The 52,817-nt window shown below is 71.3% G+C and carries 53 protein-coding genes; 39 read left to right on the top strand and 14 right to left on the bottom strand.

What is annotated here, in order from left to right:
- Positions 1-133 precede the first annotated feature (133 nt).
- From MET9862_RS13785 to MET9862_RS13765, 4 genes are all read left to right on the top strand, one after another.
- Positions 134-436, top strand: a complete 303-nt coding sequence (locus MET9862_RS13785) for a metal-sensitive transcriptional regulator (RefSeq protein ID WP_012454418.1) — start codon at positions 134-136, stop codon at positions 434-436.
- A 341-nt stretch (positions 437-777) separates the two neighbouring features.
- Complete coding sequence (locus tag MET9862_RS13780) at positions 778-2,145, top strand: hypothetical protein (protein WP_012454417.1); 1,368 nt, start codon at positions 778-780, stop codon at positions 2,143-2,145.
- 11 nt (positions 2,146-2,156) lie between these two features.
- Complete coding sequence (locus tag MET9862_RS13775; protein WP_012454416.1) at positions 2,157-2,990, top strand: hypothetical protein; 834 nt, start codon at positions 2,157-2,159, stop codon at positions 2,988-2,990.
- A gap of 691 nt (positions 2,991-3,681) precedes the next feature.
- The gene (locus MET9862_RS13765) at positions 3,682-4,542 is read left to right on the top strand and encodes a hypothetical protein (RefSeq protein WP_012454415.1); all 861 of its coding nucleotides are present in this window, start codon (positions 3,682-3,684) and stop codon (positions 4,540-4,542) included.
- Here the strand turns inward: MET9862_RS13765 and rplU are convergent.
- The 5 genes from rplU to MET9862_RS13740 form a co-directional block, all read right to left on the bottom strand.
- Positions 4,479-5,696: a 50S ribosomal protein L21 gene (gene rplU, locus MET9862_RS13760; protein WP_052300044.1), complete on the bottom strand. Its 1,218-nt coding sequence runs from the start codon at positions 5,694-5,696 to the stop codon at positions 4,479-4,481. The genes MET9862_RS13765 and rplU overlap by 64 nt on opposite strands.
- Positions 5,683-6,876, bottom strand: a complete 1,194-nt coding sequence (locus MET9862_RS13755; RefSeq protein WP_142583512.1) for a CHAT domain-containing protein — start codon at positions 6,874-6,876, stop codon at positions 5,683-5,685. Before MET9862_RS13755 ends, rplU begins: the two co-directional genes overlap by 14 nt.
- A 22-nt stretch (positions 6,877-6,898) precedes the next feature.
- Complete coding sequence (locus MET9862_RS13750) at positions 6,899-8,245, bottom strand: hypothetical protein (RefSeq protein WP_142583511.1); 1,347 nt, start codon at positions 8,243-8,245, stop codon at positions 6,899-6,901.
- A gap of 258 nt (positions 8,246-8,503) precedes the next feature.
- Positions 8,504-8,830: an EAL domain-containing protein gene (locus tag MET9862_RS13745; protein ID WP_009864761.1), complete on the bottom strand. Its 327-nt coding sequence runs from the start codon at positions 8,828-8,830 to the stop codon at positions 8,504-8,506.
- Positions 8,831-8,836: 6 nt separating this feature from the next.
- A complete protein-coding gene (locus MET9862_RS13740; RefSeq protein WP_052300043.1) occupies positions 8,837-9,052 on the bottom strand; it encodes a hypothetical protein in 216 nt (71 codons plus the stop codon).
- On the opposite strand from MET9862_RS13740, the gene MET9862_RS13735 reads away from it, so the two are divergent.
- From MET9862_RS13735 to MET9862_RS13700, 11 genes are all read left to right on the top strand, one after another.
- Positions 9,026-10,081: an RNA-guided endonuclease InsQ/TnpB family protein gene (locus MET9862_RS13735; protein ID WP_306438902.1), complete on the top strand. Its 1,056-nt coding sequence runs from the start codon at positions 9,026-9,028 to the stop codon at positions 10,079-10,081. The two genes, MET9862_RS13740 and MET9862_RS13735, sit on opposite strands and share 27 nt — an antisense overlap.
- A gap of 728 nt (positions 10,082-10,809) precedes the next feature.
- Complete coding sequence (locus tag MET9862_RS13730; protein WP_009866583.1) at positions 10,810-11,274, top strand: hypothetical protein; 465 nt, start codon at positions 10,810-10,812, stop codon at positions 11,272-11,274.
- A gap of 573 nt (positions 11,275-11,847) precedes the next feature.
- Positions 11,848-12,021, top strand: coding sequence for a hypothetical protein (locus MET9862_RS29375; protein ID WP_009866584.1), 174 nt, complete (start codon positions 11,848-11,850; stop codon positions 12,019-12,021).
- Between the two features lie 100 nt (positions 12,022-12,121).
- Positions 12,122-12,856: a hypothetical protein gene (locus MET9862_RS13725; protein WP_142583510.1), complete on the top strand. Its 735-nt coding sequence runs from the start codon at positions 12,122-12,124 to the stop codon at positions 12,854-12,856.
- A 1,237-nt stretch (positions 12,857-14,093) separates the two neighbouring features.
- Entirely contained in the window at positions 14,094-15,347 is a 1,254-nt protein-coding gene (locus tag MET9862_RS29370) for a hypothetical protein (RefSeq protein WP_158022282.1), read from the top strand.
- 52 nt (positions 15,348-15,399) lie between these two features.
- Positions 15,400-15,696, top strand: a complete 297-nt coding sequence (locus MET9862_RS30635; RefSeq protein ID WP_353890197.1) for a hypothetical protein — start codon at positions 15,400-15,402, stop codon at positions 15,694-15,696.
- The gene (locus tag MET9862_RS30630) at positions 15,632-15,898 is read left to right on the top strand and encodes a zinc ribbon domain-containing protein (protein ID WP_353890196.1); all 267 of its coding nucleotides are present in this window, start codon (positions 15,632-15,634) and stop codon (positions 15,896-15,898) included. The genes MET9862_RS30635 and MET9862_RS30630 overlap by 65 nt, the downstream gene beginning before the upstream one ends.
- Position 15,899: 1 nt before the next feature.
- On the top strand, positions 15,900-16,421 hold the full coding sequence (locus tag MET9862_RS13715) for a hypothetical protein (RefSeq protein ID WP_012454410.1): 522 nt from the start codon (positions 15,900-15,902) through the stop codon (positions 16,419-16,421).
- A gap of 479 nt (positions 16,422-16,900) precedes the next feature.
- A complete protein-coding gene (gene dgt, locus MET9862_RS13710; protein WP_142583509.1) occupies positions 16,901-18,346 on the top strand; it encodes a dGTP triphosphohydrolase in 1,446 nt (481 codons plus the stop codon).
- Positions 18,339-19,184 (top strand): nucleotidyltransferase family protein, encoded by an 846-nt coding sequence (locus MET9862_RS13705; RefSeq protein WP_012454408.1) that lies wholly within the window; start codon positions 18,339-18,341, stop codon positions 19,182-19,184. The genes dgt and MET9862_RS13705 overlap by 8 nt, the downstream gene beginning before the upstream one ends.
- Positions 19,185-19,579: 395 nt before the next feature.
- The gene (locus MET9862_RS13700; protein WP_131801295.1) at positions 19,580-19,978 is read left to right on the top strand and encodes a hypothetical protein; all 399 of its coding nucleotides are present in this window, start codon (positions 19,580-19,582) and stop codon (positions 19,976-19,978) included.
- 432 nt (positions 19,979-20,410) lie between these two features.
- Here the strand turns inward: MET9862_RS13700 and MET9862_RS13695 are convergent, their stop codons facing one another.
- The gene (locus tag MET9862_RS13695; RefSeq protein WP_009866858.1) at positions 20,411-20,755 is read right to left on the bottom strand and encodes a helix-turn-helix domain-containing protein; all 345 of its coding nucleotides are present in this window, start codon (positions 20,753-20,755) and stop codon (positions 20,411-20,413) included.
- A gap of 51 nt (positions 20,756-20,806) precedes the next feature.
- On the opposite strand from MET9862_RS13695, the gene MET9862_RS13690 reads away from it, so the two are divergent.
- From MET9862_RS13690 to MET9862_RS13655, 8 genes are all read left to right on the top strand, one after another.
- Positions 20,807-21,541, top strand: coding sequence for an 8-oxoguanine DNA glycosylase (locus MET9862_RS13690; RefSeq protein ID WP_009866859.1), 735 nt, complete (start codon positions 20,807-20,809; stop codon positions 21,539-21,541).
- A gap of 119 nt (positions 21,542-21,660) precedes the next feature.
- Positions 21,661-22,005 carry a hypothetical protein gene (locus MET9862_RS13685; RefSeq protein ID WP_009866860.1) on the top strand — a complete coding sequence of 115 codons (345 nt, stop codon included), beginning with the start codon at positions 21,661-21,663 and terminating at the stop codon, positions 22,003-22,005.
- Positions 22,002-23,189, top strand: coding sequence for a PfkB family carbohydrate kinase (locus MET9862_RS13680; RefSeq protein ID WP_012454405.1), 1,188 nt, complete (start codon positions 22,002-22,004; stop codon positions 23,187-23,189). The genes MET9862_RS13685 and MET9862_RS13680 overlap by 4 nt, the downstream gene beginning before the upstream one ends.
- Entirely contained in the window at positions 23,186-23,818 is a 633-nt protein-coding gene (locus MET9862_RS13675) for a 7-cyano-7-deazaguanine synthase (protein ID WP_012454404.1), read from the top strand. Before MET9862_RS13680 ends, MET9862_RS13675 begins: the two co-directional genes overlap by 4 nt.
- A gap of 48 nt (positions 23,819-23,866) precedes the next feature.
- On the top strand, positions 23,867-24,166 hold the full coding sequence (locus MET9862_RS13670) for a hypothetical protein (RefSeq protein ID WP_241101785.1): 300 nt from the start codon (positions 23,867-23,869) through the stop codon (positions 24,164-24,166).
- Positions 24,163-25,344 carry a hypothetical protein gene (locus tag MET9862_RS13665; RefSeq protein ID WP_142583508.1) on the top strand — a complete coding sequence of 394 codons (1,182 nt, stop codon included), beginning with the start codon at positions 24,163-24,165 and terminating at the stop codon, positions 25,342-25,344. The genes MET9862_RS13670 and MET9862_RS13665 overlap by 4 nt, the downstream gene beginning before the upstream one ends.
- A 111-nt stretch (positions 25,345-25,455) precedes the next feature.
- Entirely contained in the window at positions 25,456-26,151 is a 696-nt protein-coding gene (locus tag MET9862_RS13660; protein ID WP_238255312.1) for an FRG domain-containing protein, read from the top strand.
- 9 nt (positions 26,152-26,160) lie between these two features.
- Positions 26,161-26,502, top strand: a complete 342-nt coding sequence (locus tag MET9862_RS13655) for a pPIWI-associating nuclease domain-containing protein (RefSeq protein ID WP_012454400.1) — start codon at positions 26,161-26,163, stop codon at positions 26,500-26,502.
- A 735-nt stretch (positions 26,503-27,237) separates the two neighbouring features.
- Here the strand turns inward: MET9862_RS13655 and gyrB are convergent.
- The 3 genes from gyrB to MET9862_RS13635 form a co-directional block, all read right to left on the bottom strand.
- A complete protein-coding gene (gyrB, locus tag MET9862_RS13645; RefSeq protein WP_142583507.1) occupies positions 27,238-29,682 on the bottom strand; it encodes a DNA topoisomerase (ATP-hydrolyzing) subunit B in 2,445 nt (814 codons plus the stop codon).
- Positions 29,683-29,970: 288 nt separating this feature from the next.
- A complete protein-coding gene (locus MET9862_RS13640) occupies positions 29,971-30,612 on the bottom strand; it encodes an MBL fold metallo-hydrolase (protein WP_142583506.1) in 642 nt (213 codons plus the stop codon).
- Between the two features lie 251 nt (positions 30,613-30,863).
- A complete protein-coding gene (locus MET9862_RS13635; RefSeq protein WP_142583505.1) occupies positions 30,864-32,531 on the bottom strand; it encodes an alpha-amylase family protein in 1,668 nt (555 codons plus the stop codon).
- 272 nt (positions 32,532-32,803) lie between these two features.
- On the opposite strand from MET9862_RS13635, the gene MET9862_RS13630 reads away from it, so the two are divergent.
- Together MET9862_RS13630 and MET9862_RS13625 are read left to right on the top strand one after the other, a co-directional pair.
- Positions 32,804-35,884, top strand: a complete 3,081-nt coding sequence (locus MET9862_RS13630) for a penicillin-binding protein 1A (RefSeq protein WP_142583504.1) — start codon at positions 32,804-32,806, stop codon at positions 35,882-35,884.
- A gap of 22 nt (positions 35,885-35,906) precedes the next feature.
- Positions 35,907-36,971, top strand: a complete 1,065-nt coding sequence (locus MET9862_RS13625) for a hypothetical protein (protein ID WP_142583503.1) — start codon at positions 35,907-35,909, stop codon at positions 36,969-36,971.
- Between the two features lie 42 nt (positions 36,972-37,013).
- Here MET9862_RS13625 and MET9862_RS13620 read toward each other — a convergent pair whose 3' ends face one another.
- Positions 37,014-37,232: a hypothetical protein gene (locus MET9862_RS13620; protein WP_142583502.1), complete on the bottom strand. Its 219-nt coding sequence runs from the start codon at positions 37,230-37,232 to the stop codon at positions 37,014-37,016.
- Between the two features lie 282 nt (positions 37,233-37,514).
- On the opposite strand from MET9862_RS13620, the gene MET9862_RS13615 reads away from it, so the two are divergent.
- Positions 37,515-37,763, top strand: a complete 249-nt coding sequence (locus MET9862_RS13615) for a hypothetical protein (RefSeq protein ID WP_142583501.1) — start codon at positions 37,515-37,517, stop codon at positions 37,761-37,763.
- A gap of 112 nt (positions 37,764-37,875) precedes the next feature.
- Complete coding sequence (locus MET9862_RS13610; RefSeq protein WP_142583500.1) at positions 37,876-38,535, top strand: hypothetical protein; 660 nt, start codon at positions 37,876-37,878, stop codon at positions 38,533-38,535.
- 320 nt (positions 38,536-38,855) lie between these two features.
- On the opposite strand, the gene MET9862_RS13605 is transcribed toward MET9862_RS13610, so the two are convergent.
- Positions 38,856-39,791, bottom strand: a complete 936-nt coding sequence (locus tag MET9862_RS13605; RefSeq protein WP_438616615.1) for a LysR family transcriptional regulator — start codon at positions 39,789-39,791, stop codon at positions 38,856-38,858.
- 241 nt (positions 39,792-40,032) lie between these two features.
- Between MET9862_RS13605 and MET9862_RS13600 the strand changes: the two genes are divergently transcribed.
- From MET9862_RS13600 to MET9862_RS13560, 9 genes are all read left to right on the top strand, one after another.
- Positions 40,033-41,238, top strand: coding sequence for an ABC transporter substrate-binding protein (locus MET9862_RS13600; RefSeq protein WP_142583499.1), 1,206 nt, complete (start codon positions 40,033-40,035; stop codon positions 41,236-41,238).
- Positions 41,239-41,356: 118 nt separating this feature from the next.
- A complete protein-coding gene (locus MET9862_RS13595; protein ID WP_142583498.1) occupies positions 41,357-42,211 on the top strand; it encodes a branched-chain amino acid ABC transporter permease in 855 nt (284 codons plus the stop codon).
- A gap of 11 nt (positions 42,212-42,222) precedes the next feature.
- Positions 42,223-43,200 (top strand): branched-chain amino acid ABC transporter permease, encoded by a 978-nt coding sequence (locus tag MET9862_RS13590; RefSeq protein WP_142583497.1) that lies wholly within the window; start codon positions 42,223-42,225, stop codon positions 43,198-43,200.
- Positions 43,197-44,006 (top strand): ABC transporter ATP-binding protein, encoded by an 810-nt coding sequence (locus tag MET9862_RS13585; RefSeq protein WP_142583496.1) that lies wholly within the window; start codon positions 43,197-43,199, stop codon positions 44,004-44,006. The genes MET9862_RS13590 and MET9862_RS13585 overlap by 4 nt, the downstream gene beginning before the upstream one ends.
- Complete coding sequence (locus MET9862_RS13580) at positions 44,003-44,716, top strand: ABC transporter ATP-binding protein (RefSeq protein WP_142583495.1); 714 nt, start codon at positions 44,003-44,005, stop codon at positions 44,714-44,716. The genes MET9862_RS13585 and MET9862_RS13580 overlap by 4 nt, the downstream gene beginning before the upstream one ends.
- A gap of 34 nt (positions 44,717-44,750) precedes the next feature.
- The gene (locus MET9862_RS13575) at positions 44,751-46,238 is read left to right on the top strand and encodes a M81 family metallopeptidase (RefSeq protein ID WP_142583494.1); all 1,488 of its coding nucleotides are present in this window, start codon (positions 44,751-44,753) and stop codon (positions 46,236-46,238) included.
- 32 nt (positions 46,239-46,270) lie between these two features.
- Positions 46,271-47,038, top strand: coding sequence for a FadR/GntR family transcriptional regulator (locus tag MET9862_RS13570; RefSeq protein ID WP_142583493.1), 768 nt, complete (start codon positions 46,271-46,273; stop codon positions 47,036-47,038).
- A gap of 118 nt (positions 47,039-47,156) precedes the next feature.
- Positions 47,157-47,339, top strand: coding sequence for a hypothetical protein (locus tag MET9862_RS13565; RefSeq protein WP_142583492.1), 183 nt, complete (start codon positions 47,157-47,159; stop codon positions 47,337-47,339).
- A 4-nt stretch (positions 47,340-47,343) separates the two neighbouring features.
- Positions 47,344-47,631, top strand: coding sequence for a hypothetical protein (locus MET9862_RS13560; protein WP_142583491.1), 288 nt, complete (start codon positions 47,344-47,346; stop codon positions 47,629-47,631).
- A 127-nt stretch (positions 47,632-47,758) separates the two neighbouring features.
- Here MET9862_RS13560 and MET9862_RS13555 read toward each other — a convergent pair whose 3' ends face one another.
- From MET9862_RS13555 to MET9862_RS13545, 3 genes are all read right to left on the bottom strand, one after another.
- The gene (locus tag MET9862_RS13555; protein WP_142583490.1) at positions 47,759-48,517 is read right to left on the bottom strand and encodes an ABC transporter ATP-binding protein; all 759 of its coding nucleotides are present in this window, start codon (positions 48,515-48,517) and stop codon (positions 47,759-47,761) included.
- 1 nt (position 48,518) lies between these two features.
- Positions 48,519-49,271 carry an ABC transporter permease gene (locus tag MET9862_RS13550; RefSeq protein WP_142583489.1) on the bottom strand — a complete coding sequence of 251 codons (753 nt, stop codon included), beginning with the start codon at positions 49,269-49,271 and terminating at the stop codon, positions 48,519-48,521.
- A gap of 164 nt (positions 49,272-49,435) precedes the next feature.
- Complete coding sequence (locus MET9862_RS13545) at positions 49,436-50,449, bottom strand: ABC transporter substrate-binding protein (RefSeq protein WP_142583488.1); 1,014 nt, start codon at positions 50,447-50,449, stop codon at positions 49,436-49,438.
- Positions 50,450-50,694: 245 nt separating this feature from the next.
- Here MET9862_RS13545 and MET9862_RS29360 point away from each other — a divergent pair, with 245 nt between their 5' ends.
- The 3 genes from MET9862_RS29360 to MET9862_RS13535 all read left to right on the top strand — a co-directional run.
- Complete coding sequence (locus MET9862_RS29360; protein ID WP_185156864.1) at positions 50,695-50,856, top strand: hypothetical protein; 162 nt, start codon at positions 50,695-50,697, stop codon at positions 50,854-50,856.
- 223 nt (positions 50,857-51,079) lie between these two features.
- A complete protein-coding gene (locus MET9862_RS13540; RefSeq protein ID WP_142583513.1) occupies positions 51,080-51,583 on the top strand; it encodes a YciE/YciF ferroxidase family protein in 504 nt (167 codons plus the stop codon).
- 277 nt (positions 51,584-51,860) lie between these two features.
- On the top strand, positions 51,861-52,817 hold a 957-nt coding region (locus MET9862_RS13535), incomplete at its 3' end, for a lytic murein transglycosylase (RefSeq protein WP_142583487.1).

The raw sequence follows: 52,817 nt of genomic DNA, 5'->3' as shown, positions 1-52,817 counted from the left end.
TTGAAGTCCGCAAACTCCACCTTAGCCGCATGGCCCGATGGCCACCCCAATCCCCGCCAAAGCGGTCCTCGAATTTACACCTCGTCCGCGGACGCTACCTCGCTCGGCCTCCCCACCAGAGGTGCACGGCAACATGTCAGGTTCCGAAGTGGACCACGGGGGCGTCCCGGTCGACCACAAGCAGCAGCTTCCGCGGCTCCGCCGCATCGAGGGGCAGGTGCGCGGCGTGCAGCAGATGATCGAGACCGGGCGCTACTGCGTCGACGTCGCGCATCAGATCGATGCGGTGATTGCGGCGCTCCGGCGCGTGCAGTCCGACATGGTTCGCGACCACATGCACGCGCTGGTGCAATCGTCCCTCGCCGGCAACCTTTCGGAGGCCGAGCGGCAGCGGCTCGCGGATGAGGTCGGCAGCCTCATCGCCCGGATCGTCTGACCTCCGCCAGGCGCCTCGCGCGAGGGCGCCTCGTTCGTGGTCGTCGCCCCCGCCCCCCGGCAGGGGGAAGGCGCCGCCCCCGCCGCGGTGGCGGGGTGGCCTGCCCCCCTCGGTCCCGCCGCGCCCCCCGCACCCGCCTCGCCGCTCGGTCTTGGCTGGTCACCTCCGACCTCGCCGCCTCGTTCCTCGTGGGGCGAGCCTTCAGCCCCCTGGCCGCATCGATTGTCGCCTCCCGGCAACACGCGGCGAGATCTTGTCCTCCTCCAGGGATTATCGGCACGTTGGCTTTGACGCGCCGGCGCCGGTCCCATTACCCATAGGGGGTATCTTGGGAGGTTCGGATGACCGACACGTCGCGACGGGGCTTTCTCGCATGCGCCGCCGGGGCGTTGGCCGCGACGGCAACCCTGTCGAGCGGCGTCGGTCGGGCATTCGCGCTCGAACAGCGTAACGAGGTCGGCTTCCTCAAGGGCCCGTACAACCTCGCGTTCTTCTACCGGCACAACCAAGCGTACCGCATCGGTGCCGGGATGCACTTCTTCCACTCGAAGCAGCACGACCTGCTGCAACTCACCCGGTTCGAGGACCACGCCGCGGTCGACGCCCGCTTCGACAAGGAAGCGCAGGGATGGCTGCGCGACCCGCCGGCCACCGAGCCGGAGATGCCGTACTACTCGTCCTACGTCGACCGGGCGATGCACACGCTGTTCCGGACCATCGACTGGACGCACATGCATCACGAGCAGACTTACGACGTGATGGCGTTCCGCGAGATCCCGTGGGCCGAGAAGAAGGTTTGGACCGACCGCGCGGTCGAATACTACCTCGCCATGCAGACCCCGGGCGTGCCCCGCAGCGTCGCGCCGCTTGAGCTGACGATGCGGCGGGCGGGCATCATGATGAAGCCCTATTTCAACTACTTCCGGAACTTCTACCCGCTCGACCAGAGTCTGTTCTACGTCGCCCACTGGTGGCACCCGGCTGTCTACGAGGCCCAGATGATCGCGGGCAACCGCGACCAGGAGGTCGCTATCCGGGCCGTGCAGGACACCCTGTACCGGGACGTCCTCCCGGACCGGCCGGGCCGGATGGTCCTCTCGCGGGAGATCATGCCGCGCTACGCGCGGATGAGTCCCGAGAGCGCGAACATCTTCGACAACCTGCACATGCTCCACGGCATCGCCTACTCGATCCTGGCCTACAAGGGCTGGACGGTCGAGGAGAAGCGGGCCGAGATGTACCGGGTCATCGACGCCATGGGCTACCAGCCCGGCGACGAGGCCTACGCCCGCAAGTTCCGCGAGCCCCACCCCAGTTACGATCCGCGCACCTACCCGGCCTGGGTGCGCGCGCCTCAGGGCGCCATGGGCATGATCATGATGGACATGCTCATGGAGATGCTGCCGATGATGTACCCGGGCGGCCTCTCGAAGGCGCAACGGGCCGCAGTCATGCGGCAGATGATGATGAACGGCCGGCTCGGGATCGAGCCCGGCGAGGTGCCCGGCTCGCTCCGCGACGCCCTGATGCAGGTCGCCCCCGGCATGCGGATGATGCCGGGCGCCACCGAGCCCGGCGAGACCCCGGCCATGATGGTCGAGCACATGCTCTCCGCCTGGAAGGCCAAGGCCGCCCATATCCCCGACGTGCCCTCCATCGACATGTCCGTCGAGCCGAGCCTCGGCCCGGTCCGCGTTGCCGTCCGCTGAGGAGCCGCCCGATGTCGATGACCACGCGCGGCGCCCTCGCGGCCCTCCTCGCCCTCTGCGCCGGCCCGGCGCTCGCCGCCGACCACTCCAACCTGGAGGAGGGCCTGCCCATCACCATCGAGGATGCCTATCCGATCAAGGAGAACGGCCTCGAAGTGCAGTCCTACTTCCAGTACAACCGCATCCGGAACGACCCGCGCGGCCTCAGCAGCCTGATGGCCGTGCCGCGGCTGGAATGGGGCGCCTTCAAGAACTTCCAGCTCTCGGTCGAGGCGCCGTACCGTGTCGGGACGGCGAGCGATACGGACCAGGGCGCGTTCCGGGCGCAAGGCTTCTACAACGTCAACCAGGAGGACCTGGTCCTGCCCGCGATGGCGGTCGCCTTCGGCGTCAACACGCCCTACGGGCGGATGGCCGGCGGCACCGAGACCGAGCTCAAGTTCCTGGCCACCAAATCCCTCGGCACGCCCGATCCGGAGGGGCTCTCGCCGTACTCGTACGTGCCGCGCCAGATCCACTTCAACGCGTCCTGGTTCCACAACTACGACCCGATAACCGGACGGGACGCGGAGCGGCGCGACCGTTACCGGGTCGGCGTCGCCTACAGCCAGCCGGTGTCGAACGACGTCGTGTTGGTGGCGGACGTCTACCGCGAGACGGACCGGGAGCGCGGCCGCGCGGTGAACCTCGCCGAGATCGGCGCCCGCTACATCGTGACGCCGCAGACGCTCCTGGTCGGGGCCGTCGGCGTCGGCTTCGGCGGCGACCGCCGGCAGGACTTCCGGGTCACGGCCGGCCTTCAGCACTCGCTGAGCTTCCCCTACTCCTTCGACCCGCCCCGCTGAGAGGCGGGTACCGTTCCCCCCCGGCGCGCGGCCTCCCCCGTTCCCGGGCGTGTATCCGCGAGACCGGAGAGTTCGCATGCGCGCGGAACGCCATGCCTGGACATCCAGGAACGCGGGACGAAGGCGCCGCGTCCGGCCAGGGGTTCGGGCGGCCGCGCGGAGAACGTTCCTGCGCATCCTGGTGGCCATCGCGGTCGCGGGGGCGTGCGGCGTCGTCGGCAGGCAGATCCTGACCTCCACGGCCTGGACGGGCCGTTACATGGGCGATCAAGGCCCACGCGGTACCCCGGGGCCGTAGCGGCGGCCGGTCCGGGCCGGCGCAGCGAGCGCCACGGGGTTGAGGGGCGATCCGCACCGGAGCGCGACGCGGGGCCCCGGCTGCAGGTCCCGGTGCGTCGATGGACGCTTGCGCAGGGTCGATCCCGTCGGCTGCCGCCGCGGACGCCTCGGATGCGGGCGTCCGCCATGGGTCTCCTTGTCCGCGCGGGCGGGACGGGCGGCTGGCGAGGCGCGCGGCGGGCGGGCGAGCGCGTGGCTCCGGCGCCCGAGCGGGCGGGACGCAGGAACCGGACCCGTGCGGGGGCGCTATGTCGCGCGTCCCGGATTCGGCCCGGGGCGTGCGCGGCGCTGTCCGGGTCGGCGCCGCGTGATAGGGTCCGGCCGGTCGACCAAGACGAGACAGGACCCAGCCATGACCGATCCGGTCTTCCGACCCGACATCCAGGATGCGCTGCTGCGGCTGCTGTTCGACAAGCACCGGATCAACCTGCTCAAGGTGCCACGGGAGGACCTGCAGCCCGGCCAAGCGCTCCTGCTGGCGGGGAGCGGTGCGGTGCCGGACGCGTTCGGGCCCGTCGCGCTCCAGAACCTCGTGCCTGGCCTGGTTCTTCCGGAGGTGGCGCGCGACGCGCGCCTCGCGGACGTCGACGCCACGTTCTCGGACAGCCAGGAGGGCCGGGTCGAGGGGGGTATCTTCGCGTCCTTCCTGGAGCGGTTCTGGCCGGGCGCGACCCTGCCGAGCATCTCGGCCAAGGCGGAGGCGAGCGGCGGGCGCAAGTTGTTCCTGCGGTTCTCCAAGGCCACGCGCGACGGCATCGACTTCGCCGCGCTCGGCCGGGCGCTGGGGCCGAACGCCCCGGACCTTTCCTTCGTCGAAGGCGCTGAGGCCGTGCGGATCTTCGCCGTCGTGGACGTGTACCGCTGCCCGGAGATCGAGATGTCCTGGACGGACGACAAGGGCCGCGTGATCGACGCCGAGGCGGTGGTGGCGGAGGCGGCCAAGCTCGGCCTGGGCCACAAGGTGCGCAAGGAGGCGGGCGGGCTGGTCAAGGTGGCCGGGGACACGGCCCTGGCCTTCGGCGTCCGCCTGATGGAGCTCGTGCGCCGCGACGACGGACCCGGGTTGCGGCTGCGCCTCGCCCATACCAGGATCGACGTCCTCGGCGGCGGGCCGCGGGACGGCGGCACCGCCGAGGCGGATGCGCGGGATTACAGGCTGCTGGCCGACCCCTGGGCCGGAGGGTTGGGCATCGGGATCAGGCCGCCGGCGTAGGCCGCCGGCCAGCTCGCGGACCCGGGCAGGGCGGGCGGGTCGCGCGTGATGGCGAGCCGCGACAGAGAAAGGAAGCGGCGCTCGATCCGCCGACCGTCCACCACGACGTCGAGGATCGCGCTGTCCCCGACGCTGTGGTCGTTCCCGAAACAGACGACCGCCTCGCGCACCGTTCCCGCCGGCTTCTCGCCGCGGGCGATCACGCGCCGCGACCCGAGGTCGATCCCTGGACCGGAGACGTTGACCTCGACATGCGCCGCGACCGGGATGCCCTGCCCGAGCCGCACCGTCGCGTTGCCGGACGGCAGGTCGAGCCGGTCCCTCAGGGAAACCGTCGCTCGGTAATGCGCGAGGCCGTCCGGGCCGGTGCCGCGTGCGGCGTCGGCCCGAAGGGCCACCTCGGCGAAGTGGCGACGTCCGGTGCGCGCGAAATACCGGGTCAAGGCATCGGCCACGGCATCCGGCGTGGCCCCGCCCGCCGGGACGCCCGTGACGGTCGCCAGGGCGAGCGCCGAGGCGGCGCGCAGACGTGCGTCCGGTGCGGTCAGGAGCGGTTCGAGGGACCTCTCCACTTCCCGGCGCTCCCGTTCCGCCACGTCGGACCAGGACCTTGTCGCCACCTCCCGCAGCGTCTCGACGGCCTGCCCGGGCCCACCCCACCGGAGGCTCGCGAGGAGGTCGGGAACGGCGGCACCCGCCAACCTGCCACGCTCCGCCGGTCCGGACCGGTCGACGCTCCGCCAAGCCATCTCGCCAAAGGGCCCGTCGCCTGGCTCCACCGAGACGATCAGCACGGGCTGCAGGACCTGGCGGTGGCCTCGCATCCGCCGGGAGTTCTGGCGCCGCCGCTTCTTGAACGAGACTGTCTTCGGTCCCCGCTTCTCGGGCAGCAGTTCCGCGATGACCCGCGCGTTCGGCACGTTCGGGCTGCCGACGACGGTGCCCTCGCCCGAGCCGAGCATGAGGATGTCGTCGAACGCGTGGAAGCGGCGTCCGTCCGCGTCGCGGACCGTGGCCGCCAGGTAGTCCGAGCGGGCGACGTTCAGCCGGTCGCCGGTGCGGACGACGTACTGCTTCCCGCCGGTCCGCAGGACGGCCCACACCGCGGGCTCGGCTGCCGCCGTCCCGGTGCCGCCCCTCTTATGCCGCTCCATGCAGAGCTTCCCCGCGCGCCGTGGCGACCTCGCCCTCGATGGCCCCGGGCAGGGCGAAATCGTCCAGGGCATGGAAGGAATAGCAGAGGCTGGCGACGGATCCGTCCCGGTGGAGGCTGTCGCGTCGCGCTTGATGCAGGCTCTCCGCGACCGTCAGGCGCTCGCCCCGCACCCCGGGCGCGCGGGAGAATGCGTGCCGGTAGAACCGGCGCGCGAATTCCGTGGCGAAGCGTTCGTTGACGAGGCAGTGGGTCGCGATCACGCCGCCCGCCTGCATGAGGTGCAGGTTGTCCGGGAAGTTGCTGTCGGCGATGACCCCGGGGGCCGCCGATGCGCAGATGTTCAGGAACACGAGAGGCTCCCCGACCAAGGGACGGGCCTCCTTCTGGTGCGGGCTGAAGAAGTCGGGCCGGACCTCCAGCCCGTTGTCGAGCACGAAGTAGTGCTGGCCCGCGAAGCTTTCCATGTGGCTGGTGACGTGCCAGACCGACCTGAGCTGGCCCAGCGCGCGGAACAGGGACGCGAGGTCGGCCACGGCCATCGGCTCCCTGTCCAGGCCGAGCAGGGGCGTGTCCTCCCGCGTCGTGCAGGCGGCGCCAAGGTCCTCGAAGACGGCGAAGATGCTGGCCTCGTCGCGTCGGGACACGGAGGTGACGCGCGTGGACCCGAGCAGGCCGACGGATGGCGCGGCGTCGTCCGCCTCCCTCTCTTCCTTATCAGGCCTCGGCGCGTGGATCAGCGGGGCCCGGCTGCCGAGGAAGCGCTCGACGTCGAACCCCGAGCCCACGCGCCCGTAGTGCAGGGCGTCGAGCGGGATGCCGGCCAGGTCGCTGTCGAACGTGATCGACCTGAGGTTCGGGTGATCGAGGTAGAAGTCCAGGTCGGCACGGACCTTGGCCCCCTTCTCGGGATCCGTGTGGCGGAAGAGGTTGCTGAAGAGGCTCACGGCGGCGTTCTGGAAGGATTGCAGCCTCGCCGCCGACGCCGGGTCCTGGGCCTCGGGTGCCCAGGTGCGCCCGGCGAACTCGGCCAGGCCCTCGGCGAACGCGCGGACGGCGTCGGCCAGCGCACCGCGCAGCGGGCCTCCGTGGAAGCGCAGGCTGTCGAGCTGCCCCGCCCCGAAGACGCTGACTTCGGTCCTCGCGGGCGAGTGGTCGCTCGTGGACGTGGCGATGCGCATTCGGAACGCGCCGGCTGCGATCTCATCCCGCTTTCGGCGACCGCCATGCCGACGAGCCATCCTGACCGTTGTCCTCGTAAACCTCGACCGTTCTCTGGATCTTCGAAACGATGCGGTCGCGAGTCAAGAACGTGAATCGAAGCGCGTGCCTCCCGCCTTCCCGGGCGGTCGCCTTGAAGGTCAGCGGGTGCCCTACCCTGCCCTGCTTGACCCCGGGCGAGACCACGACGCCGTTGCCATCGGCGAACACGGTCACCGTCTCGGCAGCGCGCTCACGGCTCGCGATGCCCAGGAGCTGGTGGACCTCGCCGTCGAGGATGGCCGAGACGGCGACGCTCGCCCCCTTGCCGAGCCGCACGGCGGTCGTCGCCGTCCCCGTGCCCGGCGGCCCGAAGACGACCTGACCGCGCAGGGCGTCGGGTCGCGTGCCCGGCAGGAGACGCCGGAGCGTCGGCCGATGCAGCGGGACGAAGCAGAGCGCCTCGCGGCGCTCGCGCGCGCCCCGCCCCGCCGCCGCGGGAACGGCCCCCCGCGTCAGCGCCAACGGCGGCAGCGGAACGGCCATCAGGCGGTGAACGCCCAGGCCGAGGCGCGGCAGGCACAGCGCATCGGCTTGCCGCGGCGGAAGCAGGGCGGGCAGATCCATCTGCCTCATGCGGAAGAGCTGGCTTTCCAACCTGGACAGGTATCGTTCGGCCACCTCGCCCCATCCGAGCTGCCGCCCGGCGGCGAAATGCTGCGCGGCGCGCCGGAGATGCCGTTTCGCCCGCTCCAGGCGCGCCTCGGAGCCGTTCCCCGCCTCCGCAAGCTGCCGGCCGCGCTCGAAGTGAAGCAGGCCGTCGACGAGCCGCGCGTCCCGCGCGCCGCGGAAGGCCACGCCGTCGGGGGCCGGTCGATCCGGGTGGCGGCCCACGGTCCCGTCGCGCAGGTCGCCGTGCAGCGCCGACCAACCGAGCGGCGGACCGGGCCTGATATCGAACGCGATGCAGGCGTTGGCCTCCGGCGACGGGCGGAACGTCGCCAGCGACGTGTCCCGCAGAAGCTTGGACCAGTGGGCGAGGCCGCGGGCCCGGAAGCCGGTGGGCAGCGCGGGCAGCAGCCAGGGTGGCCCGAGGCAGATCAGCTCGTCGCGCGACCGATCCGGCAGCAGGACCAAATCGTCGTCGCCGACGATGGCGTACCCGGTCGACGCATCCGCTATGAGGTGGCGGCGGTCGGACAGGGTCAGCGCGACGCCGACGTCGTCGCCGCCCCGGTCGAAGGCCAGCCAGCACCGCACCACCGGCGGGCGGGCGCCCGCGACCGGCGAGGCCGCGAACAGGTCCGCCTGCGAGGTCTCGTCGAACGCCGTGGTCGACCAAGCCTCCATGGGCGCCTCCGACCGCCTCCGGCGCGGCTCCGCCGTCTCGGTAACCGCGATGCGCCGCGCGGGTATCCGGCCCTGCGACGGCGGCGACGAACGTGACGGACGTTCGCCGAATCGAGCGTACCGCGGGGAATCTTAAGCGGCCGTGTCGCCTACCGCCAAGGTCGCGGCGCGGCGTCCGCCGGATCGCCCGCGGCGCGGGCTAGGGCGGCCCGCTTCCTGCCCTGTGCCGCCCGCCGCGGCCCGAAGGGGCTGCCCGGGTCATGCGGCCCTCGTTCCGGCCCCCCGGCGCAGGAACGCGGCGGCCTCGGCCGCGGGCGCGGGCTTGCCGAACAGGTAGCCCTGCGCCTCGCCGCAGCCGGACAGCCGCAGCGCCCCGAGCTGCCGCTCCGTCTCGACGCCCTCGGCCGTGACCGCGGCGCCGAGGGAGGCCCCCAGGCCGGCGATGGCCCCAACGATGGCCGCCGTGCCCGGCTCGTCCACCGCCTCGACGAAGGAGCGGTCGATCTTGATCCGGTCGAGCGGGAACTTCCGGTTCTTCGTCGTTTGGGGTTGATCGACCTTCGGGCGGGCTTGACGCGTTCCCACTCCGTTCTACTCTGGTCGCGTGATCCTGACGTACCAGCAGAAGCTCAGCCGACCGCCGCCCAGCACCGCCTCCTCGCCGAGGCGCTGGAGCGTCAGCGCCTGCTCTACAACGCCGCCCTGTAGGAGCGCCGCGACGCCTGGCGGCTCGGGCGCAAGGCCTTCACCCGCCTCGACCAGCAGAAGAGCCTCACCGTCATCCGCGCCGACGACCCGGAAGGCCACGGCGCCGATCCGGTCACCATGGGCCGTTGGACGCTCAAGCGCGTCGAGGACGCATTCACCGGCTTCTTCGGACGGGTGAAGCGGGGGCTCAAGCCTGGCTTCCCGCGGTTCAAGCCTGCGTCCCGCTGGAGCTCTTTCGGCCTGCTGGAAGCCACCGGCCTGCGGCACGAGGGCGACCGCATCCGGCTCAAGGGCTTCGGCCGCCCGATCCGCCTCAACCACGACCGGCCGCTGCCGTCCGACGCGAAGATCCTGGGCGTGACGTTCACGCGCAAGGGCCGGCACTGGTTCGTCTGCATTACCGTCAAGACGAGCGAAGTCGTGGCGACCACGCCGCCTGCGGGCGAGGCGGTGGGCGGCGACCTGGGCGTCGAGGCGCTGCTGACGCTGTCCACCGGCGAGCGCATCCCGAACGTCCGCCCGTCCTCGCGTCGCGAGCGCGAGATCCGCGTCTCCCGCCGGGCCCTCGCCCGCTGCCGCAAGGGCTCGAACCGGCGGCGCAAGATCAAGGCTCGGCTGGCGCGTCAGTTGCAGGCGGTGGCGAACACGCGGGACCAGTACCTGCACCGCGTCTCGGCGCGGCTGACGCGCGAGCACTCGCTCGTCATGCTGGAGGACCTGCGCATCCGGAACATGACCCGCTCGGCCGCCGGGACGGTCGATGAGCCCGGAGCGAACGTCCGCCAGAAGAGAGGGTTGAACAGGTCCATCCTGGATGCGGGATGGGGCAAGCTCGTGCAGTTCGTCCGCTACAAGGCTACCAGGGCCGGTGGCGAGTTGATCTGCGTCGACGCCAGGGGGACGTCGCAGGAATGCCGGCAGTGCGGGGCGGTTGTGCCAAAGCCGCTGTCCCTGCGCCGCCACGTCTGCCCGTGCGGGCTGAACGAGCATCGCGACGTTAACTCGGCCGGGGTGATCCGCGACCGGGGTCTCGCGGTGAAGGCCGCGAGCGAGGGGGGTCAGCCCCTCGGGGGCGCCAACGTGGGCCGTCGGGCCGTGCGTCGTCCCGGGACGCTCCTCGCCGCCTGAGGGCGGCGCTGGAGAACGTCGGATGGGGGCATCAACCTCAAATGACGAATGACCGTGAATTGTTAAGGCATGCCTACGGGGCGTTCCGAGGTCGGCATCCCGGCGCGATTGTCCGCTGCACCGGCCCTGGGCAGGTCGCCGGCACGCCGCGCAGGCCGGGGCGATGGGATCGCGCGATCCGGGGCGCACCCCGGACCCGGCCTCGCTTGTAGGCATCGCGAGGCGCGACTTGCGGAAGCCGCCGCCGGGACCGCACGGCTCCGGCCCGCCGGCGAGCCTCGCGGTTGAGCCGACGGTGCGGGTCCGCAGGATCTCTTGGCGTCAGACGAGGATCGGCGCGGCATGGCCATGGCTGGCCCGTGCAATGGCCATGCCGGAATAACCGGTGCCGTTTCTCCCGTTCCGCCAGGTGTCGCCAACGGCGGAGGGCATCGCGGAAGCCCCGCCCCCGGCGCCTGGCCCTGGACTTCGGCGGCCCTGCCCCGGAGACCGTGACCGTGTCAGGCCCAGGATCCGTCCGGGCAACGCGGCGAGCCGCGGCCGGGACAGTCCGATGGGGCACAAGCATAGGGCGAAAGGCTTTCTTAACCTTACCGGCGTTCCCCGGGCGGCCATGGCCGGAAATGCTTGCCGTCGGCCGCCAGGTGCCGTAGGTATGGCCATGGCCATGTAAGCCCTGGCCGGCAGCTTCGTCCGGGGCTGCTGCGCTGCGGGCAAGGGGAGCTCACATGTTCAACGACCTTCGCTCCGCGGTCAGGCGCATCGAGGAGGATATCGAGAAGCTCGTCGAGGAGCAGAACAGGTCCCTGCGCGCCACCGCGTCGCGGCTGGCGCTCCTCTACCTCCAGAAGGAGCGCATGGAGGAGCTTCTGGCAAAGGCGGAGACCGAGACCGTCCCGATGCCCCTGCCCGCGGCGCCGGCATCCCCGCCCCCGCCAGGGAGGCCCGAGCGCGCGGGAGCGTCCTCCGTGGTCCTCGGTCGCGCGGCCACGGTCATCGTGGAGGCGCTGGAGCGGGCCGGCGAGGCCGGCCTGTCCGGAACCGAGCTGAACGATGCCGTCCGAGACGCCCAGATGAGCAAGGACGCGTCCGAGAAGGCGAAAACGCGTTTGAAGCGCCTCGGCCTGGTCCGCCACGACGAGCTCGCTCGCCGATGGTACCCGCTGCCCCGGGCGGAAGTAGGCGCAAGATGACGGCGGTCGGAGACATCCGGGCCGGCGGGTGCCTGAACCTTAACCAACCCGGCAAAGTCGTCCAGGCAACCTACACCGCGGGTGTAAAAACTCGCCGGAACATGGTACCATTCACCGTGGATGATGGAGGCGCGCGTGGCGGCCGATCACCTCAAGCAGGCCTGGACCCGTTGCCCGAACGCTCCGGCGGCTGACCGCCCGGTCAGGCAGGGGCGCGCTCGCGGCCCGCCCTTGGTTCGGGCCGACCCGGGACCCCAGGTCTCGGACGGGCAAAAAGAAACGCGCGGCCCATGGGCCGCGCGCTTTACCCTGAACTCGCCTCTCAGTGTCGCAGCTGCCGCGAGTGTCAGGCATCCCGCACCCTAGGGTTCGGGATCGGCCAGCCAAGGCCAACGGGTTCCTCCGGGAGGCTGCCAGGCCCCGCGGATCGACAGTCGTACCCTAGCCGCACCTGCGCGCCTGCGCAAGCGTCTCGTTGCGCCCGTCCTGGATCCCGTTGGCGACCATCGCCGAGGACCCGCCGCCCTCACGGCATGCGGGCCCGGTCCCTTCGCCTGCGAGAGGACAAGACCCATGGACGACCTGGATTTCGGTGGCCTCACCGGCGCCGACGACGACCCCGTCACCGCCGCCTTCCTCGACCCCGACTTCGACCGGTGGGACGGCGACGTCGCGCGTGCCCTGGGCCGCCGGGCCGCCGACTTCGACGGGCGGGGCCCCTCCGACGCCGACGACGCCGACCGCTGAGCGTCCGCACCGCGGTGCGCTCCCCTCCCTCGGCTCCGGCCGGGGGAGCCCCCTGTCCAGCGACGGGCCGCCCTTGCGGCCGTCATGCCGGAGTTCCCCGATGAAGATCCGTGACCAGGAAACGACCACCTCCTCCCCCTCCCTCGACGATGCCGCCCGGGCAGCATCGTGCCGCCAGGTGCCGCCGGACGCGCACGGCCGGTGCGTGCCCGTGAGCGCCCCCTCCCCGCGTGCGCTGGCGTGCGTAGGCATCAGCCAGGCAGCCCTCGCCGTTCGCGTCGCGGACCTCGGCCTCGATGTCGTCCACATGACGCTGGCCCGCGACGAGAGCACGGGCCTGGTCGTCGCCGCGGCCCTCGACGCGGCGCGGCGCCGGCCGGTCGATGTCCTCGGGCTGTTCGGTGACGCCTCGGGCACGGCAGGCGGGCTCGGTGCCGTCTGGCCGTGCCTGGGCGTGCCGGAAGTCATCGTGGTGGACCACGCCGTCGGGTACCATGACACGGGCTTCCACGAGGCCGCGTGGCGGATGGGGATCCAGGTCCTGCACCGGCCCGCACGTGCACTGCCGGGACAAGCGCACCTCAACGCCCTGTTGGGCCGGTCCGGGTCCTGTCGCGACGGTCAAGGGCGAAGCGCCGTCACCATGGCGGCGCTCGTCGGCGCGGTGCATGCCTGGATCGCCGCCTGCTACGCGTCCCCGCGCGGTCGTGACGTGGACGCGGTGCGGACCGCGCCGCCCGCCGTCCCGCCGGGAGCGTCACGGGCCCACGCCTGGACGTTGCGGGGCAAGGCCGGCCGGAACCTGGTTGGCCGGATGGCGGCCGGCCGCCGCTAGGCCCGGCAGGGCCCTGGACCCGCCGGCGCTCGTCGGGCCCGAGCGTCCGACCCGGAGAGCCAAGCGCCCCCGATTCAGGGGCCGGTGTCCCTGCTCCGCGGCCCCCGGATACGGGGCCGCGGCATGCCCTCGCCTCGGGGCGCCAGCCGTCGGGGGCAGGCCGCTCGCATGACGCAACCGGCGAGCTGCCTGAAGGCGTCAATGTCGAGGAAACCAGGGCCGTGAGAAGGCGTGCACGAGCGTCGCCCTCCTCGTGGCAGCCATGCACCGCCCGCCACCGGCGCGACCGCGGCCCCGCCGGGCCCGTCCCAGCCCCCGGCCGGTCGATGATGCGAAACGCCCGGCGCCTCGTCTGCTCGTCGAGATGCACGTGCCCGCCTTGGGCGGCCCGGGCACGGGTCACGGTCCGTGACCTGGGCGCCTTCGCCGAGCCATGACACCTCCGCCAGGCGGGGTACGGGTCCGGTCAACATCGGTCGCGGCTCGGGCCCCTCCGACCAAGTCGGCGCGAGCCGGCCCGCGCAATCCGCCACCCAGCCTCCGGCCCAGGTACCCTCCTCGCTTACGCCGCGGGCCCGGAAGGACCCGCCGGCTTCCGCTCGCCCGACAAGGAGGAGGCGCGGGCCGGTGGCCGACCGGTGCGTGCTTCGGAGGGCCAGCTGGCCGACGAACCCGCCGGGCGCCGCGCCATGCTCGACCGTGGGCTCCCCCCCAAGCAGAGCCCTGATACAGGTCGCGGGTTCCGGGCGGCTGTGAGACACGCGGAGGGTTCAGACCCCGGTCGACTCCCGGTCCACGTCACCGCCCTCCCCGAGCTTCGCCGGACTGGGGCTGGGCCTGAGAGCTGCGCAATCCTGTGGCTGCCCGGGCCAGGTCTGGCTTGGCACGCGCCTCTCCCCTCGCGGACTCCTGGCCGAAGATCGGGGTGGCGGGTCGCAGCTTGTCCCTTTCACGACCGCCCGGACGATCAACGCGTGCTCCCGGGCGGAGCAGCACTCTGTCGATTCGGGCCGGCGCCACTCGCAAGCGGCGGTCCCGGCGGGCCCCGCTGGGGTGCCCGATCCCCGGCGGCGCGGCTCCGTCCCAACCCTCCGGTGCTCGCATGTCTCCTTCCGGCCACGTCCCGTATGCCTCGAACGCGCCCGACGCTTCTGCCGCCGGCATGCCCTCCGTCCCGGAAGGGGAAATCCGGCGGGCGATGCGGGCCGTCGTCGCGGTTTGTCCGCCCGAATCGGGCATGATCCTGAACGTGTTGCTGGACAACCTTCTCACCGCCAGCCGAGCGGGAGGCATCCTGCGGTCCAAGCTGCACGGCCTGGACGTCGGGTTGCGCAAGCACCTCAGGCAAACGTGGCTCGACGGGGTCGTCGTGCCGCTCGCGAGGACGCGCAACCCACTCCATCGCGCCGCCTCCTCCGCCCTGCCGCAACTGCGGGACCCACGGGACGTCTCCGGCCTCCTCGCGGCGGTGAGACAGATCGCGGGCGAGGTCCCGGAGCACACCACGGCGCGGGAGCACCTCGACGGCGCCGTCCGCTTCCTGGAAGCGCTCCCGATCCTGATGCGCGCGGTCGAGGCCCTCGAAGCCCGGACCTTCGCCCAGGGTGCGGGCCGCTCGCGAGCGGTCGGGTACAATTCGGGCGCACGCGACGACACGCGTGCCCGTCAGGTGCGGTCGGCCGCCCATGAGTTCCGCAAAGCGGCGAGGAAGGCGCTCGCGCCCCTCGTGCTGCGCCTGGCGGACGCCGTCTTCGAGGCGGAGCTCGGAGCGGTCCGGAGCGCCGCGTTCGCCCGAGCCGCGCCGGTCCTGCGGTCACCCCCGGTCGGCGGTCCGAGGAAGCGGGGCTTGGCGGGGCCACCCTGGCGCCGTCGCCTGCTCGACGGGCTGCAGGGCGATATCTGGGGCGGCTTCGGAGCGGCGCTGGAAACCGTGCTGCGGCGCCATCCCGGGCTGGAGGTCACGGAGATCGCCGTCGACCGCAGCGGCGACCTGTGCGGGCGGGCTCGGGCGGTCCTGACGCGGCACGGGGTCCGGTTTGCGGTCGCCACCTGCTTCGACCTTCAGGTCGGCTCGATGCGGCACAGGGCGGAGGATCTCGTCGGACCGGGCCACCGGGTCGACCAGCCCACCTGGGCCGAGGTGGACGCGTGTCTCGACGCTCATGTTCCGCCGGAACTCGACACCGCCTCCTTCCGCCTGATGCGCCACATCCTGCAACGGGACGGTGGCGACGGCTTCGTGCTCGATGCCTATGCGGAGGACCAGCTCGTGATCGCCTGCCGCGCCGGTGGCCGGCTTCCGGAAGAATTCGCGGACTGGCTCGTCGAGGCCGCAGACGCGTTGGGGGTGACCCTGAGGTTCGCCGCGGACGACGGTGGCCCACCGGTTGCCGAACTGGCGCGCGTCGGCTTCGCGTGGGCGGAGGGAAAGGAGCGGTTCTTCATGACGCGGTCGGCCGTGCCCGACCCGGGAACCGGCCCCCTGCCCTGAGCGGCGTGGTGCCACCACCACGCTCGCGCTCTCGACCGGCCAGCGAACGACGCTGCCCGAGAGCCTGGGGCGGATCGAGGCGCGGAAGTGGAAGGCGCAGAAGGTCGTCTCGCGTCGCAAGCGCGGCTCGAACCGACGCCGCCGGGCCCAAGTTCGCGTCGCGCGCCTGCAGGCGCGGCAGGCCCGCATCCGGCGCGACTTCCACCATCGCGAGGCCCTGGGCGTCGCCCGCCGCTTCGGCGTCGGCCGAGGAGCCGGGCCGCAACGTCCGGCAGAAGGCAGGGCTGAACGGCGCCATCCTGAACGCGCGCTGGCATCAGTTCGCGACGATCCTGAGCTACAAGATTGAGGAGAGAGGCGGTCAGGTCGCGACCGTTCCGGCTCGGTTCACGAGCCAGACCTGCGCCGCGTGCGGCGTCGTGGATGCGAGGAGCCGCGGGAGCCAAGCGCGCTGTCGACTGGAGGGGACCTCGCGGTTCCCGAAAATCCCCGTCGTTCACGGCGGGGAAGATGTTAGGGTGTTGTCGAGCTTAGATGCCAGGGGGAGCTGACATGGTGATCGTCAGGATGCCGGGTGGCGATGTCGAGTCTATCGCTCCGGACGAGCTGCTCTGGATGCGGCAGGCCTTTGACCACGAGTTCAAGGATGCGGTGATGCTCCGCATCACGGGTGACCGGATCTATTCCGTGGAAACGGTGGCGTCCCTGGCCGCGAAGTTCGCCGCAGCCGGGGCCGCCATGGCTCGGCTGACCCCTCCCGAGGGCGCCATCGAGATGATGGTCAGCGCCGAACGGGTCCGCGAGGTCGAGCCGCCGAGCCCCGCCATCCACCACGAGGGTGCCGGATCGGTCCTCAAGTTCGGTCCCAAGCTGATGCTCGCCGTGCGTGAGAGCGAGGCCCAGGCGAAGTCCATCCTGGCTGAGGCGGTTAAGGGTCGGCCGCCGGCACCTGCGGCATTGGCGGCGGCGGCCCTGGGAGGCGCCATCGTCGGTGCTGCGGTCGCCGTAGCTGTGACGGCGCCGGGCGCGGGAGGCCCGGATCCCGAGGCACAGGAACGCCCGGGACCAGCATGAGAGCCACGGCGGATCGCCCGGCCCGCTCGTGCCCCCTCGCCCGGCCCGCCATCCATGTGCCGCCGGGGCGGGGGCCGCTGTGTCCGCGCACCGGGAGTGACAGCCGGCGGGCCACAGGTGGCGATGCAAGCGACGCGCGACCGCGCGCCGCCTCCGGTACGGGACGGCCCAGGGCTTTGAGCAGGACACGCCGGTCGGGCAGATCTCCGGCATGAGCCGCCCCTCCGGGTTCGGTGGGGACGGGGCGAGGCAGGGACCTCCGGATGGGCCGGCCAACACCGATTTCGTTCTCTCTATGTTCCAATCTTGGAGCGCCTGCCCTAGTGTCTTGCTGGCGCGAGCGGCACCGTACCGAACGGAATCCGTGGACAACCGCAGGATCCTGGCGTGACGCGTCGGAGGGCCGGAACGTAGACCGGGGCGCACGGTGTTGTGGGTGGGCGATGGACCGGGCGTCCTCGCCGCAACGGGATCGAAGGATGGCCGATCAACTCGACTGGAGACGCCTCCTCAACGCGCAGCGGCGCAAGGGAAAGGCCGCAGGCAGAGCCTACACGGCGCGGCTGGGCGAGGACCGGACCGAGCACGAACGTGACCACGACCGTATCCTGTTCTCGACCCCGGTGCGGCGCCTCCAGGACAAGACGCAGGTCTTCCCGTTGGAACGCAACGACAGCGTCCGCACCCGGCTAACCCACAGCCACGAGGTGGCGAACATGGCGCGGAGCATGGGAACCACCCTCGCCTTCGTGCACGGCGGGGCGCTGGGTTTCCCCGGGGAGGTCGAGCCCCTGCGCAACGTGCCCGCCCTCCTGGAGGCCATCGGGCTCGCCCACGACCTCGGCAATCCGCCGTTCGGACATCAGGGCGAGACCGCGATCCAAACCTGGGTGAAGCGGCACTCCGTGCCGCGCAAGGATGACCCGGCCTCGTTCGACATCTTCGACGCGCCGGACCTGAGCGAGCCGATGCGCCGTGATTTCCTGAAATTCGAGGGCAACGCGCAGGCGTTCAGGCTGCTGACGCGATTGCAGATCCTGAACGACGACTTCGGCCTGAACATGACCTATGCCTTCCTGGCGGCCCTGATGAAGTATCCCGTGCCGTCGGACGCGGTCGACAAGACCTCCCAGGCAAGGAAGAAGTTCAACTTCTTCCAGTCGGAGGCCGAGATCGCCGCCGAGGTCTGGGCCGAGACCGGCTTGCGGGAGGGCGTCCGCCATCCCCTGACCTTCGTGATGGAGGCTTGCGACGACATCGCCTACTCGGTGGTGGACGTCGAGGACGCGGCCAAGAAGAAGCTGATCAACTTCAACGTGCTCATGGCTTGGCTGCGTTACGACGCGTGCGACGACGAGTTGACGCTCGACGTCTGCGAGCGGGCCGAGCGCAGCCACGCCGAGTTCCGGGACGCGGGATTGTCGCCCGGGGAACTCGACGACATCTCGATGCAGATGTTCCGCGTGGACGCCATCGGGAAGATGGTGCGGGCCGCGGTTGGGGCGTTCGTGGCGAACCGGGATGCCATCATGGCCGGCGCGTTCGACAGGGAGCTGATGGCGGCCTCCGAGGCGGTCGTGCTGTGGACCTCGTTGAAGCGCTTCGCCAAGTTTCACGTCTACCGCCACCGCAGCGTCCTCGAAGTCGAGCTCGACGGGCACCGGACCGTTCACGAGCTCATGGACATGTTCTGGAAGGCCATCATCGAGCGCAAGGATCCGGACGACCTGCGCTCCGACCGCGAGGCGTTGCCGGCCTACGTGTATTCCCGGATCTCGGAGAACTACCGGCGCGTGGCCGAGTCGCCCGGGAACGCGATGCCGATGCGCTACCGCGAACTGCAGCTCGTCACCGACATGATCTCGGGTATGACCGACACGTTCGCGGTGTCCCTGCGCGACGACCTGAGGCGGCACCATGGCTGACCTTGGCTCCCCCGTCCGCGACGGCGCTGAGCTGTGCCGGCGGATGCAGGCGTTCCTGGCGGACGAGGCTCGCGGGGGCCCCGAGATCGCGGATCTGATCGGCCATCTCGGGCAGGTGGGCGAGGTTGCGATCTTCGGCGGCATGGCCCGGGATATCGCCCGGGGCGGGGCTGCGGCCTTCGCATCGGACGTGGACCTGGTCGTGCACGCGCCGCCGGAGCGCTTGGCGGAGCTGATGCGGGACGGCGCGGCCGTTCGGAACCGCTTCGGCGGCTACCGCATCGCCGGGCGCCGCCACTCGTACGACGTCTGGGCCCTACCCTCCACCTGGGCGGTCCAGTCCGGGCACGTGCAGGCCGCCCACCTGACCGACCTGGTGCACACCACCTTCTTCGACTGCGACGCCGTGCTTTACCTGTGCGGCTCCCGCCGGGTTCACCACGGACCGCGTTTCACCGCCTGGCTGCGCGACGCCATCGTCGACACCAACCTGGAGGAGAACCCGAACCCGCACGGGGTCGTGGCCCGCGCGTTACGGATCCTCCTCGAACATCGGCAGGCCGTCGGGCCCGGCTTGGAGAGGTATCTCCGCAGGATGGCCAAGGGGCACGCGGGCTGCCTCGATGGGGACCTCGCATCACGCCTGTCACGCATCCTCGCAGGCCTGCGCCCGCTGCCCGACGGCCTGGGAGCCACGGCCGCCGCGCGGCACCCGGGTGCGGGTGGTGAGGCGCCCGGGCGGGGCGAGCGGGACCGGGCGAACCGGCATGGCTGCCCCGACCGTTCCCATGTTCCGTGGCCGGCGCCGGGGCGGTTGAGGTGTCCCGGATCATCCTGATCCGGCCCGCGTGCTCCCGCGTTCGAGGCTGATGCGCCTCGCGAGTTGCCGGGCCCTATCCATGGAACCGGCCTTGCGCTGAGGTGGACGCCGCCACCCCTGGTCACCGGACCGAGGTTAAGCGTCAATCGCCCCATGGCAGCGCGCGGCGGGCCGCAAGGCATGGTGGCCGCGTGCGAGCATGGCCGTGTGGCGGCGCGTTTCCCGGACCGGAACGTCCTCGGAGAGGACCGGCCGACGGGGTACGACGCCGCGACGAGGAAGAAGGGCGCGGGCCTGTCGCCGCGCTCGTGGGTCCAACTCGATCAAGGCCGTGGGCTCGGACGCTGCAGGGAGCCTGACGGACGCTTCCGGGGTTGTTCCCGGCGGGCTCCTCCGGGTCGGCCAGGGATGACGTGCGAACCCACCGCCAGAACGAAGATGGGCCGTATGAGCGCGGCGCGATGGAGAGAGCACGCCTGAGTTTCGAGCGCGTGGTCTCCTTGCGCTGCGTGGTCTCGTCGACGGAGGCGGTCGCGCCGATCGGACGCGCGCTGTTGCCGGCCGCGGAAACGGCTGCGGCGAGCGCGTGCAGGTTGGCCGTGCCGCGCACGCTCGCCTGCTCGGTCGCGACCTTCGCCGTGGCCGCGGTGGCGCATGGCACCGTCTGGAGCACGCGTCCGACGCGCGATGCGCAGGTCATGCCCTCGACCTTGCTTCGGGCCCGTTCGGCACGGCCGACGCAGGACGCGCAGCTCATGCCCTCGACAGACCGGTTGATTGTCGTTCCCGCGGACTTCCTGGGCCGGGACTGAGTGCCCGCACCGTCCGCGTGGCCGGCGCACTTCCGTCGCCGGCGTGACGGCGGTCGGGCCCGGCAAGCGACCGTTCGTGCGGACGTCGTCGGCCGCGTGTGGGCCGGGTATGGCTTCGTGCCGGCCGCGAGCCCCGGTGGACCGGAGGGCCGGGGACCGACGCCGAAACGCGGCCTGCACGGCTCTGCGCCGAAGCTCTGGCGGCGTTCCTCTCGCACTGGCCCGAAGCCGGTTCAGCAGCCGGGCCGGCGCCGCTTTCCCGGGGCGGCATAGGTGCGTAACGCCGCGTGCTCGGAGCCGCGCCGGAGGCCGACACGTCGGCGCTCGCCGCCCGGCTGCAGACCAGGCACGGCCGCCCGCAAACGGCCGTTGACCGCACCGGACGACCCTGGAGCGTGGTCCGTCGTGAACGCCAAAAGCCCTGGATCGCCGTCAAGCTCGGTCAGAGTATTCATTTTCATTCACAAGCAGCAGCGCCGCGTCGATCACGTCGCGGAAGGCCGGCGAGCGTTCACAGGCCGCGAGGAGACGCCGCGTCCACGCTTCCGACGGGTGGGCGACGCCCGCGGGCCGCGCGGCGAGATAGGACCGTATCGACGCCTCTAGCTCCGGGCGGGGCCTCTGCTGACCGCGCAAGAGCTTGGAAATGTTGGCCTGGCTGGAGCCCAGCGTGCGGGCGAGCGCCTCCTGGCTCAGGCCGTCCTCGCGCCGGGCTCGTTCCAGCGCCGCCGCGATGGCGGCGCGCTCGCCGCCTGATCCGATCTTGCGTCCCCTCATGCTTTGAATGAAAATGAATATTCGGGGACGGCGTCAAGGGGAATCACGACTATGCTGCTCGAAGCGGACGGCGGCCCGACGGCTGCACGGCGTTCGCCGCCTGATCCAGATGCCGAGATCGTGCCCGGGGTGCGCTGGGGGCGGCCCGAGTGGGTGCCGAGTGCCGCGTTCTGGGCGGACATGGTCAGCCGCGCCAGCGAGCAGTCCGACGGGTTCGTCAACCGCGACGGGTCCCTGCAGGAGGAGGTCGGGTTTTGCCTGCTCGGCGGCTACGGCATCACGGCTGAGGTCAACCATGCGGTTCACGACCGGTTGATGGAGGCCGGCGTGTTCGTGCCGGGACGCCGCCCGGCCGAGGGGGATCTCGAAGCTCTCCTGCTGCAGCCGGTCCTGCTCGGCGGCCGCCCGGTCCGCTACCGGTTCCCGCACCAGCGGGCCCGCCGGCTCGCGGTCGCGTTGGGGATGATCGAGGATGACCCGCCGCCGACCGACGACGCCTTGGCATTCCGGCGCCACCTCATGCGGATTCCGGGCATCGGGCCGAAGACCGCATCCTGGATCACGCGCAACTGGCTGGGCAGCGACGAGGTTGCGATCCTGGATATCCACATCATCCGGGCCGGTCTCCTGATCGGCCTCTTCGACCGGTCGATGCGGGTGCCGCGCGACTACGAGGCGCTGGAGCGGCGCTTCCTGGAGTTCTGCGGGGCGCTCGGCGCCAGGCCGTCCCTGCTCGACGCGGTGATGTGGCGGGCGATGAGGAATATCGGCCGGGGCCCTGTTTGACGGCGGCCGGGAAAAGAGGCCACTGTCGTCTAGGTTCGCGCCCAGGGATCGCGATGTCAGGCGGTAGCAAGTCCAGCACACGCAGGGGCCCGCGTCTGGGGCCGGGTACGTCGTCACCCGTGTCGCCTTCGGGGCGGGAGGGCCAGGGCGGTGGGGCAGGGCTCGGTGGGGGCGCGGACCCTTGCAACCTGCGCTACGACACCGACCTGACGGGGGTGCGGGCCCCTGCGGTGGTGACGGTCCGCGAGCGGGACGTCCTCGACGTGACCTTGCACCGGGAGGATCCCTTCGAGACGGCCGTGTGCCGCACGCGGCCCGCGGCCGACATCGTCGGCTCGCTCGCGGGCATGGAGGGCTTGGACCAACTCCTCGGCTGCCTGCGCGCCGGACATCTGTACGAGGCCCGCGTCATCGAGGTCGATCGCACCCGCTGTCGCGTCTTGGTCGAGCGGGTGACGCGTTGATCGTCGCCGGCGGCTGCTACCTGGAAGTTTGTGCCGTCCCGCGTTGGAGGCGCCTCTTCGGGTCCGGAGGGCGGGCCGCCGCATCGGTCGGCCGGCTCTCGCCCGGAACCGAACTCCATACCTATGCCCACCGGGGGTGGGTCTCGGACGTCCGGAGCTCGATGCACGCGTTCGGTGTGGGCGCGACCGTCCAACCCATCGACGAGAGAATCTCGTTCTCCTACTTCCATCCCCTCTCGCCCGCGTTGCTCGAACCGGCCGTACCCGCTGCGCAACCTGTCCTGACCGTGTCCGGCGACGTGGTGCTTCGGTTCGGCTTCGTGGAAGGCGACGCCGTCGTCTCCGCGCGGCGCGCCGTCCACGATCCGCAGACCGGCCATGCGGCGAGCCCCTTCCGCGCTAATGGCTCCCGGGCCGAGCGGCTCGCCGTCGTGCTGAACCAGGGCGAGGCAGAGGCCGCGACCGGCGCGGCGGGCGACGACGTGGGCACCGCGCTTCTCGCCGCGCACGACGCCGAGATCGTCGTCGTCAAGCGCGGGTGCGAGGGCGCGCGCGTGTTCCGGGTCGGGGGCATGCCGGCCGACATCCCGGCATACCGCTCGGAGCGCGTGTTCAAGATCGGGTCGGGCGACGTGTTCAGCGCGGCCTTCGCGCACCATTGGGGCGAGCGCGGGCTGGACGCCGTCGACGCCGCGGACCTGGCCTCACGCAGCGTCGCGCACTTCGTCGACTACCACGCGCTGCCCCTGCCCCCCGCCGCCGAGCTCGCGTCCCAGTCTGCCCTGCCCGCTGGCCGGCGTCCGGGCCTGATCTACCTGGCGGGACCCTTCTTCGATCTCGCGCAGCGTTGGCTCGTCGAGGAGGCGCTCGAACGGCTCCAGGCACTGGGCGCGCCGGTGTTCTCCCCCTTGCACGAGGTCGGTACGGGCCGTCCGGCCCAGGAAACCGCGGCTGCCGATCTCGAAGGCCTGGACCGCTGCGCCGCGCTGCTCGCGCTGCTCGACGGCGCCGATCCGGGCACCCTGTTCGAGGTCGGGTACGCGCGCGCCCGCGGCAAGCCCGTCGTCGTCCTTGCCGAGCGCCTCGACGACCCGAACCTGACGATGCTCGTCGGCACCGGCTGCCGGGTCGCTCGCGACCTCACATCCGCGCTCTACCAGGCGGCCTGGGCCGCCATGGAATGAGGGCGCTCCTGCTCTCGGGCGGCCTCGACTCGGCGGCCATCGCCGCCTGGCAGAGGCCGGACGTCTGCCTCACGGTCGATTACGGACAGAGGCCGGCCAAGGGCGAGATCGCCGCGGCGGACTCGGTCGCGCGCGAGCTGGGACTTCGCCACGAGATCGCGCGGGTCGACCTGTCGGCCCTTGGCCTTGGCCCGCTCGCGGGGCGCGCGGCCTCGGATCTGGCGCGCGCGCCCGAGTGGTGGCCTTACCGCAACCAGATGCTGGTGACGCTCGCCGGCATGCGGTTCGTGGCCGAGGGACTGACCGAGATCCTGCTCGGGGCGATCAGGACGGATGTTCATGCCGACGGTCGCGCTCCCTTCCTGCGGACCGTCGACCGGCTGATGCACCTGCAGGAGGGAGGCGTCCGGGTCATGGCCCCCGCGCGCCACCTTTCGGCCCTGGAGCTTGTCAGGCGGTCGGGGATCCCCCGTTCACTCCTGGGTGCCACCTTCTCCTGCCATGTCATGGAATACGCCTGCGGTCGGTGCCGTGGCTGCGAGAAGCACCAGGAAACGCTGGCGCGCATCGATGGCGGCCGGGCCCGCGCCGGCACCGCGGCCCGGGCGTCCGCGGCGACGGGAGGTTGAGTCATGTCGGGAGGACCCCCGGGCCGGCGAGGGCGGGCTCCGCGGCGATTGCAGCAGTCCGGCGACGGTTGCGACCTCCACCTCACCGTCGACCTGATAGGGGTGCGTCGTGAGGCGGCGGACCGGGTACGCGAGGGCGACGACCTGCGGATCGAGCTTGTCCACGAGGGGGCCGCGGTCGGCGCGATCTGCCGGAACGGCGAGGGCGCCGTGGTGGGCGCCCTCGCCGCGTTCCCGGGTCTGACGCGGCTTCTCGACTGCCTCGCGCGGGAGGTGCCCTTCGTCGCCCATGTCGAGGAGGTCTCGTCGACGCGGTGCGTGGTGACGGTGTCGAGGACCGACCCATGATCATCGTGGGCGGCAGTTACCGGGAGGTCTGCGCTTACCCGGAATGGGACCGGATTTACGGTTCCGGTGGCCGGGCCGCCGTGGCCGTGAGCGGGCTCGCGCCCGGCTCCGTGCTGCACACCTACGCCTACTCGGGTTGGGCGGCGGACGTACGCGCGACCATGGCGTCGTTCGGCGTCCGTGCCGAAGTGGTCGAGATCGAGAAGGAACTCGTCTTCGAGTACTACCATCCCCTGAGCAAGGAGCCCGTGCCCAAGGCGTCGGCCGGTCTGCCCCGCATCACGGTCTCCGGGGAGGTCGTGCTGAGCTTCGGGATGCTGGAGGGGCCGGCCACGGTCGTGGCCGGCCGGGCCGTCCACGACCCGCAGTCGGACAGTCCCGAGGCGGCCTTCTCGGCGTCAGGGTCGCGGGCGGGCGAGCTGGCATACGTGGTGAGGGACTACATGCTCGCTGCGGCGGATTCGTCGCAGGAGGCGATGGATGTGGCGACACGCATCATGGCCGATGAGGGCGCCTCGGTCGTTGTCGCCCGCCACGCCATCGGCGGCGCCAGCGTCTATGTCGGTGACACGAAGCCGCGGCTGGTTCCGGCCTACATATCGGACACGTGGTTCAAGATCGGCTCCGGCGACGTGTTCTGCGCCGCCTTCGCGCACTACTGGGGCGAGCGCCGGCTCGACCCCGTCGAGGCCGCCGACCTGGCATCGCGCAGCGTCGCCCATTTCAACGACGGTCATCGCCTGCCTCTCCCGGCGCCGCATGCCTTGAGCGCTCTCGTGCCGCAGCCGGACACGGCGCATGGGGGGCGGGTCTTTCTTTCGGGACCGGCGGCGACGCTGCCTCAACGTTGGCTCCTCGACCAGGCACGGTGGTGGCTTCTTGATCTCGGGAGCGAGGTGTTCTCGCCGTTCCATGAGTACGGCGAGCGGCTTGCCGCGAGCGCCGGTCCCGCGCTCGCCGGACTGAGGGCCTGCACGGCTGTCCTCGCGCTTGCGGATGGCGGCGACCCGGGAACGAGCGCCGTCATCGGGCACGCCCGGGCCGTCGGGGTTCCGGTGGTCGTCCTGGCGGAAGCGGTGGCTGCGACGGACCTCGCGGTGCACGCGGGCATGTCGTGCGAGATCGCCCGCGACTTCACGACCGCCCTGTACCGCGCGCACCTGGCCGGAATGCGCTGACCCGACCGGACATCGTCGATGAGACCTCCGACCCGACCCCCTCCCAAACCGCTCCGTGGCGTCTCGGCGGAGCCGGTCCAGCCGCGTGGCCCAGCTTCGGCCGCGGACACCGTGGAGCGTCTCAAGTCGGCGCAGGAGACCTGGCAATCCTTCCAGGACTTCCTGGACCGGCGCATGCACTCGCGCTGGGTCTTTCGGGGCTGCGCGTCCCGCGAATTCCTATGTGTGCCGAGCGCGGGCCGCACGCCGAACCACGACCCGCTGTTCGAGGAGCACCTGTTCCGCGCCTTCAAGCGCGAGGCACGGTTGCACGTCTCGCTGCCGGGGGCGACCGATTGGGACTGGTTGGCCCTGGGGCAGCATTTCGGGCTGCCGACGCGCCTCCTGGACTGGACGACCAACCCACTCGTCGCGTGCTTCTTCGCGGTCTCCAGCGACCCCTTGGACGCCGATGCCGTGATCTACGCCTATCCGGTGGACGACACGCTCGTCATAAATCCGGAGGGCGGACCGGGCCCGTTCGAGATCGACCGCGTGGGGTTCCTGCTCCCGACCACGACGGCCCCGAGGATCGCGAGCCAGCGCGGGTTGTTCTCCGTCCATCCCAGGCCCAGCGAACCCTGGATGCCGAGCGGACTGGCTGAAAACAGCTTCGTCATACCGCGAGGGGTCCGGTCGCGCTTCCAGCGCAAGCTCTTCAGCCTCGGCATCGATGCGGCCCATATCTGGGCTAGCCTTGAGGGCGTATGTCTCTCGCTGAGCTGGCAGTATCGGCAGCGTCTCGGCATTGGCGCCGCCGTGTTCTGAGGAGGTTGCATGCCGGGCCCTGACGCAGCAAGCACGGATGCGGCTGTCCTCCAGGCCGTCGCAACGGCCGTGCGAGAGATCGACCTGACCGGGACCGAAGCCTGGGGGGACCTGGGCGCGCTGTCGGCGCACACGCACGTCGACTCCGTCGAGGTCTTCGCCGACGAGATCAAGGTGCGTGCCGGCAGCTTCGAGGGCCCGATCAACGTCCATTGCACCCTGAATTACGGGAACGGCGCGGACGGCCTTACGGTATCGGAGACCTTTCCAGGACGGTTCGAGGGCAGCCTCTCCCCCGCGGGGCCGGTCATCCTACGGCTGAAGGTGGACACGAGCAGCTTCTACGCCTGAAACGGCCACGGGAACCGCAGGGGCGTATTTATGGTGACGGAGCGGAGGGATGAGTCCCCCTCTACGTCAGACACGACGGTGATGCGTACTTCCTGACCGAAGGCGGGCCATTCGCACCTGACCTCGATTGCGGTCGAGTGTTCTATGAACCTGGCGAGGACTTCGGGATCATCAACGATCCGACGGACGGGCGCGACCCGCCGTTCAAGAGCGAGCCTGGCTCGTTGAGAAATGCTCGGCGACGGGTGAAGCCGAGAGGCCGATTTCCGGCCGACGTGCCTCCCGGTGGGCGTAGTTGGCGGGGCGCGGTGCATCCGGGGGGATGCCGCGGCCGCGCCGTTATTCACCAAGCTTTGCTATTTTCCCTACGCGTAAGCACCAGATTACCTTTAAGCAAAGACAGCCGACTGTCCGTGGATCTCCCGAACCAGGTGAGATCTCAAGCTGGCGTTGGCTTTCACGTCGGAAGTAGGCACTTGCGCCTGTCCCGTGCTATAACGAGCGCCACGGATGGCGCGCGCTCTTTTCGCCCTCGGTCTCGAACGCCAGCTGCCTGTTGAACGCACCAGGATGCCCGGGAAGAACACTTAATCGCTTTCATAGATCAGCCTATTCGCTTTGAAAGGCAGCCTAATCACTTTCCCCCAGAGCCGCGAGGGTCGAACTTCTCAGTAAATCCGGTCAAGTTACCCTTCCATAGGGTCAAACTTTACTGAGAAATTACATGCGAGCTGATCATACATCGAGATTTGCGACGCTGAGTGCATTTTCTTGAATGAATTCGCGGCGGGGCTCAACCACGTCGCCCATCAGCTTCACGAAGAGATCGTCGGCGTCGGTCGAGTCTTTGACTTTGACCTGAAGAAGTGACCGTACGTCGCGATCGAGTGTCGTCTCCCAGAGTTGCTGGGCGGTCATCTCGCCAAGTCCTTTGTAACGCTGGAGGGACAAGCCCTTGCGGCCGAAGGCCATCACCGCCTCGAACAAGCCGACGGGGCCGTGCAGCGCGGTCTCGTCGGTTTTGCGCATCAGCGTGGCTGGCTCGCCGTAAATTTCGCGGAACGTATCGGCCCGCTCAGCAAGGCGGCGTGCCTCCTGAGAAGTGATCAAGCCAGAATCCAGCGCCGCAACTTGGCGGACGCCACGAAGCGTGCGGCTCAAACGGTACCCACCCTCGAAAGCCTCCCCTTCCCACCCGCGTTCGATTTCTTCGGCTATGGCGTTGAGGCGTTTGGCCGTCATGTCGGCAAGAACCTCAGCCTCGCCAGGGCTTTCGGCCGCATTCACCGCGAAAGCGCCGGCCAACACCGCCTGCTCGACGACCGAACGGTCGTAGCGTGTATGCAGGCCCTGCAGGATGCCGCGGAAGGTGCGCGCCTCCTCGACCAGCGTCCGCAGCTGCGGACCGCTGAACTCGGCCCCGGTGGCGAGGCGCAGCACGGCGCCCTCCGTGCCCTGGTCGATCAGGTAGTCCTCGAGCGCCCGCTCGTCCTTCAGGTAGATCGCCTTGCGGCCGCGCTCGGCTTTGTAGAGAGGCGGCTGGGCGATGTAGAGGTGCCCGCGGTCGATCAGCTCCGGCATCTGGCGGAAGAAGAACGTCAGCAGCAGCGTGCGGATATGCGAGCCGTCCACGTCCGCATCGGTCATGATGATGATGCGGTGGTAGCGCAGCTTGTCCGGGTTGAAGCCCTCCCGGTCGGTGGAGGAGCGGCCGATGCCGGCCCCCAGCGCCGTGATCAGCGTGCCGATCTCGGCCGAGGACAGCATCCGGTCGGCGCGCACCCGCTCGACGTTCAGGATCTTGCCGCGCAGCGGCAGCACCGCCTGGAAGGCGCGGTCGCGGCCCTGCTTGGCCGAGCCGCCGGCGGAATCGCCCTCCACCAGCAGGATCTCGCACTTGGTCGGGTCGCGCTCCTGGCAGTCGGCGAGCTTGCCGGGCAGGGAGGCGATGTCGAGGGCCCCCTTGCGCGTCACGGTCTCGCGCGCCTTGCGGGCGGCCTCCCGGGCGGAGGCCGCGAGCACGACCTTGCCGACGACGGAGCGGGCCTGGGTCGGGTTCTCCTCCAGCCAGGTCGAGAGGCCCTCGTTCAGCACGTTCTCGACCGCCGGGCGGACCTCCGACGAGACGAGCTTGTCCTTGGTCTGCGAGGAGAATTTCGGGTCCGGCACCTGCACCGAGATGACCGCGGTGAGGCCCTCGCGGCAATCCTCGCCGGTGAGCGAGATCTTCTCCTTCTTGGTGATGCCCGAGGACTCGGCATAGCCGGTGACCTGCCGGGTCAGCGCCGCGCGGAAGCCCGCCATGTGGGTGCCGCCATCGCGCTGCGGGATGTTGTTGGTGAAGGGCAGCACGGTCTCGTTGAAGGAGTCGTTCCACCAGAGCGCCACCTCGACCCGGATGCCGTCGCGCTCGGCGCGCACCACGACGGGCTTGGTCATGCCCTCGATCGGTTTGCGCGAGCGGTCGAGGTAGCGCACGAAGGCCTCGATGCCGCCGTCGTAGTAGAGCTCCTCGCGCTTCTTCTCGGCATGGCGCGCGTCGGTGAGCACGATGCGCACGCCGGAGTTCAGGAAGGCGAGCTCGCGCAGGCGCTTCTCGAGGGTGGGATAGTCGAACTCGACCATCGAGAAGGTCAGCGGGCTCGGCAGGAAGGTCACTTCCGTGCCGCGCCGCCCGTTGCCGGGGCCGACCACCGCGAGCGGGGCCTTGGCCTCGCCATGGCCGAACTCCATCGCGTGCTCCGTGTCGTTGCGCCAGATCCGGAGCTTGAGCCAGACCGAGAGCGCGTTGACCACCGAGACGCCGACGCCGTGCAGGCCGCCCGAGACCTTGTAGGAGTTCTGGTCGAACTTACCGCCCGCGTGCAGCTGGGTCATGATGACCTCGGCCGCCGAGACGCCCTCCTCCTTGTGGATGTCCACCGGGATGCCGCGTCCGTTGTCGGACACCGTGCAGGAGCCGTCGGCGTTGAGGGTCACGGTCACGAGGTCGGCATGGCCCGCGAGCGCCTCGTCGATGGCGTTGTCCACCACCTCGTAGACCATGTGGTGCAGGCCCGAGCCGTCGTCGGTATCGCCGATATACATGCCCGGGCGCTTGCGGACGGCGTCCAGGCCCTTGAGGACCCGGATCGATTCCGCGCCGTAGGCGTCGTGTTCAGTCTGCGGAGTGTCGGCCATGAAATTCCTCGGGCAGGCGGGGTCTTCGCCATGCTCCGCCCAGCCCTGCCGGGCGGCTTCGCCTGCGATTCGTCGAACCCGCCTGATATAGGGGTTCAGCCTTGAAATTGCATCGGTTTCCCGGCGCGGCACCGAGGCCTGGACCGGGATTTCTGGCCCTATCCCGTTAAAGCCGCGTTAGGGCTGCGCGGGAACGTCCGAAGCGGGCGGGACGGGATCGGGCTGCCCGCGGATCGACCGCGCGTTCCGCGACACCCGGTCACGCCCGCGCGGCGAAGCCTGCCGCGCTCAATCCTGCAGGAACGGGTTCGAGACGCGCTCCTCGCCCAGCGTCCCCGTCGGGCCGTGGCCGGAGATGAAGGCGACGTCGTCGCCGAGCGGCAGCACCTTCTCCTTGATCGCCCGGATCAGCTGCTCGTGGTTGCCGCCGGGCAGGTCCGTGCGGCCGACCGAGCCCTTGAAGACCACGTCGCCGACGAGGGCGAAGCGGGCGTCGCGGGAGACGAAGACCACGCTGCCCGGGGAGTGGCCGGGAGCGTGCAGGATGTCGAAGGTGAGGCCGCCGACCGTGACCTGGTCGCCCTCGGCGAGCCAGCGGTCCGGCGTCACCGCGCGGGCGCCGTCGAGGCCGTAATTGGCGCCGGTCATCGGCAGGGAATCGAGCAGGAACCGGTCGGCCTCGTGGGGCCCCTCCACCGGCACGCCGAGGCGCTCCTTCAACTCGTCCGCGCCGCCGGCATGGTCGATATGGCCGTGGGTCAGAAGGATCTTCTCGATCGTGACGCCCTGCTGGGCGATGGCCGCCTCGATCCGGTCGAGGTCGCCGCCCGGATCGACCACGGCGCCGACCTTGGTCGCATCGTCCCAGATCAGGGTGCAGTTCTGCTGGAAAGGCGTGACCGGGATGATCCCGGCGCGGGGCGTGGGCATGGGCTTGGGCTCGCTCTTCGTCCGAAGGCGCGTTCTAGCCCGGATCGCCCGGCGAGGGCACCTGCCCCATCCGAGCCCGTCGGAGCGGATGCGCCGATCTCGGCGCGCAGACCTCGTCAGTCCCGTCCCCGACCTCTTCCTGAGGCGGCCGCGGCACCCCCTCTCCCCGACCGATCCCGGGCTTGCCCGAGATCGGCACCGGGGAACCGACGTCGGGCAAGCCCGACTGCGGGCGGGGCGAGGGGATCCGCTCAAGCCGGCGTGCGCTTCAAGGGCGCGTCGAGGCCGCCGACCCGGAACCAGTGATAGCCGTAGCCCTCCAGGCAGAGGCGGTGGCGGCCTTTCGCCTCCGCCTCGCTGCGCTCCCCGGTGAGGAGGTCGATCAGCAGGTCGCCCGCGGGCGCGGGCACGCCGGTCGCGATCTCGACCTCGATCGGTCCCGGATCGAGGTTGAGCACGCAGACCACCGTGTTGTTGCGCCAGTCGTAGCGCAGGGCCAGCACCGGGCTCCGGCCGGTCTCCAGCGCCGAGACCTGGCCCCAGCCGATCTCGGGCGCCTCCTTGCGCACCCGGATCATGCTCTGCATCCAGGTGAGCAGCGAGTCGCGTTCGTGCCGCTGCCCGGCCACGTTGACATGGGCGTAGCCGTAGGGACCGTGGTCGATCACCGGCATCACCGGCCGCTCGGCGGCGGTGAAGCCGCCGTGCCGCTCGTTGGTCCACTGCATCGGCGTGCGGGCGCAGTCGCGCTCCTTGAGGGCGAGGTCGTCGCCCATGCCGATCTCGTCGCCGTAGCGCAGCACCGGCGTGCCGGGCAGGGCGAACATCAGCGCGTAGGCGAGCCGGATCCGGCGCGGATCGCCGTCGAGCATCGGCGCGAGGCGGCGGCGGATGCCGCGGTCGTAGAGCTGCATCCCCTTTTCGGGCCCGAATTTCTCGAACACCAGGGCCCTCTGCTTGTCCGTCAGCCGGCCGAGGTCGAGCTCGTCGTGGTTGCGCAGGAAGGTGCCCCACTGGCAGGAGGCCGGGCGCGGCGTCGTCCGCTCGATCGCCTTGACGAGGGGGCGCGCGTCATGGGCGGCCAGTGCGTAGAAGGTCGCCTGGTTGACCTGGAAGTTGAACATCATGTGCATGCGGTCGGCGTCGTCGCCGAAATAGTCGAGGTCCTGCTTCGGCAGGATGTTGGCCTCGGCCAGGATGATCGCGTCCCCTTTCCGCCATTGCAGGAACTCACGGAAGTCGCGCAGCATGTCGAAGTTTTCGCGCGGCGTGCCCCCGACATCCGCGCCCTTCTGCGCGATCACGAAGGGCACCGCGTCCATGCGGAAGCCGGAGACGCCGAGCTGGATCCAGAAGCCCATGATCTTCAGGATCTCGGCCAGGACCGCGGGGTTGCCCGTGTTGAGGTCGGGCTGGAAGTCGAAGAAGCGGTGGAAGTAGTAGGCGCCCGCCTCGCGGTCGTAGGTCCAGGTCGTCGTCTGCACGCCGGGGAAGACCATGCCCTTGTCGGCGTTCGAGGGCTTCTCCGTCGACCAGACGTACCAGTCCCGGTAGGGTGAATCCGGGTCCTTGCGCGCCGCCTGGAACCAGGGGTGCCGGTCCGAGGTGTGGTTGACCACGAGGTCGATGATCACCCGCAGGCCCCGCTGCTTGGCGGCATGGGTGAAGGCCACGAAATCGCCGAGCGAGCCGTAATCGGGGTCGACGCCGTAATAGTCCGCGATGTCGTAGCCGCCGTCGCGCTTCGGCGAGGGCTGGAACGGCATCAGCCAGATCGCGGTGACGCCGAGCCCCTGCAGGTAGTCGAGCCGCCGCTCCAGCCCCGCGAAGTCGCCGATGCCGTCGCCGTTCGCATCCATGAAGGTGCGCACCGACAGGCAGTAGATGACGGCGTTCTTGTACCAGAGGTCGGTGATCACGAGGGACTCCGCGGCGTTGCGACCGAGCGCTCGACAGGCGCTCGGACGAGGGGGGCGGGCACGGCGCAAGCTGACGAGCGGAACGCGACGCGGCGATCGCTCAGCCCGACCATTCATGGGGCTTCGGGCCCCAACGCCCGCCCCGGGAAAAGCGTTGCCGTTTCCCCGCCCCTCCTTAAAAGAGCCGCGTTGTCCAGGCCCTGTTCAGCCGCCCCGGCGTTGTCTCGAAGCGGCCGGGACCGAGTTCCCGCGCCGCGCCGCACCCGGATCGTATGAACGCCATCCTGATCAAGCTGTTCGCGACCGCGCTGACCCTCAGCCAGGTCACGACGCGGCCGGACGCCGTGAAGACGCGCTTCGACGCGGCCAGCGACGGGGCGCAGGTCGTGCAGATCCTGCGCGACGGCTGCGCCCATATGCGCAAGGCCTTCGACATCGAGGACATCAACCTCGACGAGCTGATCTCCACCGCCATGGAGGATCCGAGCGCGGTGGCCGGCGCCTCGGCCCCGAAGATCCTGCACGGGCTCGATATCGGCGAGCTCAACACGAGCTACCGCCAGTTCTGCAAGGGCGAGAACCCGGCCAATGCCCCCTTCGAGGCGAAGGCGGTGATCGAGTTCTACAACAAGGCCACCGAGAACCTGCCGACCGCCGAGGCCCTGCGCGACAAGGCGCTGCCCGGCATGACCCAGATCCTCGACGGGGCGGGCCAGCCCTTCGCCGAGACCTTCGAGGCGAACGGGCGCCGCCTCAACGTGCCGATCGAGAGCGTGCCCGCCCTCGTGCAGAAGGCCTTCATCGCGGCCGAGGACAAGCGCTTCGAGAGCCACCGCGGCATCGACGAGCGCGGCGTGATCCGCGCCTTCATCGGCAACCTCGCCGCGCCCGGGCGCCCGCAGGGCGGCTCCACCATCACGCAGCAGGTGGTGAAGAACCTCTCGGTGGGCGACGACGTCACCTACGAGCGCAAGATCCGCGAGATGATCGTCGCGGCCCGCCTGGAGCGGATCCTGACCAAGCCCCAGATCCTCGGGCTCTACCTCAACGGGATCTATCTGGGCCGCGGCGCCTACGGCATCGAGATGGCGGCGCGCTCCTATTTCGGGAAGTCGGTGGGCGCGCTCACCCTGCCGGAGGCCGCCCTGCTCGCCGGCATGCCCAAGGGCCCGAACTTCTACAGCCCCGACAGGTACCCCGACCGCGCCCGCGAGCGCCGCGCCTACGTGCTCTCGCGCCTGAAGGAGGAGGGCGCGATCACCGAGGCGCAGATGGCCGAGGCCGTGAAGGCCGATCTCGGCCTCAAGCCGATCGAGACCGCGCGGCGCGACAGCGGCTTCTACGTGGTGGACTATCTGAACCGCGAGGCGCGCACGCTGGCGGGCGTCGAGTCGCTGACGGCCGCCTCCTACACGGTGCGCTCCACGATCAATGCCGGGCTGCAGCGGGCGGTGGAGGGCGCGCTCCAGGACGGGCTCGCCACCTACGAGCGCGCCACCGGGCGGCAGAGCTGGAGCGGGCCCGAGCTGACCCTCGCCGAGAGCGTGCGGCGCCTCGAGGCCGCCTCGCCCGCCCCCGAGGCCGCCCCGCAATCCGCCCCGACCGTGACGGGTGCCGAGCCGCCGCGCGACCGCACGGGCGCCGGATCGGCCGGCGCGGGCAGGGCGGAGGCGAAGGCCGCGTCCAGGCTTGCGGCCACGAAGCCCCCTGCCCCGAAAGGCCCCGCCCCGAAATCCCCGGCTGCGAAGCCCGCCGGACCCAAACCCGCCTGGCTGCGGGCGCTGGAGAGCGCGCGGCCCGCGCTCTACGACGTGCACTGGCCGCTCGCGATCGTGCTGGAGACCGGCCGCAACGGCGTGAAGGTCGGCCTGCCCGACGGCCGCGTGGCCGCCCTCGATCCGGGCATCGCCCGCGGCAAGCTCCAGCCCTACGACGCGGTGCGGGTGAAGCTGCGCGACGGCAAGGGTGGGCCGCGGGCCGAGATCCGGGTGCGTCCGACCGTGCAGGGCGCCGCCCTGGTGCTGGAGAACCGCACCGGCCGGATCCTGGCCATGGCCGGCGGCTTCTCCTACCCGCTGAGCCAGCTCAACCGGGTGACCCAGGCGGTGCGCCAGCCCGGCTCGACGCTCAAGCCCCTCACCTATCTCGCCGCGCTGAATGCCGGCCTCCAGCCCAACACCCTGGTGATGGACAGTCCCGTGACCCTGCCGCCGATCGGGGGCGTCGGCGAGTCCTGGTCGCCCAAGAACTATGACGGCGCCGGCTCCGGCCCGGTGACCCTGCGGCGCGGCCTCGAATTCTCGAAGAACCTCGTCACCGCCCGCCTCCTCCAGGGCGGCATCGCGGAGAAGGCGCCGCAGAGCCTCAAGCGGGTCTGCGACATCGCGCTGGAGGCCCAGCTCTATGCCGAGTGCGAGCCCTACTATCCCTTCGTGCTCGGCGCGCAGCCGGTGCGCATGCTGGATCTGGCCGGCTTCTACGCCGCGGTGGCGAACGAGGGCGCGCGGCCCGCGCCCTACGCGCTGGAATCGGTCGAGCGCGACGGCAAGCCGGTCTACAGCCACGCCGCGCGCGAGCCGGCGCGGATCGGCTCGGCCGACCGGGTCTCCTTCTACCAGCTGAAGACCATGCTGCAGGGCGTCGTGCAGCACGGCACCGCGGCGGCCCTCGCCCGCTACGGGGCCTATCTGGCCGGCAAGACCGGCACCTCGGAGAACGAGAACGACGCCTGGTTCGCCGGGCTGACCAACGAGGTCTCGGTGGTGGTCTGGGTCGGCTACGACAATGCCGACGGCACCCGCCGGACGCTGGGCCGCGGCCAGACCGGCGGCCATCTCGCCGTGCCGATCGCCGGCCGCATCGTCGAGGCGGTCTGGGCCAACGGCGTGCCCAAGACCCCGCTGCGCGGCCCCTCCCCGGAGGCGCGGCCGCTCATCGCCGACATCGCCGTCGATGCCCGCAGCGGCCAGCGCGGCGGCGGCTTCCTCGAGCATTTCCGCCTGGGCGGCGACGGGCGCGTGGCCGACACGCAGTACCGCCTCGTGCCGCGCGAGACCCTCTACGCGCTCAGGCCCGACGCCGAGGACGGCGACCTCGCCGGCGCCGAGGACGGGGCCGACGTGCAGGGCGATCTCTTCGGCGGCCTGTCCGGCGGCCGCGCGCGGAGGGCCGAGCCCGACCTGCTCGACCCGTTCGGCGAGCGGCCGGCGGCGCGCAGCCGCCGCGCGCAGGGCGACCTCGACGGCTACCGGCCCTGGCCCGGAACCCAGCGCTCGCCCTTCGGCGACGACGAGGACGTGCGGCCCCGCCGCCGCGACCCGGACTACCTGTTCGGCGACGACCCGCGCTACTGACCCGCCTGATCCCAATCGAGGAATGTCCGTGAAGACGCTGCGTCCGGCGACCCTGTCGCTCGCCCTCCTGGCCGCCTGTGCCGCCTGCCCCGCCCTGGCCCAGACCGCGCCGCAGACCCCCGCGCAGGGACCCGCCTCCGACCGCATCAGGGAGGTCCCCTCGGTGACCGCGCAGGATCCGGCGACCTTGAAGCCCGGCACCATCCTGTTCACCGACCACCGCGACCAGCCGGCGAACCCCGAGAGCGGCCTCGTGCCCTATCTCGACTGGCTGCGCCTGCGCCCGGCCGAGGCCGCCGCCCTCTCGCCCTTCCCCGGATACAAGGAGCCGGACTACGCCCAGACCGTGAACGGGGTGACGAAGCAGCGCCACGAGACCCTGAAGGTCTACGTGGCGGAAGGGCGCTTCGTGGTGGCCCGCCCGCCAGAGGCGATCGACCTCAACGCCTTCGCCAATCTCGACTTCGTCAAGCGGATGGACCCGGCGATCCGGCACAAGGCGCTCAACCCCGCCGAGGTGACGCCGACCAAGGACCCGGCCGCCGCCTTCGCCCGCCGGCCCGACCGGCCCTGGTGCGAGGCCGGCACCTGCATCGAGTCCCGCTACGACCTGGAGGGCAAGCTGCCGCTCGGCGTGAAGCTCGCCAACAAGCTGGAGGAAGGCTCGTCCAAGAAGATCGCCGAGTACGTCTCGTTCCAGAGCGAGCTGCACACGCTGCCGCCGGAGCAGGCCGCGGCGCTTTCCGGGCTCACCAAGATCGATACGGCGGTGACCGGCGGCATCGAGCAGACCATCTTCTGGGTCAACCAGATCCTGCGCTTCGGCAAGTTCCTGGCGGTGTTCCAGCCCATGCCGGGCGACCCGCAGAAGACGGTGGTGACCACCTACATGGCGCTCGCCATCAAGGCGGACGTGCTCGACCGCAAGGCGGAATATGCCCGCGTGCCGGTGCTGAAGAACCTGCTCCCGGCCCAGGTGCTGATGGGCAATTCGAGCTTCAACACCGGCAACTCGATCAGCGCCGGCCTGCCCACCTACGCCCGCAACCGCATCGTCGCCTTCGCCGACGCGGTGTCGCGGCGCTGACGGCGGCTCCCCTCCCCCGCCGAGGGGGAGGGGAGCCGTGTCTCAGTACCCCCGGTTGCCGATCGTCGGAAGGCTCGGCTGGGTGTAGGCGCGGTTCACGTCCCGGCGGGACTGCGTGCCGTTGGTGTCGTTGGAGCGCCGGAAATTGTCGGTGCTGAACTGCTCGGAGAAGCCGCTGCGGCTGTCCGAGCCCTCGGTGCTGCTGCAGGCGGCGAGGCCGAGGCCGGTCAGCAGGACGACGGGGAGGAGAAGGAAGCGCATCGCGAAAAGGCCTCGTGGTGAGGGGCTGGAACGGGATCCTCGCGCGCGAAGCCGGCATCCGTGAGGCCGCGCCCTGCACCGGGTCGGGCCGAGTGGCCCGCGCGCGGCGCGCGGTCAAGCCGAGGCGCGCGGCGGTGAACGCGTCGGCGCGCAACTGATGTGATGCGGCCACGGAAAACTCACCACGCCCGCGGCTTTGCCGCACCGCCTCCCGGCAATCGTGTGGAGGAGGCGCCCTGCCCCCTGGCGAATCCGGCCGGATTCGAGCGAGAACCGTCGGCGATGAGCAACGTCGTGCCCTTCCGCCAGCGCCAGCCCGTCGCGCAACTCGCCCGCTGCGAGGTCGTGGCCGTCGCCGGAGACCTCCTCACCCTGCTGGAGCAGCTCGAGGATGTCTGCGCCCGCGCCGCCGCCACCGGCCGTCCGGCCCTGGAGGTCGAGCGCACCGTGCAACATCTCCTCGATGCGGTGAGCGCCGTGGAGCGCGCCCTCGACTGCATCGGCGAGGGCGAGCAGGCCGAGCCGGCCTGACGGGTCCGGGAGCCGGGAGCTTAACGAAGGCTGAAAGTTTCGGAACTGCCGAGGTCAACTTCCCGTTGAGCGCTTGAACGACGCCCGCGTCAGCGCGCCACGGAGATCCCGGATGCTTCCGACACGCCCCCGCCGCGCCGCCCTGGCGCTGACCGCGCTCGGATTGCTGGCCGGCACTGCGGCCCAGAGCGGCGCACACGCCCAGGAGGTCGGCTTCTTCGAAGCCCTGTTCGGCCGGGCCCGACAGGAGGCGCCCCAGCCCCAGATGCAACCGCAGGTCCAGGCCGGCTCTGGCGGCTACGTCCCCTCTCGCCGGCACGACCGCGGCGCGGCCCGCCAGCGCCTGCGCACCCGCTACGCCGCCCTTCCGAAATCCGAGCCCCTCAAGGTGAAGATCACCGACCGCCAGACCCCGCTGGACATGTCCCAGGGGCCGGCCGCCGCGCTGATGAAGGACGAGACCCTGCGCCCCGGCGACATCGTCATCCTGAAGACCGGGCCGCAGGTCTTCACGGGGCCGGTCGAGAAGCGCCACACGATGCGCGACTTCGAGCCGGCTCAGAATTCCCGCCTCGTGGACCGGCGCACCCGCCAGCAGCTCGCCGCCATGGTCGCGCCCGTCGGCGCCCTGCCCGCGGACGAGGCGCGCCGCGTGCTCGCTCGGATGAAGCGCAACGCCCCGCGCAATCTCGCCCCGGTCTCGGCCGAGGCGCGCAACGGCGCCGAGCCGGCGGCGATGCGGGTGATCAACGTCTGGTCCGCGCAGCCGTAGAGGCTGTTCGAGCGGGGTGGTAGCGCATCCCCTCTCCCCGCCCGAAGTCGGGCCTGCCCGACTTCGATTCCCCGGTGCGGATCTCGGGCAAGCCCGAGATCCGGGCGGGGAGCGCGGCGAGGCGGCAGCCGAGGGTGAGGGGGCGGTTGAGGAAGAGCCTCCTCCGGAATCACCCCCTCACCCTCGCTGCCGCTCGTCGCGCCGACGACGAAGTCGTCGCGACCCTCTCCCCGCCCGGCGGGGAGAGGGGGACGCGCTTCAAGCCGAAGCGATGCACCGGAAACCGCTTCGAGCGCCCTCCCCCGAGGTCGATCGGCCCCTCACGGTCCGGCGGCGCGCAGGTGGTCGAGGAGCAGGGCGGCGGCCGGCGGCAGGGCGCCCGGGCGGACCACCAGGGTGAGCGCGCGCTGCGCCCAGGGGTCGGTGAGGGGCACGGCGGTGAGCCGCATCTGCGGCCCGAGCAGCGCGTAGACCCCCTCCGGCACGGTGCCGAGCCCCATCCCGGCCTGCGCCATGCGGCAGATCGCGTCGAAGCTCGGCACGTGGATGCGCAGGCGCAAGGGGCGCCCGAGGCGGCGCGCCTCGTCGCGGAGCGCGGCGTAGATCGAGCTCGCGGCATGCATGCCGACATGGTCGTAGTCGAGGGTCTCGGACAGGGCCAGGGCCGGGCGGCCGGCGAGCGGATGGTCGGCCGGCATCACCAGCACCAGCCGGTCGCCGCGGTAGCGGTGGGCGGTGAGCGAGCGGGTATCGGTGCCGCCGGCGCAGATGCCGAGGTCGGCCGCACCCTCCTCCACACCGGCCACCACGCCGCCGCTCGGGCGCTCCTCCAGATCGACCCGGATGCGCTCCTGCGCCGCCAGGAAGGCCTGCAGGTCCTCGGGCAGGAACTGCACGATCGCCGAGAGGTTCGCCAGCATCCGGACGAAGCCGCGCACGCCGCGGGCATGCTCGGCGAGTTCGAGCGCGATCTGCTCGGCGCTCGCCAGCATGCGCCGGGTGTGGTGCAGCAGGGTCTCGCCGGCCGGAGTCGGGCGCATGCCCCGGGGCTCCCGCACCATCAGGGTGCAGCCGAGGGTCAATTCCAGCTCGGCCAGCCGCTTGCTCACCGCCGAAGGGGCGATCGCCGCGCGGCGGGCCGCGCCGTTGAGCGTGCCCTCCTCGCAGATCGCCGCGAAGAGCCGCAGCGTCTTGAGGTCGAGGCGGCTCAGGGTTGCCGCGGCGGGAAGCTCTCCGGAAATGGCCTGACCTCGCAACCCGCCCCGTCCGATCCCGTCGGGCCGATCCTGTCGGGACGCCGGGTCCGGGCTTCACGGGACCCCATCGCGCGCCGCGCGGGCGACAGGCCGCGCGGATCAATGTCCGCGATCTCGGCAGGGGGGACAACGGGGCCGGCCGCACTGTCACGAAAGCCTCTGGTCTCCCGCGAGGCGCTGCGGCACAATTGATGCGTATAGATCGGATAGATACCTCGATCCTCGCCGCTGCGGAGGCCTCATGCTCAACCGTCGTGCATTCCTCACCCAGACTGCCCTCGCCGCCGCCACGCTCGGCGCGCCGCCCCTGCTGCGCGGTGCCGCGGCCGCGGAGGGCAATCTGGTCGTCGGGGCGCCCCTGCCGATGTCGGGAGCCTTCGCGGCGAACGGGAAGTTCGCGGCGCTCGGCGCGGCCCTGGCCGCCGAGGAGGCCGGCACGGTGCTCGGCCGGAAGGTCGTGGCGCGCGACCTCGACACCGAGGGCAAGCCGGCGACGGCGGCGCGCCGGGTGCAGGAGGCGATGGCCGAGGGCACGCGGCTCTTCGCGGGCGGCATCCTCTCCTCCGAGGCGCTGGTGATGGGCAAGGAGGTGATGAATGGCGGCGGCGTCTTCTTCACCACCGCGGGCGCCGACGAGATTACCGGCAAGGAGTGCAACCGCGGCACCTTCCGCTGGAGCGTGCCCACCTATGGGGCGATCGCCCAGACCGTGCGCCCGCTGATCGCGCAGATGCCGCAGGCCAAGCGCTGGTACACGATCACGCCGCAATACGTGTTCGGCGAGGGGCTCCTGAGCGCGGCCAAGGCGGTCTTCCAGGAGAAGGGCATCGAGCATGTGGGCAACAGCTACCACTCGCTCGCCGAGAAGGAGTTCAGCGGCTACCTGACCAACGCCATCGCGGCCAAGCCCGACGTGCTGCTGATCCTGAGCTTCGGCTCGCAATCCTCCGACACCCTGCGTCAGGCGGTGAGCTTCGGGCTGAAGAAGCGCATGACCATCGTGCTCGCCTGGGCGTCGGGCCTGGAGCAGTTCGAGGCGCTCGGCCCCGACCTCTGCGAGGGCATCTATTTCGGCGCCCAGTACTGGCACGGCGTCGACACGCCGCTGAACACGGCGCTGGTGGCCAAGGTGCGCGAGACGCGCAAGTTCAGCCCGAACTACTCCTTCGCCGGCTCCTACCTGCTCAGCAAGCTCCTGCTCGACGCCGCCGCCAAGGCCGGCTCGACCGAGGGGCCGGCGGTGACCAAGGCCCTCGAAGGCCTGACCTATGCCGGCCTCACCGGCGAGGAGCAGATCCGCGCCGCGGACCATCAGGTGATCAAGGATTACTACCTGCTCAAGGGCAAGCCCAAGGCGAAGATGGCCGACAAGGACGATTTCGTCGACATCGTCAGCTCCGGCAAGTCGTTCCTCTCGCCCGAAGCGGCCGAGTGCAAGATGACCTGAGCCGCCGGGCGAGACCGTTGGACCCCGTCCCCCGCCTCGTCCCGAGACGCCGCGCCGCGGCCGCGACGGACGAGGCCGCGGACGGATCGGCCGTTCAGACAGGCTCCCAGAGGCCCGCGTGACCTACCTGTTCCAGATCCTCAACGGCATCGGCCTGGGGATGCTCTACTTCCTGCTCGCGGTGGGATTGAGCGTCATCTTCGGGCTGTTGCAGTTCGTGAACTTCGCGCACGGGGCGTTCTACATGCTCGGCGCCTATCTCGCCTACGCGATGGTCGAGCGCGGGGTGAGCTTCTGGCTCGCCCTGCCGCTGGCCGGCCTCGCCGTGGCGGTGCTCGCCGCCGTGACCGAGGCGGTGCTGCTGCGGCGGGTCTACAAGCAGGCGCACACCTTCCACATCCTCGCCACGGTGGGCCTCGCCCTGGTGGTGCAGGAGATCGTGATCATCGTCTGGGGGCCGATCGGCGGCAATCTCGCGCCGCCCGAGGGCCTGTCCGGAATCGTCATCCTCGGCGACTTCGTCTACCCCGAGTACCGGCTCTTCGTGATCGCCTTCACGGCGGTGCTGGCCGGCGCCCTGTGGTGGCTGCTTGAGGGCACGCGGCTCGGCGCGATCGTCCGCGCCGGCTCGGAATCGGCCGAGGACATGGCGCTGCTCGGCTACGACACGCGGCGCATCAACACGGCGGTGTTCGGGCTCGGTGCCGGGCTCGCCGGGCTCGCGGGGGCGCTCGCGGCGCCGATCCGCGGCGTCGATCCGTTCATGAGCGTCGAGGCGCTGAGCGTCGCCTTCGTGGTCGTGGTGATCGGCGGCATGGGCAGCTACGCCGGGGCGCTGGCGGCGGGGCTCGCGGTCGGCATCGCCCAGAGCCTGATGGCGACGCTCTGGCCCGAGGGCGCCCGGCTGATGATCTATCTCGGCATGGCTGCGATCATCGTGATGATGCCGCGCGGCCTGTTCGGACGCGCGTGAGGGAGCCCGCGATGACCCGCCTCCTCGAGCGTCCCCTCGTCCATTTCGCCCTCGCCGCGATCACCGTGCTCGTGCTGCCGCTCGTCCTGCGCTCGGGCACGCTCGCCAGCGAGATCCTGATCTACGGGCTCGCCGCCGCGGCCTGCAACCTGCTGCTCGGCTATACCGGCCTGCTCTCCTTCGGGCAGGGCATCTTCTTCGGGCTCGGCAGCTACGTCTCCGGCCTCCTCCTGCTGCGCGCCGGCTGGCCGGCCCCGGTGATGCTGCCGGCCGTCGCCCTCGTCGGCGCCGCCACCGCCACCGCGGTCGGCTGGCTCTCGATCCGGCGGCAGGGCGTCTACTTCGTGATGCTGACGCTCGCCTTCTCGCAGCTGTTCTACTTCCTGGCCTACACGTTCAGCGACCTGACCGGGGGCGACAACGGCCTGCTCAACGTGCCGCGCCCGCGGCTCGGCGGCCGGGCGCTCGCCGATCCCTGGTCCTACTACGCCTATGTCGCCGTGCTCTTCCTCGCACTCTTCGCCGTGCTCCAGCGCGTGGCCCTCTCGACCTTCGGCCGCACGCTGCTCGCGATCCGCGACAACGAGGCCCGGGCCAGCGCCATCGGCTTCCCGGTGCGCGCCTTCAAGGTCGCAGCCTTCGCGATCTCGGGGGCTGTGACGGCGCTGGCGGGCGCGCTGCACGCCATGCTGATCGGCGTCGCGCCGCTCTCGAACATCGAGTACCACACCAGCGAGACGCTGCTGATCATGACGATCATCGGCGGGGGTGCGAACCTGTTCGCCTCGGTGCTCGGCGCCGCCTTCTATCTCGTCGCCGGCGACCTGCTCTCGGCGATCTGGCCGCGCTGGCTCCTGCTGCTCGGCGCCCTCCTCATCGCCATCGCCCTGTTCATGCAGCGCGGCCTCTGGGGCCTGGTCGAGCGGGCCGCCGCGCTCGTGACGCGCGCCCCCGCCGAGGGCGCCGTGCCGGAGGAGAGCCGCCCGTGACCGCCGCCTCCCCCACCCATGCCCCCGCCTCTGCGGGCGCCTTCGAGCCCGCCCTCGCCGCCGAGGGACTCGGGGTCCGCTACGGCAGCTTCGTCGCGCTCAAGGACGTGACCCTGCGCGTGCGCGCCAACAGCGTCCACGCGATCATCGGCCCGAACGGGGCGGGCAAGACCACCCTGTTCCACGCGCTGACCGGCCGCATCCGCACGGCGGGCGGCCGCATCACCCTGGGCGGCCGGGACATCACCCGCACCCGCGACGACGACCGGGTGCGGCTCGGCCTCGCCCGCTCGTTCCAGGTCACCAGCCTGTTCGCGACGCTCAGCGTGCGCGAGAACCTGCGGCTGGCGGCCCAGGGGCGCACGCCCTGGGCCGCCCTCGCCCCCTGGCGCCGGGTGCCCGAGCACGACGCGGCCCAGGACACCGTGCGGGCGCTGCTGCAGCGCCTCGACCTCGGCCCCGTCGCCGGCCGGGCGGCGGGCGAGCTCTCGCACGGGCAGCAGCGGCGCCTCGAGGTCGGCATGGCGATGGCGGCCCGGCCGAAGGTGATCCTCCTCGACGAGCCCACCTCGGGGATGGGCACCGACGATATCGGGGCGATGACCGACCTGATCCGCGACCTCGGCCGCGACCACACGGTGCTGTTCATCGAGCACAACATGGGCATCGTCATGAACATCAGCGACACCGTCACGGTGATGCGCGCCGGCCAGGTGCTGGTCGAGGGCCGGCCGGCGGCGGTGCGGGACGATCCGGAGGTGCGCCGCGCCTATCTCGGCAACATGATCACGGGGGACCTGCGATGAGCGCGGGGACGGCGCTGCGTCTCGACGACGTCCACGGCTATTACGGCAAGAGCCACATCCTCCAGGGCGTGAGCCTGGAGGTGCGCGCCGGCGAGATCGTCTGCCTGCTCGGCCGCAACGGCGCGGGCAAGACCTCGACGCTGCGCAGCATCAGCGGCCTGCTGCCGCCGCGCAGGGGCCGGGTGACCTTCGGCGGCGCCGAGATCGCGGGCTGGGCGCCCCACCGCATCGCGAGGGCCGGCCTCTGCCTCGTGCCCGAGGACCGCGGCATCTTCGGCCTGCTCACCGTCGAGGAGAACCTGAGGATCGCGGTGCGCAAGGGCTCGCCCTGGGCGATCCGCGACGTCTACCGGATCTTCCCGCGGCTGGAGGAGCGGCGCCGCAACGGCGGCGCGCAGCTGTCGGGCGGCGAGCAGCAGATGCTCTCCATCGCCCGCGCCCTGCTCAACGGCCCGAAGCTCCTGATGCTCGACGAGCCGGTCGAGGGCCTCGCGCCGGTCATCGTCGAGGAGATCGTCGCGCAGATCCGCCTGATCCGGGACGCGGGGGTGCCGATCCTGCTCGTCGAGCAGAACCTCGCCGTCTGCACCAGCCTCGCCGACCGCCACTACATCCTCGAACTCGGCCGGATCGCCTACCACGCCGACGCGGCGGAGTTCGCGCGCGACGAGGCGGCCCGCGACCGATTCCTCGGCGTGAAGGCCCATTGAGCTCACCTGAATCCTCCCGCGTCCGAAGGCCGCCATGCGCATCGTCACCGCCCGCCTCAACCACGAGACGAACACCTTCTCGCCGCTTGCCACGCCGCTCGCGGCCTTCCATCCCGTCTGGGGCGAGGCGGCCCGCGCGGCCGGCACCGGCAGCGCCACGGCGCTCGGCGCCTTCCTGGCCTTCGCGGAGAGCCGTGGCGCGGAGGTCGCCGTGCCGGTGATGGCCCATGCCAATCCGAGCGGCCCCGTCGCGGACGAAGCCTTCGAGGCCCTGTCGGCCGCGATCCTCGCCGCCGTGTCCGAGGGCTGCGAGGCCATCCTGCTCGACCTGCACGGTGCGATGGTGACCGAGAGCCACGACGACGGCGAGGGCGAGCTCCTCGCCCGCATCCGGGCCATCGCCCCGCAGGTGCCCCTCGGCGTCGCCCTCGATCTCCACGCCAACGTCACCGCGCGCATGGTCGCCCATGCCGACGTCATCGTCGGCTTCAAGACCTACCCGCACGTGGACATGGCCGAGACCGGCGCGCATGTCGCCCGCCTCGTCGGCCGCATGCTGGATGACGGCCTGCGCCCGCACCAGGCCTGGTGCCACCCGCCCCTGCTCGCCCACACCCTCCGGATGGACACCCGCGTGCCCGGCGCCATGGCCGATTTCATCGCACAGACCCGGGCCATGGAGGCGCGGCCGGGCATCCTCGCCGCCACCTTGTTCGGCGGCTTCAGCCTCGCCGACCTCGCCGAGACCGGCGTGTCCTTCGTGGTCGCGGCCGAGAGCGCCGAGCAGGCGCGGGCCGCCGCGGACGAGCTCGGCGAAGCGATCTGGGCGCGTCGGGCGGAGTTCGTCTACGACGAGGCGCCGCTCGCGGACTCGATCGCGCGGGCGCGGGAGGCGGCGGCGGGACGCGGCCAGGGGCCCGTCCTGCTGCTCGACCACGGCGACAACTGCATGTCCGGCGGCACCTGCGACGTGATGGACGTACTCGCCGCCTGCCTGGAGGCCGGCCTCGACGGCCTCGTCGCCGGGCCGATCTGCGATCCCGAGGCCGTGGCCGCCCTCTACGCGGCCGGGGCGGGCGCCGCGGCGGAGATCCACCTCGGCAACAGGATCGCGCTGCCGGGCTTCCCGCCCCAGGCCCCCCTCGCGCTGGCGGGTCGGGTCGCGGCGCTCGGCGATGGCAGCTACGTCGTCAGCGGCCCGACCTATACCGGCCAGCGCTTCTCGATGGGTCGCGCCGCCGTCCTCGAGACCGGTCGCGCCCGGGTGCTGGTGACGGAGGAGCCGCACGAGCCCTGGGACCTCGCGATCTTCACCGGGGTCGGCATCGATCCGCGGGAGGCCCGCTTCCTGATCCTGAAGTCGCGCATGTATTGCCGCCCGGTCTTCGAGCCGATCGCGCGGGCGGTGGTGGAATGCGCCAGCGCCGGCGTGACCAGCTCCGATTACGGGCTGTTCCCCTTCGCCAAGCTCGCCCGCCCGACCTACCCGATCGACCGCGCGGTCGCGTGGCCGGCCTCATGACGGGTCCGGTGACAGGCCCCGGAACAGACGCGATGAGCGAGGCGGAGGCGAGCGCCTCCGCGCCCCTGCGGCGGATCAAGCTCTCGGACCAGATCGCCGAGGATCTCTGCCGCCGCATCGCCCGTGAGCGGATGGAGCCCGGACAGCGCCTGCCGAACGAGCAGACGCTGATGCAGCAGTACGGCTGCGCCAAGGGTACGATCCGGGAGGCGCTGAAAGCCCTGGAGGTGCAGGGGCTGGTGGCGATGCGGTCGGGTCCGAATGGCGGGGCCGAGATCCGGCCCGTCTCGATCGACGCGGCCGCGCAGCAATTGCGGCGCTTCCTGCATTTCCGCCGGCTCGATTTCGCGCAGGTCTACGCCGTGCGCCGGGAGCTCGAGGTCGCCCTCGGCCTCGCGGTGGTGGGCCGCCTCGATGCCGAGGCCCTGCGGGGGCTGGAGGAGAACATCCTGGCCTGCGAGGCGGCCTTCGCCGGCGGCGAGCACGCCCGCGGCCGCAGCCTCGAGCTGACCTTCCACGATCTGCTCTGCGATGCAAGCGACAACGCCCTCCTCGGCTTCATGTGCCGCTTCATCAACAGCCTGCTGCGCGACCTCGTCGAGTTCCAGGGCGGCAGCGCGACGGAGTACGCGGCCTTCGGCGCGCACAACCTCGAGAGCCACCGCCAGCTGGTCTCGGCCTTCCGGGCGGAGGATGCCGAGGCGGTCGGCCGGGTCATGCGCGAGCACATGTGCTGCGCCGAGCACTACATGCGCCGTCTCGACGCCTCGTTCCGCAGCGACATGCTCAGCGGCCGGTGAAGGCCCGGGCGAGGGACGGGCGCATCGGCCGATACGGGGATCCGGGCTTCCGCCGCCGGGGAGCGGTTGGCGGGCCGACGCGTTGGGGCAGCGTAGCCGCTCGAACCCCCGACCCGCCATGCGCAACCTCATCCTCCTGCTCGTGCTCCTCGGGGCCGGCTTCATCCTCGTCGGCATCTACGTGGCGCCGGGCCAGCCGGCCCTGCGGGCCTGGTACCGCGACACGGCCTGCGTGCATCTCGACAAGATCAGCCCGGAGATCTGCGCGCCGATCCGCCGGGCCGAGGCCGAGCGCGGCTGAGCCGGTGGAGGGCCTCCGGCGCGCCCTGGACTGGAGCTTCCGCAGCCGCGTCGACGGGCGGATCACGATCGGGCAATGGCCGAACCTGCCGCTCTGGCTGTTCCTCGGCCTCGCCGCCGCGGGCCGGATCCTCGCGCCCGCGGGCGGTGCCGGCACGGCACTGCGCGTCGCCGCCGACCTCGCCTTCGCGTGGTGGGCCCTCGACGAGGTGCTGCGCGGGGTCAATCCCTGGCGGCGGTTCCTCGGCGCCGCCGCGCTCGCGGGCTACGCGCTCCTGCGCCTCCGGGCGTGACAGGTCCGGGTGTCGAGAAGGGTCACCCCTCTCGCGGGTCCAGGGCGGAGCCCTGGGGCATGCAGGTCAGGGCTTCGCCCCGACACCCGACCAACGGGATGATCCCTTTGGAATCCCGGACCGAGAGCTACAGCTCGGCCGAGCGGCGGGAGAGCTCGGCGCGCAATTGCCGGGCGATGTCCTGGAGGGCCGCGTCCCGGCGCGGGCGCGGGCGGGGCAGGTCGATCCGCACCTCGGCGGCGATCCGGCCCGGGGGGCCGGCGATCACCACGACGCGGTCGGCGATGGTGACCGCCTCGTCGATGTCGTGGGTGACGAACAGCACCGTCTTGCCGGTCTCCGCGGTGATGCGCTGCAACTCGTCCTGCAGGCCCTCGCGGGTGAAGCTGTCGAGCGCCGAGAACGGCTCGTCCATCAGGAGCACGTCCGGCTCGACGGCGAGCGCCCGGGCGATCGCCACGCGCTGGCGCTGGCCGCCGGAAAGCTGGTGCGGCCAGCGCCCGGCGAGATCGGCGAGACCGACCAGCGCCAGCATGGCCCGCGCCCGCTCCCGCCGCGCCGCCCGCGTCAGGCCGGAGCCTTCGAGGCCGAAGGCCACGTTGTCGATGACCCGGCGCCAGGGCAGCAGGCGCGCGTCCTGGAACACCATCGCCATCGGCGTGCGGCACTCGGGCCGCGCATGGATCGCGACGCGGCCGTCGCTCGGGCGGCTCAGGCCCATCAGGACGCGCAGCAGCGTCGACTTGCCGACGCCGGACTCGCCGACGATGACCAGCACCTCGCCGCGGGCGACCGCGAGGTCGAGGGATTCCAGCACCACGTTGCGGCTCTCGCCCGCGCCGTAGGCGAGGCTGAGGCCGCGGATGTCGATGATCGGATCCGGCATGTCAGGCCCGCCAGCGCAGGAGCCAGCCCTGAAGGGCGACGAAGGCGGAATCGAACAGGCCGTAGAGGCCGGCCATGGTCAGCATGTAGACGACGACGATGTCGGTGGAGAGGAGCGAGGAGGCCTGCATCATGCGCTGGCCGACGCCGGGCACGCCGAAGATCTCGGCCGCCACCACCGCCATCCAGGCCTGGCCGAGCGCCGTGCGCAGGCCCACCAAAATGCCCGGGGTCGCGGCCGGCAGCAGGATCTTGACGAGCCGCTGCAGGGGGCCGCGGAAGCCGAAGGCCTGCGCGACCTCGACCAGGTCGCGGTCGACGCCGCGCACCGCGCCTTGCGTCGCGAAGAACACGATCCAGAACACCCCGACCGCGATGATGAACACGGCGGCCGAGGGCTCAACGCCGAACCAGATGATCGCGAAGGGCACCCAGGCGAGGCCCGGGATCGGGCGCAGCAGCCGCACCACCCAGGCGGTGAAGGCCTCGAAGCCGCGCGACATGCCGCTGACGAGGCCGAGCGCGATGCCGGCGCCCGCGCCCGCCGCGAGGCCGGCGACGTAGTGGCTGAGGCTCGACAGCACCGCCTCCGGCCAGACGCCGAGCTCGATCTCGCGCAGGAAGGCGGGGGGAATCGTGCTCGGCGGCGGCAGGAAGGCCGGGTTGACGAGGCCGAGCCGGGGCACGGCCTCCCACAGGGCCAGGAAGGCGAGAAGCCCGGCCGCGGCAAGCGCCGTGCTGCGGATCAGCCGCATCGCCCTAGCGCCGGTTCTTCACGTGAGAGACCGGCTCCAAGCCGTTGACGAACGTCATCTTTACCCTGTTCTTCACGTGCGGGCGGCCTCAGAGCATCGTCCGCGGGAGCGGTCGCCGGTTCCGCGAAAGACAATGCGGCGCCATCAAACAGATGGACCATGCTCTAGCGCTTCGCGGCTTTCTCGTAGAAGCTCGGCACGAACAGGCCGTCGATCGGCACCGCCTTGTCCAGCGTGCCGATGCTGACCTGATAGTCCTGCATCTGCTTGGTCGCCTCCACGATGACGCGCGGGTCGGCGGTGAACTTGGCGGCCGGCGAGGTCAGCGCCTTGCGGATGGTGGCGAGGTCCGTGATGCCCTTGCCGAGCGCCTGCTCGACCGCCGGGGCGGCCTTGTCGGGGTCGGTCTTGAGGGTCTCGGTCGCCTTCACCAGGGCGTCCACGAGGCCCTGGACCGCGTCCGGGTTCTTGTCGGCGAAGGCGCCCGAGACCGCCACCACCGTGCCCGGCTGGTCGGGGAACATCTCGGCGCCGGTGGCGAGGAGCTTGATCGCCGGGTTGCGGGTCTGGACGATGGTCAGCGCCGGCTCGCGGATCGAGGCGCCGTCGACGGCGCCGGCCAGCAGCGCCTGCTGCGTGGCGTCGATGCCCATCGGCACGATCTGCGCGTCCGCCTTGTCGGCCTTGGCGACGGTCCAGAGCCAGTGCTGCAGCGTGGTGTTCGGCACCGAGCCCGGCGGCTGCGTCGCGAGGCGGGCGGCGCGGCCCTCCTTCGCCTTGAACTGGCGGAACGCCTCGGCCTTGTCGCCCGTTGCGGCGAAGTAGGGCGCGAGCTTGGGGCCCGCGACGAACACCATCTCCTCGACCGCCGTGGCGGCGACCACGCGCACGTCGATGTTCTTGGTGCGCGCCACCGCCAGCGGCGCGATGCCGGCCACGTAGACGTCGATGGTGCCCGAGGCCAGCGCCTGGATCATGTTCGGGCCGGACTCGAAGGTGGTGAAGGCCGGGGCCAGGCCCGCCTGTTTCAGGCCGCCTTCCCCGTTCGCCACGAAGATCGGCGCCGCCCCGATGACCGGGATCACCCCGATGCGGACGGGGACCTGCTGGGCGAGGGCCGCGCCGGCCGTGAACGTGGCCGCGACGAGCGTGGCGAGGGCGGTGAGCGCCGTGCGCATGGGCAGATCCGGTCTAGGAGGACGGAGCCGCTCCCATGCCACAGGCGGCGGGCCGTGCAAACCTCGCCCTCGCGCTGCGGCCGCCCGCGCGGCCGCGCCCGTCATCGCAGGTCGAGGCTGCCGCGAGCCGGTTCACACCTGCGTCAGCGGGAGGCTTCGGGCGCGGGCTCGGGTCTGTTCGGCCTTCCGGGGCGGGGCGATGCTCAATAGAGCGAGCGCCCCGATCCCCGGTTCGAAGGAGCGCAATGGTCTCGCTGGTCAGTCTCAGCTGCCTCGTCTGCGGCGTCGCGCTCGCGGTCCTGTCCCTGCACCGGCCCGAGCAGGCCGTCAGTTTGGAGCGCTGGAGCGGCATCTGCCTCGTCGCGGGGCTCGGGCTGCTCGGCTTCGCCCTGCGCGGCGGGCGGTAGCGGGCGTCTCGCCGCATGCCGCCCGGCCCCGGCGCCGAAAGGCTCGATGTATACCTATGTTATTCTTTGAAATGGCGGAGCTTTACTGAAGTTTCGTTGAGAAGATCTTGGTATATCGCCGGAACCGCGAAGGTCGGGTCGGGATTCTCCTCACGGATACGAAACAATGCGGGCCGTGCCGCAGGGCCGGGCCGCTCACGCTCATGGACCGGAGGAGGACGCGATGGGCCTGTTCACGCGAGACATCAAGACGCTCGACGACCTGTTCGTGCACACCCTGCAGGACGTCTACTACGCCGAGAACCAGATCACGAAGGCGCTGCCGAAGATGATCGCCAAGGCGACCGATCCGCAGCTCAAGCAGGGCTTCGAGACGCATCTGCGTGAGACCGAGGGCCAGATCAAGCGCCTGGAGCAGATCTTCCAGATGCATGGCCACCAGCCCAAGGCCGTGGATTGCCCGGCCATCGACGGCATCATCAAGGAGACGAACGAGACCGCGGGCGAGGTGGCCGACAAGGACGTGCTCGACGCCGCCCTCATCGCCGCCGCGCAGGCGGTGGAGCATTACGAGATCACCCGCTACGGCTCGCTGATCGCCTGGGCGAAGCGCCTCGGCCGCGACGATTGCGCGGGCGTGCTGCAGCAGACCCTCGACGAGGAGAAGGCGACGGACAAGCGGCTCACCGACATGGCGGAGGCCCAGGTCAACCGGAAGGCGGCCTGACATGGAGGCCGCCATGGCCGACGACCGGCGGGACACGCCCCCGAAGCCGCCTCAGGGCCCCGCCACGGGCGCGGACCGGCCGCGCCCCGAGCCGCAGCCGGGCCCGCACTCCCCGGCTCCGCCGACCGACAAGCCCCACGACGGCGCACGGACGGGCACCTGATCCCGGGATCCTCCAGGGCTCCGCCCTGGACCCGCCCAAGGGATGATCCCTTTGGAAACCCGGACTCGAGCCGCGTGCTATAGGCCCCGCATCGTGGGTGAGGCGGGGACGGCCATGCGCGGCACACGGGCTCTTCTGATCGGCGCGGCGCTCGTCGCGGCGTCGTCGGCGCAAGCCGCGGGTCAGCCCTTCGGCCTCTGCCTGCTCGACATCGCGGATTCCGCGCAGGCCCGCGGCGTTCCGCAGCCGCTCATCGGCGCGCAACTCCTCGGTCTCGCGCCCGATACCCAGGTGCTCGCCGCCACGCAGAACCAGGCCGAATTCGTCCGCCCGGTCTGGGCCTATCTCGACGCGGGCGCCGGCGAGGCGCGGGTCGCGGAGGGGCGCCGACGGCTGGAGGCGCTGGCGCCCCTGCTCGACGGGATCGAGGCCCGCTACGGCGTCGACCGCTTCACCCTGGTGGCCTTCTGGGGCGTCGAGTCGAGCTACGGTGCCGTCCTCGACGATTCCAGCGTCGTGCGCCCGGCGCTCCGCGCGCTCGCGACGCTCGCCTGCGGCGATCCGGGCCGCGCCGCCTATTGGCGGGACGAGACGATCGCCGCCCTGCAGATCCTCGCCCGCGGCGAGGTCGCACCTGAACGGCTCACCGGCTCCTGGGCCGGGGCGCTCGGCCACACCCAGTTCATGCCGAGCGTCTTCCTCGCCTACGCCGTGGACGGGGACGGCGACGGCCGGCGCGACCTCTGGTCGGCGGCGGACGCGCTCGCCTCGACGGCGAACTACCTCGCCGCGATGGGCTGGCGGCGCGGCGAGCGCTGGGGGGCGGAGGCCCGGCTGCCCGAGGGATTCGACATCGGGCTCGCCGACGAGACCACCGAGCGCAGCCTCGCCGAATGGGCAGCGCTCGGGGTGCGGCCGATGCGCGCGGCGCCCGGCCCGGACGCGGCGCGGGCGAGCCTGCTGCTGCCGGCCGGGGCCCGCGGGCCGGCCTTCCTGATCCTGCCGAACTTCCGGGTCATCCTGCGCTACAACACGGCGTTGGCCTATGCGCTCACGGTGGGGCATCTCTCC

This window comes from Methylobacterium symbioticum (genome assembly GCF_902141845.1).
GTDB classification, from domain to species: Bacteria; Pseudomonadota; Alphaproteobacteria; order Rhizobiales; family Beijerinckiaceae; genus Methylobacterium; species Methylobacterium symbioticum.
Note: the sequence above shows the minus strand (reverse complement) of the source record. Positions and strands in the feature narration are given on the sequence as shown.

Bases quoted from the DNA above. Each gene is read 5' to 3' on its own strand.
- MET9862_RS13630 (WP_142583504.1), top strand. From the start codon at position 32,804: ATGAACGCCATCCTGATCAAGCTGTTCGCGACCGCGCTGACCCTCAGC.
- MET9862_RS13780 (WP_012454417.1), top strand. From the start codon at position 778: ATGACCGACACGTCGCGACGGGGCTTTCTCGCATGCGCCGCCGGGGCG.
- MET9862_RS13600 (WP_142583499.1), top strand. From the start codon at position 40,033: ATGCTCAACCGTCGTGCATTCCTCACCCAGACTGCCCTCGCCGCCGCC.
- gyrB (WP_142583507.1), bottom strand. From the start codon at position 29,682: ATGGCCGACACTCCGCAGACTGAACACGACGCCTACGGCGCGGAATCG.
- MET9862_RS13765 (WP_012454415.1), top strand. From the start codon at position 3,682: ATGACCGATCCGGTCTTCCGACCCGACATCCAGGATGCGCTGCTGCGG.
- MET9862_RS13725 (WP_142583510.1), top strand. From the start codon at position 12,122: ATGAAGATCCGTGACCAGGAAACGACCACCTCCTCCCCCTCCCTCGAC.
- MET9862_RS13610 (WP_142583500.1), top strand. From the start codon at position 37,876: ATGCTTCCGACACGCCCCCGCCGCGCCGCCCTGGCGCTGACCGCGCTC.
- rplU (WP_052300044.1), bottom strand. From the start codon at position 5,696: ATGGAGCGGCATAAGAGGGGCGGCACCGGGACGGCGGCAGCCGAGCCC.
- MET9862_RS13775 (WP_012454416.1), top strand. From the start codon at position 2,157: ATGTCGATGACCACGCGCGGCGCCCTCGCGGCCCTCCTCGCCCTCTGC.
- MET9862_RS13540 (WP_142583513.1), top strand. From the start codon at position 51,080: ATGGGCCTGTTCACGCGAGACATCAAGACGCTCGACGACCTGTTCGTG.
- MET9862_RS29375 (WP_009866584.1), top strand. From the start codon at position 11,848: ATGGACGACCTGGATTTCGGTGGCCTCACCGGCGCCGACGACGACCCC.
- MET9862_RS13550 (WP_142583489.1), bottom strand. From the start codon at position 49,271: ATGCGGCTGATCCGCAGCACGGCGCTTGCCGCGGCCGGGCTTCTCGCC.
- MET9862_RS13785 (WP_012454418.1), top strand. From the start codon at position 134: ATGTCAGGTTCCGAAGTGGACCACGGGGGCGTCCCGGTCGACCACAAG.
- MET9862_RS13555 (WP_142583490.1), bottom strand. From the start codon at position 48,517: ATGCCGGATCCGATCATCGACATCCGCGGCCTCAGCCTCGCCTACGGC.
- MET9862_RS13690 (WP_009866859.1), top strand. From the start codon at position 20,807: ATGCTGCTCGAAGCGGACGGCGGCCCGACGGCTGCACGGCGTTCGCCG.
- MET9862_RS13675 (WP_012454404.1), top strand. From the start codon at position 23,186: ATGAGGGCGCTCCTGCTCTCGGGCGGCCTCGACTCGGCGGCCATCGCC.
- MET9862_RS13590 (WP_142583497.1), top strand. From the start codon at position 42,223: ATGACCCGCCTCCTCGAGCGTCCCCTCGTCCATTTCGCCCTCGCCGCG.
- MET9862_RS13655 (WP_012454400.1), top strand. From the start codon at position 26,161: ATGCCGGGCCCTGACGCAGCAAGCACGGATGCGGCTGTCCTCCAGGCC.
- MET9862_RS13640 (WP_142583506.1), bottom strand. From the start codon at position 30,612: ATGCCCACGCCCCGCGCCGGGATCATCCCGGTCACGCCTTTCCAGCAG.
- MET9862_RS13665 (WP_142583508.1), top strand. From the start codon at position 24,163: ATGATCATCGTGGGCGGCAGTTACCGGGAGGTCTGCGCTTACCCGGAA.
- MET9862_RS13570 (WP_142583493.1), top strand. From the start codon at position 46,271: ATGAGCGAGGCGGAGGCGAGCGCCTCCGCGCCCCTGCGGCGGATCAAG.
- MET9862_RS13705 (WP_012454408.1), top strand. From the start codon at position 18,339: ATGGCTGACCTTGGCTCCCCCGTCCGCGACGGCGCTGAGCTGTGCCGG.
- MET9862_RS13615 (WP_142583501.1), top strand. From the start codon at position 37,515: ATGAGCAACGTCGTGCCCTTCCGCCAGCGCCAGCCCGTCGCGCAACTC.
- MET9862_RS13575 (WP_142583494.1), top strand. From the start codon at position 44,751: ATGCGCATCGTCACCGCCCGCCTCAACCACGAGACGAACACCTTCTCG.
- MET9862_RS13545 (WP_142583488.1), bottom strand. From the start codon at position 50,449: ATGCGCACGGCGCTCACCGCCCTCGCCACGCTCGTCGCGGCCACGTTC.
- MET9862_RS13625 (WP_142583503.1), top strand. From the start codon at position 35,907: ATGTCCGTGAAGACGCTGCGTCCGGCGACCCTGTCGCTCGCCCTCCTG.
- MET9862_RS29370 (WP_158022282.1), top strand. From the start codon at position 14,094: ATGATCCTGAACGTGTTGCTGGACAACCTTCTCACCGCCAGCCGAGCG.
- MET9862_RS29360 (WP_185156864.1), top strand. From the start codon at position 50,695: ATGGTCTCGCTGGTCAGTCTCAGCTGCCTCGTCTGCGGCGTCGCGCTC.
- MET9862_RS13695 (WP_009866858.1), bottom strand. From the start codon at position 20,755: ATGAGGGGACGCAAGATCGGATCAGGCGGCGAGCGCGCCGCCATCGCG.
- MET9862_RS13750 (WP_142583511.1), bottom strand. From the start codon at position 8,245: ATGGAGGCTTGGTCGACCACGGCGTTCGACGAGACCTCGCAGGCGGAC.
- MET9862_RS13580 (WP_142583495.1), top strand. From the start codon at position 44,003: ATGAGCGCGGGGACGGCGCTGCGTCTCGACGACGTCCACGGCTATTAC.
- MET9862_RS13715 (WP_012454410.1), top strand. From the start codon at position 15,900: ATGGTGATCGTCAGGATGCCGGGTGGCGATGTCGAGTCTATCGCTCCG.
- MET9862_RS13565 (WP_142583492.1), top strand. From the start codon at position 47,157: ATGCGCAACCTCATCCTCCTGCTCGTGCTCCTCGGGGCCGGCTTCATC.
- MET9862_RS13730 (WP_009866583.1), top strand. From the start codon at position 10,810: ATGTTCAACGACCTTCGCTCCGCGGTCAGGCGCATCGAGGAGGATATC.
- MET9862_RS13620 (WP_142583502.1), bottom strand. From the start codon at position 37,232: ATGCGCTTCCTTCTCCTCCCCGTCGTCCTGCTGACCGGCCTCGGCCTC.
- dgt (WP_142583509.1), top strand. From the start codon at position 16,901: ATGGCCGATCAACTCGACTGGAGACGCCTCCTCAACGCGCAGCGGCGC.
- MET9862_RS13755 (WP_142583512.1), bottom strand. From the start codon at position 6,876: ATGCGCATCGCCACGTCCACGAGCGACCACTCGCCCGCGAGGACCGAA.